The sequence below is a fragment of the Streptomyces sp. NPDC002790 genome, assembly GCF_040295505.1.
Taxonomy (GTDB): domain Bacteria; phylum Actinomycetota; class Actinomycetes; order Streptomycetales; family Streptomycetaceae; genus Streptomyces.
This window is the reverse complement of sequence record NZ_JBEOVM010000051.1, coordinates 1-43,925: the sequence shown is the minus strand read 5'-3', so window position 1 is coordinate 43,925 and position 43,925 is coordinate 1. Positions and strand designations below refer to the sequence as shown.

Annotated in this window: 31 protein-coding genes and 1 pseudogene; 16 read left to right on the top strand and 16 right to left on the bottom strand. The window is 71.3% G+C overall.

Translation table 11 applies throughout. From position 1 onward, the window contains the following. Positions 1 to 135: 135 nt before the first annotated feature. The 4 genes from ABT004_RS22135 to yczE all read right to left on the bottom strand — a co-directional run bounded on the left by ABT004_RS22135 (position 136) and on the right by yczE (position 3,655). On the bottom strand, positions 136 to 516 hold the full coding sequence (locus ABT004_RS22135) for an RNA polymerase-binding protein RbpA (RefSeq protein ID WP_266721963.1): 381 nt from the start codon (positions 514 to 516) through the stop codon (positions 136 to 138). Between the two features lie 256 nt (positions 517 to 772). After that, complete coding sequence (locus ABT004_RS22130) at positions 773 to 2,128, bottom strand: MFS transporter (RefSeq protein ID WP_351339512.1); 1,356 nt, start codon at positions 2,126 to 2,128, stop codon at positions 773 to 775. 52 nt (positions 2,129 to 2,180) lie between these two features. Beyond that, the gene (locus ABT004_RS22125; RefSeq protein WP_351339509.1) at positions 2,181 to 2,948 is read right to left on the bottom strand and encodes a glycerophosphodiester phosphodiesterase family protein; all 768 of its coding nucleotides are present in this window, start codon (positions 2,946 to 2,948) and stop codon (positions 2,181 to 2,183) included. Further along, positions 2,945 to 3,655, bottom strand: coding sequence for a membrane protein YczE (yczE, locus tag ABT004_RS22120; protein WP_351339507.1), 711 nt, complete (start codon positions 3,653 to 3,655; stop codon positions 2,945 to 2,947). The genes ABT004_RS22125 and yczE overlap by 4 nt, the downstream gene beginning before the upstream one ends. A 64-nt stretch (positions 3,656 to 3,719) precedes the next feature. On the opposite strand from yczE, the gene ABT004_RS22115 reads away from it, so the two are divergent. Further along, entirely contained in the window at positions 3,720 to 5,228 is a 1,509-nt protein-coding gene (locus tag ABT004_RS22115; protein ID WP_351339505.1) for an SCO1417 family PLP biosynthesis transcription factor, read from the top strand. A gap of 53 nt (positions 5,229 to 5,281) precedes the next feature. Here the strand turns inward: ABT004_RS22115 and ABT004_RS22110 are convergent, their stop codons facing one another. Next, the gene (locus ABT004_RS22110; protein ID WP_351339502.1) at positions 5,282 to 6,862 is read right to left on the bottom strand and encodes a hypothetical protein; all 1,581 of its coding nucleotides are present in this window, start codon (positions 6,860 to 6,862) and stop codon (positions 5,282 to 5,284) included. A 37-nt stretch (positions 6,863 to 6,899) separates the two neighbouring features. Then, positions 6,900 to 7,094, bottom strand: a complete 195-nt coding sequence (locus ABT004_RS22105; RefSeq protein WP_266598445.1) for a hypothetical protein — start codon at positions 7,092 to 7,094, stop codon at positions 6,900 to 6,902. A 281-nt stretch (positions 7,095 to 7,375) separates the two neighbouring features. On the opposite strand from ABT004_RS22105, the gene ABT004_RS22100 reads away from it, so the two are divergent. The 7 genes from ABT004_RS22100 (at position 7,376) to ABT004_RS22070 (ending at position 18,897) form a co-directional block, all read left to right on the top strand. Then, positions 7,376 to 7,768 carry an ankyrin repeat domain-containing protein gene (locus ABT004_RS22100; RefSeq protein WP_351339499.1) on the top strand — a complete coding sequence of 131 codons (393 nt, stop codon included), beginning with the start codon at positions 7,376 to 7,378 and terminating at the stop codon, positions 7,766 to 7,768. 279 nt (positions 7,769 to 8,047) lie between these two features. Continuing rightward, positions 8,048 to 9,460, top strand: coding sequence for a HEAT repeat domain-containing protein (locus ABT004_RS22095; protein ID WP_351339496.1), 1,413 nt, complete (start codon positions 8,048 to 8,050; stop codon positions 9,458 to 9,460). Between the two features lie 224 nt (positions 9,461 to 9,684). After that, a complete protein-coding gene (locus tag ABT004_RS22090; RefSeq protein ID WP_351339493.1) occupies positions 9,685 to 10,887 on the top strand; it encodes a cysteine desulfurase-like protein in 1,203 nt (400 codons plus the stop codon). A 105-nt stretch (positions 10,888 to 10,992) separates the two neighbouring features. Continuing rightward, positions 10,993 to 11,685, top strand: a complete 693-nt coding sequence (locus ABT004_RS22085) for a GntR family transcriptional regulator (RefSeq protein WP_351339521.1) — start codon at positions 10,993 to 10,995, stop codon at positions 11,683 to 11,685. Positions 11,686 to 11,777: 92 nt separating this feature from the next. Next, positions 11,778 to 13,304, top strand: coding sequence for a hypothetical protein (locus ABT004_RS22080; protein ID WP_351339491.1), 1,527 nt, complete (start codon positions 11,778 to 11,780; stop codon positions 13,302 to 13,304). Positions 13,305 to 13,356: 52 nt separating this feature from the next. Continuing rightward, complete coding sequence (locus ABT004_RS22075) at positions 13,357 to 14,253, top strand: hypothetical protein (protein ID WP_351339490.1); 897 nt, start codon at positions 13,357 to 13,359, stop codon at positions 14,251 to 14,253. A 36-nt stretch (positions 14,254 to 14,289) separates the two neighbouring features. Next, positions 14,290 to 18,897, top strand: a complete 4,608-nt coding sequence (locus ABT004_RS22070; RefSeq protein ID WP_351339487.1) for a coiled-coil domain-containing protein — start codon at positions 14,290 to 14,292, stop codon at positions 18,895 to 18,897. Between the two features lie 52 nt (positions 18,898 to 18,949). Here the strand turns inward: ABT004_RS22070 and ABT004_RS22065 are convergent, their stop codons facing one another. After that, entirely contained in the window at positions 18,950 to 19,366 is a 417-nt protein-coding gene (locus tag ABT004_RS22065; protein ID WP_351339485.1) for a hypothetical protein, read from the bottom strand. 427 nt (positions 19,367 to 19,793) lie between these two features. On the opposite strand from ABT004_RS22065, the gene ABT004_RS22060 reads away from it, so the two are divergent. From ABT004_RS22060 to ABT004_RS22040, 5 genes and pseudogenes are all read left to right on the top strand, one after another. After that, the gene (locus ABT004_RS22060; RefSeq protein ID WP_351339482.1) at positions 19,794 to 22,610 is read left to right on the top strand and encodes a sensor histidine kinase; all 2,817 of its coding nucleotides are present in this window, start codon (positions 19,794 to 19,796) and stop codon (positions 22,608 to 22,610) included. After that, positions 22,607 to 23,044, top strand: a complete 438-nt coding sequence (locus tag ABT004_RS22055) for a roadblock/LC7 domain-containing protein (protein WP_351339480.1) — start codon at positions 22,607 to 22,609, stop codon at positions 23,042 to 23,044. The genes ABT004_RS22060 and ABT004_RS22055 overlap by 4 nt, the downstream gene beginning before the upstream one ends. Before the next feature lie 9 nt (positions 23,045 to 23,053). Beyond that, positions 23,054 to 23,449: a DUF742 domain-containing protein gene (locus tag ABT004_RS22050; protein ID WP_351339478.1), complete on the top strand. Its 396-nt coding sequence runs from the start codon at positions 23,054 to 23,056 to the stop codon at positions 23,447 to 23,449. 54 nt (positions 23,450 to 23,503) lie between these two features. Next, positions 23,504 to 27,200, top strand: a pseudogene (locus ABT004_RS22045) (hydantoinase B/oxoprolinase family protein). Then, positions 27,181 to 27,783 (top strand): GTP-binding protein, encoded by a 603-nt coding sequence (locus ABT004_RS22040; RefSeq protein WP_351339472.1) that lies wholly within the window; start codon positions 27,181 to 27,183, stop codon positions 27,781 to 27,783. Before ABT004_RS22045 ends, ABT004_RS22040 begins: the two are co-directional and overlap by 20 nt. A 112-nt stretch (positions 27,784 to 27,895) precedes the next feature. Here ABT004_RS22040 and glpK read toward each other — a convergent pair whose 3' ends face one another. From glpK to ABT004_RS22010, 6 genes are all read right to left on the bottom strand, one after another. Continuing rightward, entirely contained in the window at positions 27,896 to 29,407 is a 1,512-nt protein-coding gene (gene glpK, locus ABT004_RS22035; protein ID WP_351339469.1) for a glycerol kinase GlpK, read from the bottom strand. Positions 29,408 to 29,468: 61 nt separating this feature from the next. After that, on the bottom strand, positions 29,469 to 30,212 hold the full coding sequence (locus ABT004_RS22030; protein WP_351339467.1) for an MIP/aquaporin family protein: 744 nt from the start codon (positions 30,210 to 30,212) through the stop codon (positions 29,469 to 29,471). Positions 30,213 to 30,526: 314 nt separating this feature from the next. Further along, positions 30,527 to 32,176 carry an EAL domain-containing protein gene (locus tag ABT004_RS22025; protein WP_351339465.1) on the bottom strand — a complete coding sequence of 550 codons (1,650 nt, stop codon included), beginning with the start codon at positions 32,174 to 32,176 and terminating at the stop codon, positions 30,527 to 30,529. A gap of 96 nt (positions 32,177 to 32,272) precedes the next feature. Continuing rightward, a complete protein-coding gene (locus tag ABT004_RS22020) occupies positions 32,273 to 33,463 on the bottom strand; it encodes a lipid-transfer protein (protein WP_351339518.1) in 1,191 nt (396 codons plus the stop codon). Beyond that, positions 33,460 to 33,918, bottom strand: coding sequence for a Zn-ribbon domain-containing OB-fold protein (locus ABT004_RS22015; protein WP_351339463.1), 459 nt, complete (start codon positions 33,916 to 33,918; stop codon positions 33,460 to 33,462). Before ABT004_RS22015 ends, ABT004_RS22020 begins: the two co-directional genes overlap by 4 nt. Positions 33,919 to 34,078: 160 nt before the next feature. After that, positions 34,079 to 34,888 carry a M15 family metallopeptidase gene (locus ABT004_RS22010; RefSeq protein WP_351339460.1) on the bottom strand — a complete coding sequence of 270 codons (810 nt, stop codon included), beginning with the start codon at positions 34,886 to 34,888 and terminating at the stop codon, positions 34,079 to 34,081. 92 nt (positions 34,889 to 34,980) lie between these two features. Here ABT004_RS22010 and ABT004_RS22005 point away from each other — a divergent pair, with 92 nt between their 5' ends. After that, positions 34,981 to 35,496 carry an NUDIX domain-containing protein gene (locus tag ABT004_RS22005; protein WP_351339515.1) on the top strand — a complete coding sequence of 172 codons (516 nt, stop codon included), beginning with the start codon at positions 34,981 to 34,983 and terminating at the stop codon, positions 35,494 to 35,496. Between the two features lie 48 nt (positions 35,497 to 35,544). On the opposite strand, the gene ABT004_RS22000 is transcribed toward ABT004_RS22005, so the two are convergent. Then, positions 35,545 to 37,902 (bottom strand): glycoside hydrolase family 31 protein, encoded by a 2,358-nt coding sequence (locus tag ABT004_RS22000; protein WP_351339457.1) that lies wholly within the window; start codon positions 37,900 to 37,902, stop codon positions 35,545 to 35,547. A gap of 215 nt (positions 37,903 to 38,117) precedes the next feature. Between ABT004_RS22000 and ABT004_RS21995 the strand changes: the two genes are divergently transcribed. Continuing rightward, positions 38,118 to 40,091, top strand: a complete 1,974-nt coding sequence (locus ABT004_RS21995) for an acetoacetate--CoA ligase (RefSeq protein WP_351339455.1) — start codon at positions 38,118 to 38,120, stop codon at positions 40,089 to 40,091. Between the two features lie 102 nt (positions 40,092 to 40,193). Then, positions 40,194 to 41,096, top strand: coding sequence for a DUF8829 domain-containing protein (locus ABT004_RS21990; RefSeq protein WP_351339452.1), 903 nt, complete (start codon positions 40,194 to 40,196; stop codon positions 41,094 to 41,096). Between the two features lie 73 nt (positions 41,097 to 41,169). On the opposite strand, the gene ptsP is transcribed toward ABT004_RS21990, so the two are convergent. Further along, the gene (ptsP, locus tag ABT004_RS21985; RefSeq protein ID WP_351339450.1) at positions 41,170 to 42,840 is read right to left on the bottom strand and encodes a phosphoenolpyruvate--protein phosphotransferase; all 1,671 of its coding nucleotides are present in this window, start codon (positions 42,838 to 42,840) and stop codon (positions 41,170 to 41,172) included. A gap of 74 nt (positions 42,841 to 42,914) precedes the next feature. Next, positions 42,915 to 43,364 carry a PTS sugar transporter subunit IIA gene (locus tag ABT004_RS21980; RefSeq protein WP_351339448.1) on the bottom strand — a complete coding sequence of 150 codons (450 nt, stop codon included), beginning with the start codon at positions 43,362 to 43,364 and terminating at the stop codon, positions 42,915 to 42,917. Positions 43,365 to 43,925: the final 561 nt, after the last annotated feature.

Sequence of the window (43,925 nt, the reverse complement as noted above, 5' to 3'; positions counted from 1 at the left end):
ACTTCTCCCACATTCCAGGCAACCCGATAGGCTTGTTCGTTCTTGCCCTCCGCTGTCTCCTCTCGGCGTGGCGCGGGCCCGCCCCACCCCGGCCCGCCCCCCCCCCCCGGCCGTTGTGCGGTGTGCTTCTGGGAGTCAGGCGGACTTGCGGCCGCTGTTGTCCCGCGGGTGCACCGCGATGTTCATCGCGCCCGAACGCAGAACTGCCAGACGCTCCTCGAGGACCTCTTCGAGCTCCTCACGGGTGCGCCGCTCCATCAGCATGTCCCAGTGCGTACGAGCCGGCTTCCCCTTCTTCTCCTCAGGGCCGTCACCGTCAACGAGAAGTGCCTGGGCCCCGCAGACCTTGCACTCCCACTCCGGCGGAATCTCGGCCTCCACCGAGAAGGGCATCTCAAAACGATGTCCCTTCTCGCATGCGTACTCCACGGCCTGGCGCGGAGCCAGGTCGATGCCGCGGTCCGTCTCGTAGCTGGTCACTACGAGGCGTGTGCCGCGAAGAGCTCGCTCACTCATGAATCGTGCCTCCCGGGCTTGTCGCCCACAGGACAGGTGTCGCTGTCGTCGTCATCCGGTCAACGTCCGGTCGGCGGTAAAGATTCCCGGTTCCCGGGTCATGCGTCGCCGTCGTAGCCGCCCCTTGTTGTACCCACCCGTGACCGGTTTGTCACATCTGACGCAGGATGTCACCCAGCGTTTTGCGATCTAGACGTGCAGTAACGGTACGCCTGGCAGGCCAACCGCGTACACTACCGGGATTTGCCTTCAGGTGCTAAATCCGGGCCGGTATGGAATTGCCGGCATCGCGTACCGCCCGGTGGACCGGAACCCTCGCGAGCAGGACAAAACCGATCACGAAGAAGGCGACAAGGGAAACGATCGCGTCGCGATAGCTCCCGGTCAGCTGGTAGGCGAGCCCGAACACCAGGGGCCCCAGCCAGCTCATGCCGCGGTCGCTCATCTCGTACGCGGAGAAGTACTCGGCCTCCTTGCCGACCGGTACGAGGTGCGAGAACAGTGAGCGGGACAGTGCTTGGGTGCCGCCCAGGACGAGCCCGATACCGGCGGCGAGGACGAAGAACCACGTGGGCGCCCCGGCCGGCAGGAAGTAGCCGGCCCCGATCGTCACCGTCCACGCCACGAGAGAACCGAGGATCGTGCGCTTGGCGCCGTACGTACGGGCGAGGCGGCCCATCGCGAGCGCCCCGGCCACCGCCAGGAGCTGCACGAGGAGTACCGCCACGATGAGCGTCGACTGGTCGAGTCCGAGCTCCTCGGAGCCGTAGATGGAGGCCTGCGAGATCACCGTCTGCACGCCGTCGTTGTAGACCAGGTAGGCGAGGAGGAAGGAGAGCGTCAGCGGGTGGCGGCGCATGTCCTTCACCGTGGCCAGCAGTTGCCGAGGGCCGGAGGTCTTGCCTCCCGGCGTGGGCTCTGTGCGCCGGTCGCGCAGGCGGCGCAGCGGCACCACGGTGAACGCGCCCCACCAGACACCCGCCGACGCCAGGCAGATGCGTACCGCTGTCGACTCGGAGACACCGAAGGTGTCGTGTGCCGTGTACAGCACCAGGTTCGCCAGAAGGACGAGGGCGCCCGAGGCGTAACCGAAGGCCCAGCCGCGCGAGGAGACCGCGTCGCGCTCCTCCGGGGGCGCGATCTGCGGCAGGTACGAGTTGTAGAGCACCATCGAGACGGCGAGCGAGGAATTCGCGACCACGAGCAGCAGGCCGCCCATTAGGTAGCGGTCACCGTCCAGGAAGAACATCCCGGCCGTCGCCGCCGCGCCTATGTAGGCGCACAGTGCGAGCAGCGGCTTCTTGCGGCCCGTGCGGTCCGCTGCCGCACCAGCGAGGGGCATCACGAAGATCGAAAGGATCACCGACAGGGAGACCGAGTACGCGAAGAACGAGCCCGCGCGGACCGGGATGCCCAAGGGGTGCACAAAGCCGTCCGCGTCCGCCGCGGCCTTCGCGACCGAGGTCAGATACGGCCCCAGGAACACCGTCAGGACGCTGGTCGAATAGACCGAGCACGCCCAGTCGTAGAAGTACCAGCCGCGCTGCTCGCGCTTGCGCTCCGCGAGCGCGGACGCCCCCTGCGCCGTCTCCCGCGCGATCTCGGTGCCCACCCGTGTCCCCGTCCCCTCGCCGTCCCCGGCGTCCGGCGCCGCGGGGTGGCGGTCAGACCCACGCCCCCCGGTCCTTGAGGACGTCCCGCAGCGTCTCGATGTGATCGGAAACTATGCCATCGACCCCGAGGTCGAGAAGTCGCCGCATCTCCTTCTCGTCGTTCACCGTCCACACGTGGACCTGCAGGCCGCGCGCGTGGGCGGCCCGCACGAAGCGGTGGTCGACCACCCGGACCCGCCCGTGTGTCACCGGTACCTGGGCGCAGACGGCGGAGCGGCGCAGCGTCGCCGGAATCCCGTACGAGCGAAGGCGCAGGCCCAGCACTCCACCGGTGCCGTACGAGGTGGCGAGGCGGGGACCCGCGAGCGCCTGCGCGCGGGCGACACGTGTCTCGGAGAAGGAGCCGACGCAGACGCGGTCCCACGCGCGCGTGCGGCGCAGCAGATCGAGGAGGGGGACGAGGGCGGGTTCCGCCTTGACGTCCACGTTCCAGCGCACATCCGGGAACGACTCCAGCAACTCCTCGAAGAGTGGCACCGGTTCGGTGCCCGCCACGCGTGCGTGGCGGACCGTGGGCCACGGGAGGTCGGCGATCCGGCCGCCGTCGTCCGTGACCCGGTCCAGCGTGCTGTCGTGGAAGGCGACCAGGCGCCCGTCGGAGGTCGCGTGCACATCGGTCTCGATATAGCGGTAGCCGAGGTCCACGGCGCGGCGGAACGCGGCGACGGTGTTCTCCAGGCCGTCCGCCGCCCCGCCCCGGTGGGCGAGCGCGAGCGGACCCGGGTGGTCGAGGTAGGGGTGGCGTACGCGCGAGGTCACCGTCGCAGTATGGCCCGTCGAGGTGTGCCGCCGGCGATCGCGGTGGAGCCGGCGGGCGACGCGGGGACGGCGAAGACGCGCAGGAAGAACTGCGCCAGCGGGCCGATCGCCAGGGCGTACAGGACCGTGCCGACGCCGATCGTGCCGCCGAGCAGGAAGCCGCTCGCCACGACGACGATCTCGATGACCGTGCGCATCAGGCGGATCGAGCGGCCGGTGCGCTGGTGGAGCCCGGTCATCAGGCCGTCGCGCGGGCCGGGGCCGAACTTCGCCGCAATGTAGAGGCCGGTCGCGGCCCCGTTGAGCACGATGCCCGCCAGCATCAACGGGATGCGCACTCCGTAGGAGTGCGGGTCCGGCACGACCGCGAGCGTGCCGTCGATCGCGAGGCCCACCACGAAGACGTTCGAGACGGTGCCGAGGCCGGGCCGCTGCCGCAGCGGGATCCACAGGAGCAGCACGATCGCGCCCGCGATGATCGACACGACACCGATGGAGATGCCCGTCAGCTCGGCGAGCCCTTGATGCAGCACGCCCCAGGGCTCCAGGCCGAGCCCCGCCTCCACGAGGAGCGCCGAACTGGCGCCGTACAACGCGAGACCTACGTAGAGCTGCACGAGGCGGCGGACGAGCGGGCCGCCGGGCGACGGAACGGACGGTGACGCGGACAAGGTGAGCCCCTCTGTGGTGGTAGTGGCCTGGCACATGACACTCTGTGGCGTGGAATCGGATGCCAACCATGGCCAATTCGAGGAAGGTGGACTGGCTCGCATGGCCCAGTGGACTTCGGCGATCGGCTCGACCCAGCTCGCCCGGCTGCTCACCTCGCAGCAGCCGCGCCCCGCGGGCCCCGGCACCCGCCGCCCGCCCGCCTACCGCGCCCTCGCCGACGGCATCCGCCTCCTCGTCCTGGAGGGCCGCGTCCCGGTGGCCACGCGGCTTCCTGCCGAGCGCGAACTCGCCCAGGCATTCTCCGTGAGTCGCACCACGGTCGCGGCCGCCTACGAGGCGCTGCGCGGCGAAGGGTTCCTGGAGTCCCGCAGGGGAGCGGGCAGTTGGACCGCCGTGCCCGCCGGGAATCCGCTCCCCGCGCGCGGCCTTGAGCCGCTGCCGCCCGAGGCCCTCGGCTCCATGATCGACCTCGGCACGGCGGCGCTGCCCGCCCCCGAACCGTGGCTGACCCGCGCCGTGCAGGGCGCCCTGGAAGAGCTGCCGCCGTACGCCCACACCCACGGCGACTACCCGGCGGGGCTGCCCGCGCTGCGCACCATGATCGCCGAGCGGTACACCACGCACGGCATCCCGACCATGCCCGAACAGATCATGGTCACGACCGGCGCGATGGGCGCCATCGACGCGATCTGCCACCTCTTCGCGGGCCGCGGCGAGCGTGTGGCCGTGGAGTCGCCCTCGTACGCGAACATTCTTCAGCTGATGCGCGAGGCGGGCCTCAGGCTCGTGCCCGTCGCCATGGCCGACGGGCTCCGGGGGTGGGATCTCGACCGTTGGCGCCAGGTCCTGCGCGAGGCGGCGCCCCGACTCGCCTACGTAGTCGCCGATTTCCACAATCCGACGGGCGCGCTCGCCGACGAGGAGCAGCGCCGCTCGCTGGTCGACTCCGCGCGCGCGGCGGGCACCGTGCTGGTGGTCGACGAGACCATGACCGAGCTGTACTTCGACGAGGACGGCGGAGCCGCGGCGATGCCGCGCCGGGTCTGCGCGTTCGACCCCGCGGGCTCCACGGTGATCACGGTCGGCTCGGCCAGCAAGGCGTTCTGGGCGGGCATGCGCATCGGCTGGGTGCGGGCCGCACCCGACGTCATCCGCAGCCTGGTGGCCGCGCGCGCGTACGCGGACCTCGGCACCCCGGTCGTGGAGCAGCTGGCGGTGAACTGGCTGCTGAACACCGGCGGTTGGGAAGAGGCCGTCGCGCTGCGGCGCGGACAGGCGCGCGGGAACCGTGACGCGCTGGTGGCCGCCGTGCGGCGGGAGCTGCCCGACTGGGAGTTCGACGTGCCGAACGGGGGCCTCACCCTGTGGGTCAAGGCCGGCGGCCTGTCGGGCTCGCGCCTCGCCGAGCTCGGCGAGCGGGTCGGGGTACGTGTCCCCTCGGGGCCCCGCTTCGGCGTCGACGGGGCCTTCGAGGGGTACGTACGGCTGCCGTTCACCGTGGGCGGTGCCGTGGCCGACGAGGCGGCGGCGCGGCTCGCGGCGGCGGCGCAGCTGGTCCGGGACGGTCAGGGCGCGGGCGGGGACGTGCCGCGCACCCTGATCGCGTAACCGGCTCGCGTCCTTGTGAAGAGAGCCGCTGCTTACGGGCCGATCCCTGTTCCTCAGCGCTCGGCCAGCGCCTCGGCCTCGTCGGGCACCGCCTCGACCGGGGTCTCGATGGTCGCGTCGCCCGGCGTGCTGCGCTCCGGGAGGAGGGCCGTGACCGCCTGCCGGTGGGTCTCGCTCGTCGCGTCGTCGTACGGGTCCGGGGTCGCCGGGACCTGAAGGCGGTGGACAGGGCCCGTGCCCAGGCGGGCGTAGCCGCGGCCCGCCGGGATGTCGGCGGTGGGTGTCGTCTGCGGCAGGACGCCGAGCACGTCCCGCAGCTCCTCCGGAGCGGCCGGGCCGAGCACCACGCGCGCGCGGGTGTGCTGCCGGACCGGGTCGATCAGGGCGTCGAGGCTGTCGAACTGCTCGGCCACGACGACCGTCACGCCGGCCGCGCGGCCGTGCCTGAGAGGCACCTGGAGCAGCGTCTGCGGGTCCTTGCGGCCGTCCGCGGCCGCGAGGTGGCCCAGGGCGCCTGGGCGGTCCAGCAGGATCCACAGCGGGCGCTTGATGTCGTCCGGGGTGGGGTGCCCGGCCTGTCGCGCCCGGTTCGCGGCGATCAGCCGCCGCTCCGTCTCGTGTGCGGCCCATTCGAGGCTGGTCAGCGCGCCGGCAAGACCGCACTCCACGGCGAGCACCCCGGGGCGGCCGACCAGGGACGCGTAGTCGCCCGTCCCGCTGCCCTCGACGATCAGTACGTCACCGTGGCGCAGCGCCTGCAGTGCCACGGAACGCAGCAGGGACGTCGTGCCGCTGCCCGGCTGCCCCGCGATCAGCAGGTGCGGCTCGGTGGAGCGGACGCCGGTGCGCCACACGACGGGCGGTTCGTCCCGCTCCTCCTCGCCCGCCAGCACCGGCAGGGTGCGCTGGACGCCGGTCCCGTCGGTGAAGCCGAGCACGGTCTCGCCGGGCGAGGTCACGAAGTGCTGGGCGGCGATGTCCGTGGGCAGTGGGTCGAGCACGTTCACCGTCAGGTGGTTGCCCTCCTCGTCCCACGCGAAGTGGTACTCGCGGCCCCGGCCGAGCTTGGCGTGCAGCAGTTGCTCGATCCGGGCCCGCGACGCCGCTTCCCCGTCCGTGAAGTAGGCGGGGTAGCGGATGTCGATCCGGTCGACACGGCCGTCGCCGTCGAAGTCGAACGTCTCGAAGGCCTGCTCCCAGTCGCCCCCGTGGGCGTACAGCGGGCTCGGGTCGTCGGCTACGGAGAAGTACGGTACGAGCGCCTCGTAGAGCGACGAGAGGCGCTGTACCTGCGAATCGTCGGGGCCGGTCTGCTCCGGCGGCTTCGGATCGCGCCCCTTCCATCCGGCCGCCGCCATCAGGGTGATGAGCGCCAGCAGCGGACCGTACGGAATGAACACCACGACCAGGACGACGGCGGCCACCAGGAAGAGCAGCGGTCCGCGCCGCTCCTTGGGGGTGTTCGCCCACTTCTGCCGCCCGGCACCGGCCAGGCGACGCAGTCCACGGCTGACCGTGATGAGGGGGTGGAGTACGTCGGTGGCACCGTCGGCGGCCGTCCGAGCCATGTCCCGGCTCCGGGCGATCGTGGCGCTGCCGTTGCTCAGAATGCGGGGGAGTGGGCGCCTGGCCACGTCGTTCTCCTGGTGGTGTGTGCGGGTGAGTGGTCCGTCAGAACTTGATCCCGCCGAGCAGGCTGGCGAGGCTCTGGCCGCCCGCCTTGATGCTCGGGGCGATGGCCGTGCCCGCCAAGTAGAAGCCGAAGAGGGCGCAGACCAGCGCGTGCGAGGCCTTCAGGCCGTCCTTGCGGAAGAACAGGAAGACGATGATGCCGAGCAGCACGACACCCGAGATGGACAGGATCATGAGGGTTCTCCTGGTTGATGGGGACAGTCACCATGAGTTCTTCCAGGCTCACAGCATGTATCTATACGACAAAAGGTGCAAATGGGTGGAAAAGCCAGGCTTTCACCCAATTGACCGGCTGCTGCTGAGCTGCTCGAGCGTGCTGCCGGACACTCGTCCGCACCGTTCGTGATCTTTGCCTCGGCGGGATCGGGTCATGTGCCGGACCGGGCAGTACCCTGTCGATTCACTCGTACGGCTGCACGGCCGTACCTGCACGTAGGAGAAAGGCGGTCCGCCCGATGAGCGAAGCCCCCGACCCGGAGGTCGTGGAGCTGGCCACCAAGATCTTCGACCTCGCGCGAAGCGGCGAGACGGAGGCTCTCATGGGCTACGTGGACGCCGGGGTGCCGGCGAACCTCACGAACGACCGGGGCGACACGCTCGTCATGCTCGCCGCCTATCACGGGCACGCGGAGGCGGTGCGCGCCCTCCTGGAGCGCGGCGCCGACGCGAACCGCGCCAACGACAAGGGCCAGACCCCGCTCGCGGGCGCCGTCTTCAAGGGCGCCGACGACGTGATCGGCGCGCTGCTCGACGGGGGCGCCGATCCGGCCGCGGGGACCCCTTCGGCGGTCGACACGGCCCGGATGTTCGGCAAGACGGAGCTCGTCGACCTCTTCGGCACCTCCTGACACACCGACTCTGACCAGGCAAAACGGGGGTGCGAGAAATGTGGTCGCGGTGGGTTGAACCGCTGGGTCATGATGACGGCGTGATTTACGGACGCGAGGCCGGGGCAGGTGGTGCCCACGCGCAGAGCGGGCCGTGAACGGCCCGGTTCCGGGCCTTGGACGAGAGGCAGAGAAATGGGTAGCAGCAAGCAAGAGACGGCGGGCGCTCCGACGTGTTGTCACGTGGCCAGGTAGGTGATCGTCCCGGTTGCGTCGACGCTTGATGTGAGGCTGTTTCCCATGTTCGAACCGGTCATAGGACCCAGCGGTACGCTGCTCGGCCTGCTGCAGAGGGGCCGCGGCGACGGCACGCTGCACGCGCTGACGGCGCCGCGTGCCGAGGCCCTCGCGGCTCTCAATCACTGTGTGCTGAGCGACCCCCGCCACGACTGGCAGGTGGAGAACCGCTCGCTGTACTACGCCCGCCTCTACGTCGATCTCCATGGCGAGCTCGACGAGATCGAGCGGCACCTCTTCGACCCCGAGGACCTCCTCGACACCGAGGAGTCGCGTACGGGCCTGGCGCTCGCGGTCCTCGGCCACCTCGCCTCCTACGGCAGGCAGGACGCCCTCGAGCTGCTGCGCAGGTACGCCGCCTTGGGCGGCAACTGGGCCTGGGCGCTCGACGAGCTGGCCCTGCGCGACGACGACGCGGGACTGCGCGCGCTCGCCGAGCCCGTCCTCGCCCGCTTCCCGGCTGACGCCGAGGCCGAACTCGCCGTCGTCGTGCGCGACGCCTTCGAACCGCGACCCTGGCGCCTGTGGGCCGAGGACCCGCGCCCGCATGTGGGGGCACGCGTGCGTGCCGCGCAGGAAACCGGCTCCTTCGACCGCTGGCAGCGGCAGATGCGGCCGGCGGGACCGCGCCCCGAGTGGAGCGTGCAGGCCGTCTTCGACTGGGCGCAGGAGGGCTTCGAGCGGGGCGCCGTCCTGTACGTGCCCGCCGCCCGCTGCCTGACCGCCGTGGCGGGTCCGCAGGACCACGCCGAGATCCTGCGCGCCGCGCAGGACGGGACCGACGGGGCGCGCTGCACCGCGCTGCGCTACCTCGCCGACATGCATGATCCGGCCGTACTCGAACTCATCGAGGCCGCGGTGGAGGCGCCGTCCCGCGCGGTCGTGGACGCCGCGCTGGACGCCTTCGAGCGGATGCGCAGCGTCGCCGTCGTACAGCGGGCCCGGCAGTGGGCGCCCCGGCCGGACGCGCTCGGCGCCGCCGCGGGCCGCATGCTCGCCTGTAGGGGCGGCGCACGGGACGGCGAACTCGTCCTCACCTCCCTACGGGAGGCAGTACGCGGTGACGGTCCCGACGCCCCCACCCTCTGGCCGCTCGTCGACGGGGCCGGACGGCTCGGCATCGTCAGTGCCGCTCCCGTGCTGCGGCACATCTACCGGGAGACGGCGTCCTCACATCTGCGCGGGCGCGCCGCCTGCGCGCTCGCCGCCACCGATCCCTCCTTCGCCGCCGGGTTCGCCGTCGAGTGCCTGTGGGACTGCGAGGAGAGCACCCGGGAGGTCGCCGCGCGGCACGCCGAGACGGGCGACGCCCGCGTCGTCGATCAACTGCGCCGCCTCGCCGCCGATCCGGCCGAGGAGGACGAGGTGCAGACCGCGGTCCGCAGCAGGATCGGGCCCGACGCCCCCGCGTTGTGACGCGCTGATTTCCGGGAGGTGGTCCTTCGGCGAGGGGCCACCTTCTCGTGATTCACCTGCGGACTTCGGGCGCCCGCCCGGCCCCGGGGCTGGGGGTGCCGTTCCGGGCTTGCGATCATGTGGCGGGGGTCGCGGGAGCGGCTCCCGGTACGAGCCAGCCGTGCGAGGTCTGCCCCTGACCAGGAGAAGGCCCCGCATCGCCTACGCACCATAGGAGTTGAGCCATGGCCCTCGACATCGCCGCCATCCGGGCACAGATACCCGCCCTGAAGTCCGGCACGGCCCGCTTCGACGCGCCCGGCGGCACCCAGACCCCCGCGCGGGTGATCGACGCCGTCGCCGCCGCACTGGCCGGGCCGCTGGCGAACCGGGGGCAGACGACGGAGGGCGAACGCCGTGCCGACGGGATCGTCGTCGAGGCCCGTGCGGCGCTGGCCGATCTGCTCGGCACCACGCCGGGGACCGTCGCGTTCGGGCGCAGTGCCACGCAGCTCGTCTACGACCTCTCCCGGACGCTCGCCAAGACCTGGCGGCCGGGCGACGAGGTGGTCGTCACCCGGCTCGACCACGATTCCAACATCCGTCCGTGGGTGCAGGCGGCCGAAGCGGCGGGCGCCACCGTACGGTGGGTCGACTTCGACCCGGAGACGGGCGAGCTGCGGCCCGAGCACCTTGAAGCGGTGCTCTCGGAACGTACCCGCCTGGTGGCCATCACCGCCGCGTCCAACCTGATAGGCACGCGTCCCGACCTGCCGGCCCTGGCCGCCCTCACTCACGAAGTGGGCGCTCTCTTCCACGTGGACGCGGTGCACTACGCCTCGCATGCCGCGGTCGACCTGGCGGCACTCGGCGCGGACACGCTGGTCTGCTCGCCCTACAAGTTCCTCGGCCCGCACCTGGGCGTGCTCACCGGCCGCGCCGAGGTGCTCGAGTCGCTGCGCCCCGACAAGCTGCAGCCGTCCAGCGACGCCGTACCGGAGCGCTTCGAACTCGGCACCCTGCCCTATGAGTTGCTGGCCGGGGCGAGCGCCGCCGTGGACTTTCTCGCGGGCCTGAGCGTGGGCGCCCCCGGCAGCCGCAGGGAGCGCCTCGTCGCCTCCTTCGCGGCCCTGGAGGAGCACGAGGACGCGCTGCGACAGCGCATGGAGGCAGGCCTAGCGGACCTCGGCGACATCACGCGGTACTCGCGCGCGGAACTGCGCACCCCGACCCTCCTGTTCACGGTCGAGGGCCGGAGTCCGGCAGAGATCTCCCGGCACCTGGCCGCCCACGGCATCGACGCCCCCGCCGGGTCCTTCTACGCCGTGGAGGCCTCGCGGCGGCTCGGCCTCGGGGACGCCGGCGGCGTCCGGGTGGGCCTCGCCCCCTACAGCAGCGCGGAGGACGTGGAGCGGCTGCTCGAGGCGCTGGAGGCGGTCGTGTCCTGAGACGCGTGAGGCGTCGTTTCCTGAGGAGTTCGCGGCGTCGTTGAACGATCCGTCGATACCAACGTTGTCCCGTTCCCGGAACTGCGCTTGAATTCGGCCGTGGCCATGGACGAACTCAACGACCTCGCGGACGACCGCGCGCTGCTGGGGCGCACCAGCACCGCGGAGCGCGTCGCGGACATCCTGCGCAGCCGGATCGCGGAAGGCTACTTCCCGCCCGGCACACGCCTGTCGGAGGACAGCATCGGAGGCGCCCTCGGAGTGTCGCGCAACACGCTCCGTGAGTCGTTCCGGCTGCTCACGCACGAGCGGCTGCTCGAACACCGGCTGAACCGCGGGGTCTTCGTGCGCGTCCTGAGCGTCGACGACGTCGAGGACATCTACCGGACCCGGCGCATGGTCGAGTGCGCCGTCGTACGGTCCCTGGGCGACCCCCCGTACGCGCTCGACGGGGTCGCCGCAGCCGTCGCCGACGGTCACCGCGGGGCCGAGCGGCGCGAGTGGAAGAGCGTCTCGACCGCCAACATCCACTTCCACCGCGAACTCGTCGCCCTGGCACGCAGCGAGCGCACCGACGAACTGATGCGCAGCGTCCTGGCCGAGCTACGGCTCGCGTTCCACGTCGTCGATGATCCGCAGCGCCTCCACGAGCCGTACCTGGCACGCAATCTGGAACTCGTGGAGATGCTGCGCGAGGGACGCAGGGACACGGCTGAGACCCTGCTCGGGGAGTACCTCGACGACTCCCGCGACGGGCTCGTCGAGGCGTATCGGCAGCGGATGCCGAAGGACGGGTAGCGGCCTTTCGCGGCTCGTCACGGGCGGGCCCGAAAGCCGTCGCATCTGCGCCGTTTCGACCGTTGTCAGACCCAGCGCATACCCTGTGCTCCGTGACTTCGCCTGCCAGCACGGAATCCGTTCCGCCCCAGCTCAGCGCGGGGCCGCGCCCCGCACCGGGCCCGGCCGCCGACGAGGGGCTGGCGCGCCGCCTTCGCGCGCTCGCGTGCACCGCGCCGCTGCACGATCTGGACGTGCGCAAGGCCAATCTCGCGGGCGAGTACTCGACGTACGGGATGGCGGAGGTGGCGCTGTCCGCCATCGACCTCGTCACGCTGAACATGGACTTCGACACGGGCGCCGACCACGAGCAGATAGTGGCCAGGCTCGTGCCCCGCATCGCGGCACAGACCCCGCAGCGGCCCGCCGCCGAGCACGAGCGGGTGGCCCGCTGGGTCCTGGAGAACCTGATCAACGTCGGCAGCGTGGACCGCGGTTTCCGCGCCGTGTACGGCACGTTCGCGCCGGACGGCTCCTACGTACGGCGTGATTACGACTTCAAGCTGATCGAGGAAGTCCCCGGCTACGGGGGCAGCGTCTACCTCCGCACGACGGACGAGGCGGTGAACGTACTGGTCGGCGCCCTCGACACGGACGTCACCAGCGCGCAGATCGCCGCCGAGGTCAAGCTCGAGGTGCTGATCAGCCGCGGCCGGCTCGCCGACGCGCAGCTCGCCGCCGAGCAGGCCAGATACCGGACCGTGCAGTACTCGGAGACGCTCCGCAAGGCGCTGGACGCGACGCGGCGCAATGTGCGCGCCGTCGACTGGCTGCAGGCCGTGCCCGACATGATCGCCGAGGCGCTCGACCACGTCGCGGACCGCTACCGGCACGAGAACGCGATCCTGACGAACATCCGCAAGGCCCGCGACGAGGCGGAGGACCAGGAGCACAAGCGCCGCGCCGCCGAGCTCGTCGACATCGTCAAGGACTGCATCCGCCGCCACACGCAGCTGCAGTCGCGCCTCCTGGAGGCAGGGCCACTGTTCCGCGCCGAGCAGGACCGGCAGGCCTTCACGGCGCCCTCCGCGCGCGCGGGCCTCGACCTGTACGGGCAGCTCCTCGCGCCGCTGCTGCCGCTCCCGGTGGAGAGCGCGGCCAAGGCGACCGACGCGTTCTTCGCGCACGGCACAGGGCTCCGTACGCCCGTGTCCGTCCGCGTGGGCGACCTGGTCGACATACTGCTCACGCCCCCCATGGAGCGCGAGCACCTCGGTGCGGAGATGCCCGAGCCGGACCTCATCGCGACGCCGAACGACAGCCGGTTCAGCGAGGAGCAGCTCGCGGGCGCCATGGAGCTGCTCGACCTGCCGTCGGACGCGCCGCGCCGGCTGTCAGGACTGCTCGCCGACGCCCGCAAGCGCGATACCGAACTGCCTTACTTGGTGGCCCTGTTGGCGGTCCACGCCGCGAGCCCGCCGGTCGGCACCGCCTACCGCCAGGGCGAGGAGAAGCTGCTGTTCGCCGTGGATGACGGCACCGAGCTCGACGACCCGGAGTTCGGCGGCGCCGACCTCATCGTGGGCACGGCCCTGCTCGACGCGGTCGGGATGGCCGCGGACCGGACGGAGGCCGCGTGATGCCGACCCACGTCCCCGTAGGACATGCAACACCCATGAAGGAGCACCACCCGTGACCGAGTACGCCGAAGAGCACGCCGAATGGGGCGAGCCCGAAGCTCCGGGCTCGGTCAGGGCCGCCCAGGCGCCCGTCACCCCGGCCGATGCCGCCGACGCGGCACGGCTCGTCTCCTTCGGTCTCCAGCCGAAGCTGCAGCCCTCCCGTGACCAGGAGTACGGCGAGCTGCTGCGCCGCTACCGCGAGGACCCGCCCTTCGCCCGGCTCGCCGACGCCGTGGCCACCGGGCTCGGCCTCGTCGTCCTGGAGGTGTCCCCGCGCGCGGGGATGGCCGTGACCGCCGCGGAGGACTCCGTGTTCGCGGTGCGCATGGGCGACTACGCGCGCAAGGCGACCGCCGACTCCACCGACCGTTTCCTGCACGGCCTCGCCCATCTCGCGGTCGCCGCGCTCGCCTTCCCGCGCCCGGAGGACCTCGCCGACGACGGCTACATCGGCCGCGTGAGTGTCAACGGGGTGGACGCTTTCGTCCGGCAGGCCTGCCGCAAGCTGGAGGAGCGGGCCGAGGAGACGGGCGAGAACACCGACCCGGCCACCGAGGCTCCCGGCCTCGAAGCCGCCTGGCGGATCTGGGCGCGGCGCAGCTCCACGGGAGCCACCAAGGACACGCGCCGCCTCGCCAGTTCGACGACCGGCATCGTCGGCAAGGCCGCCGCGTTCCTCACCGACTCCGGCTTCCTGCAGAGAACCGGCGACGACTCGGGCGGCACGTACCGCACCACCGCCCGCTACCAGCTCCAGGTCCGCGACATGGCCGGCACGGCCGCCATGGCCGAGCTTCTCGACCTCGGGGTCGTCCCCGTGACCGACGGGTCCGCGAGTCTGGTGCCGCCGATGGACGAGGACGCGGCCGAGCTCGCCGCCGACGCGGGCCTGCCGTTCCACTCCTGACCTTCTGAACTTCCGTACCTACCACGAGAGTCCGCCATGTACGAGCTGTCCCGGGTTCGCCTCTACTCCATTGGGCCCGCCGGTGCGCGCTACGCCGACACCGTGCTCGACCTGCGGGGCGTCGGCGAGCCCGTGCCCGACCCCGCACCCGCCCAGGCGGAGTTCTTCGAGGACGAGCCCGTCGGCCCGCCGCGCCGCCCCGCGCCGGCCGGCGTGCTCTTCCTGGAGAACGGCGGCGGCAAGTCGGTCCTGCTCAAGCTCATCTTCTCGGTCATGCTGCCCGGTCACCGGAACACCCTGGGCGGCGCCAGCTCCGGCGTGCTGCGCAAGTTCCTCCTCGCCGACGACTGCGGACATGTCGCCCTGGAGTGGCAGCACACGCTCACCGGCGAGTGCGTCGTCGTCGGCAAGGTGAGCGAGTGGCGCGGGCGGCAGGTCTCCAACGACCCGCGGAAGTTCGCCGAGGCCTGGTACTCGTTCAGGCCGGGCCCCGGACTGAGCCTCGACTCGCTGCCGGTCGCCGAGTCCAGCGCCGTACGCGCCGCCGAGGGCGCCTCGGGCGCGCAGGGGCGGCGCCGCACCATGAAGGGCTTCCGTGACGCGCTCACGGAGGCGGGCAAGGCGTACCCGCACCTGGAGGTGCACTGGGAAGACATCCACGACCGGTGGAACGAACACCTCGGTGACCTCGGCCTCGACCCCGAACTCTTCCGCTACCAGCGGGAGATGAACGCGGACGAGGGCGAGGCCGCGGGCCTCTTCGCCGTCAAGAAGGACTCCGACTTCACCGATCTGCTGCTGCGCGCCGTGACCGACACCCGGGACACGGACGGCCTCGCCGACCTGGTGAGCGGGTTCGGGAACAAGCTGGGACGGCGCGCCGAGCTGATCGCCGAGCGCGACTTCACGGCGGGCTCCGTCGACCTGCTCACCCGCATCGTGGAGGCCGCCGACACGCGGGGACGCGCGCGTGACGTGCACGCTGCCGCCGAGCGCCGCACGCGCACGCTGGCGCGCCGGCTGTCCGCCCGCGCCGCCGTCGAGCGCGGCCGTACCGGGGAGCTGGCCCAGCAGGTCACCGCCGCCGCGCACACCGTCACCGAAGCGGACTCGGCGCGCGAGCGCAGCTCCCTGATCGCCGCCGAACTCGCCTACCGTCACGCCTCCCTGGCGCTCGCCGGAGCCGAGAAGGCCGCCGCCGCGCAGAAGCGCGAGCTGGCCGACGCGCGGGGCCTCCACTCCGCGTGGCAGGCCGCCGAGGCCGTCCTGCGCCACCGCGCCGCCGCCGACCGCTCCGCGCGCGTGGCCGTCGCCATCCGCGAGGCCGAGCGCGACGCCGCCCCCGCGCTCGCGGCCCGCGCCAAGGCCGCGTCCGAACTCGTCCGGTCGCTGCACGGCGCCGCCGAGCAGGCCGAAACGCACGCGAACGAGGAGGAGGAGCGCTCCGCCGTCCTCCAGGACGCGGGCGAGACCGCGCACCGCGATGCCACGGCCGCGGCCACCGAGGCCCAGCGTGCCCGCAGTGAACTCGGGCACCTGCGCCAGCGGCTGACCGAGGTCGAGCAGGAAACCACCGAGGCCGTGCGCGCCGGGTGGATCGACGACAGCGTGCCCGACGCCGACCCGGCCCGCGCCGCGCTTGCCGCGGCCGACGCGGAGAAGACGACCGTCGCCGCGTGGGACACCGCACGCGAAGCCGCTCGCCGGGCCTCCGAGCACGCGCGCGAGGCCGCGGCCGTCGATGCCCGCGCCGAGCTGACGGCGGCCCGTGCCGCCGATGCCGCGAGCGCCGCGGAGCAGGCCCACCAGGCGGAGGAGCAGGCGGCGGCCTCCCTCGCGGGGGAGGAGCGACTGGCCGAACTCCTCGGTGTGGGCGGGCCGTTCGCAGCCTCCGGGGCCGCGGAATCCGACGCGGATGCGCAGGACGCCTCCGAGGGCACCCTCACCGCCGAAGACCTGGACCGCTCCGCCGACGACCTGAAGGCGCTCCTCGACGACACCGTGACCGCTGCCGAGCGGCAGCTGTTCGAGCTCCGTACGGCCGCCGCCGACGACTCCCGGATCCTGGGCGCCCTGGGCGACGGCGGCCTGCTCCCGCCGGGCCCCGACGTGCTGGCCACCGTCGAGTTCCTCGGTGAGCACGGCATCCCGGCCCTGCCGGGCTGGCGCTACCTCGCCCAGTCCGTCGATCCGGCCGACCACGCGCGCGTACTCGCCGCCCGGCCCGAGCTGGTCGACGGCGTCGTGATCACCGACCCGGCGGCCCATGGGCGGGCCCGGGAGGCGCTCGCCGGTGCGGCCCTGCTGCCCCGCTCCGCTGTCGCCGTCGGCACCGCCGCCGCGCTGCTCGCCCCGACCCCGGCCGAGAACGCGTCGGACGCGAACGTCTTCCTCGTACCGCCGAACCCGGCCATGCACGACGAGCACGCCGCCGACGAGGAGCGGCAGGCGCTCCGCGAGCGCGCGGCTCGGCGTGACGAGGAAATCCGCACACTTGCCGGGCGCCTCGCCAAGGACCGCGAACTGGCGGCACGCCTCACCTCCTGGCGTTCCGGCTGCCCCACGGGCCGCCTCGCCGAACTCGCCGCCGCGGCCGGTGCGGCCCGTACGTTCGCCGAGGAGTCCGAGGCCGAGCTCGCCGAGGCCCGCACGCTGCGCGCCGAGGCCGACGAGTCCGCCGCCGAGGCGACCCGCGTGCGCGACGAGCGGCAGGAGGCGGCGCAGAAGGCCCGCCGCGCCGCCGACGCGCTCGCCGGGCTCGCGTTCCGCCTGCGCGAGCGCGCCCGCTGGCAGGCGAAGGTCCGCGAACTCGCCGACGAGGCCGTCGAGTCGGAGGCCCGGGCCCATTTCTGCCTGGAGCACGCGCGTTCGGCCGACGAGGACCGCCGGGCCGCCCAGCGCTCCGCCGACGACGCCCGCCGCACCGCCCGCGCCCTGCGCGCCGAGCGCGCCGAGATCGCCGGCGCCCCCGACGACGTACCGGAGGGAGCGGCGCCCCAGGCGTCACTGCCCGCGTTGCGCGAGGCGTACCGGGCCGCGTCCCAGGTCTACGAAAAGGTGGGCGTCGGCGCCGACCTGCGAGCCGAGCAGGCCCGCGCCGAGTCCGACGAGTCCGCGGCGCTCGCCGACCTGGACCGGCTCACCAACAAGGTGCGCACCCGCGCCGCCACCCTGCTGGAAACCTCCGAGGGCGCCGACGGCCCCTCGCGGCAGGCCGCCGCCGCCCGCGCCGAGGAACTCGTCCAGCTCCTGGAGACCCGCGGCTCCACGGCGAGCGAGCAGCTCGGCCGGCTGCGCGGCGAGGCCGAACGGCACGCGCCCGAGGACGGCGACGCGCACACGGAGCTGCCCGAGGACCTCGTCCCGTCCGGCACCGAGCACGCGCAGACCCTGCTGCGCACGGCCACCACCGAACTCGCCGTCCGCACCGACGCGTTGAGCAGCGCCCGCGCCGCCCACGCCGAACTCCTCGACGCACACCGTGCCGCCGAGGACGGGGCCGGGGGCTTCGACGAGACCGCGGCGCTCCTGCGCGATCTGTTGCGCGACCACGCGGACCCGTCGGAGGAGCAGGACGAGCCGGAGCCCTATCCCGGCGCCCTGGAGGAGGCCCGCCAGACGGCGGCCGAGGCCCGGCGCTCGCTGCGCGGCTGCGCCGCCGACCTGTCCACGGCCGAGGCGGCGGTCCGCGAGGCGAGCGACATCCTCGTGCGGCACGCGAACTCCACGCGGTACGAGCAGGTGCGCACGCCCGCCCGTCAGCAGATCCGCGAACTGCCAGCGTCCGCCCTCCCCGAGCACGCGCAGAAGTGGGCCGACGCGTTCGCACCCCGACTGCGCGTCCTCACCGACGAGCTGGCCCAGTTGGAGCGCAACCGCGACTCGATCGTGGACCGGCTGCGCGGCCTCGTGGAGTCCTCGCTCGCCACCCTCCGCTCCGCCCAGCGCCTGTCCCGGCTGCCCGAGGGGCTCGGCGAGTGGTCCGGACAGGAGTTCCTGCGGATCCGCTTCGAGGAGCCCGACCAGGCCACGCTGATCGAGCGGCTCGGCGAGGTGATCGACGAGGCGACCAGTGCGGCCGTGAAGAAGAACTCCGACCTGCGCCGCGACGGCATGTCGCTGCTGCTGCGCGGTGTCGGTGCGGCACTCCAGCCCAAGGGCATCGCCGTCGAGATCCTCAAGCCGGACGCGGTGCTGCGTGCCGAGCGCGTCCCCGTCGGACAGATGGGCGACGTCTTCTCCGGCGGTCAGCTGCTCACCGCGGCCATCGCCCTGTACTGCACGATGGCCGCGCTGCGCTCCAACGACCGGGGCCGCGACAAGCACCGCCACGCGGGCACGCTGTTCCTCGACAACCCGATCGGCCGTGCCAACGCCACGTACCTGCTCGAACTGCAGCGTGCGGTCTCCGACGCGCTCGGCGTGCAACTCCTCTACACCACCGGCCTGTTCGACACGACGGCGCTCGCCGAGTTCCCGCTCGTGATCCGGATGCGCAATGACGCGGATCTCCGGGCCGGCCTGAAGTACATCAGCGTGGAGGAGCACCTGCGTCCGGGGCTGCCGCAGCAGGACCCCGAGGGCGAGACGGTGCACGGCGAGATCACGGCCACGAGGATGTACAAGCGACCTGCTGACGCCTGATGCCTGATGCCTGATGTCTGCTGCCGCTTTCTGGGCGCGCGGCGGGGGCGGGTCAGGAGTGGGTCAGCTGCCCGGCCCTGCCGCGCCTGCGTATGTTGACCGAGTCGGGCCGCGGGACGCCGCGTCGCGACCTCGCGGCACGGCGGGCCTGGCGGCGCTCCTTGCGCAACTGCCGGGCCGTGCTGGCCGGGACCGAGACGACGCCGTGCCGCTGGTTCCACACCTGACGCGTCACCCAGACGTCGAGGACACCCCACGTGGCCGCGACCGTGCTGGCCACGCTGCTGAGCACCATGGGGAAGGCCAGCCAGGAGTCGGTCAGCGTGCACAACACTGCGATCATGGCCTGGATCAGGGTGAGCGCGACTATGAGGACGGCCCGTACCGCTGACGTCCGTACGGGATCGGGCATCCGGCGTCGACGCGCCGGCTCCTCGATCCACAGCCCGCTCCGCTCTGCCGTGCCCATCGCCACGTCACTCCCCACCGCTCGTGGGCCCTCAACGGCCCTCAAGCCGATGCCCCCGCATCGGCACTGCACAGTGACTGCCCGAATTGCCGTGCTTTACGCCGTCGAGGCGCCCCCTCCCTTCTTGAGGACGAACGGCGCGCCGGGAAGATTCCCGTTTTGGCGAACTCGCCTGTTCCGGGCGGGCGGTGCGGAGGATTCCGGCCAACTCTTCGACAGGCAGGGCCGGTTGTGACCACTGTCGAAGAGGGTCTCGAGCGGAGGGAATCTCCCGCAATGCCGGACAACTCGTGATGTCAGCACCACGGTTCACTCGGACATCATCCGGACAGGTCTTCGAGTTGCTCCTGTCTCAGTAGTAGGCTCGCGCCGTTTGTTGACGCACATGTGTGCCCCTGAAGGCAGAGGGGTCGATCTGGGGGAGGCCGTGCGCTTTCGCGGGAAGTCCATCCGCAGGAAGATCGTGGCGCTGTTGCTGGTGCCGTTGCTGTCCCTGACGGCCATCTGGGCCTTCGCCACGGTGATCACGGGACGCGCCGCCGTCCAGCTGATCTCCGCGGGCCAGGCGGTCGACTCGGTCGCCTACCCGTTGATCGCCACGAGCCGTTCCCTGCAGGCGGAGCGCCGCCAGACACTCGTCTATCTCGCCGACCCCCGCGCCTCCGACGCCCAGTCGGCGCTGCGGGCCGAGCGGACCACGGCCGACGAGTCGATCACGCGGATCAAGGAGAAGGTGCGGGACGGCGACATCCGCGACGACCTGGACGGCGACGCCCGGGTCTCCCTCGATACCGCCGTCGAGGGCCTGGAAGGCATCGAGTCGCTCCGTCGGAACGTCGACGAAGGCACCGTGACCCGCGCCCAGGCCCTCGAGTTCTACAACCGCCTCATCGCGCCGACATACGACTTCCTGCTCGACCTCACGGCCCTCGACGACGCGAAGGTGGAACGCCAGGCGCGTGCCCTCGTCGGCGTACTCAAGGCACGCGAACTCCTGTCCCAGGAGGACGCCCTGGTCGGCTCGGGTCTCGTCGCACGCCGGTTCAACCAGCAGGAGCTGCGGCAGGTCTCCGACCTCGTCGCCCAGCGTTCCCTCCTCTACGAGAGCAATCTCGCGCTCCTGCCCGACTCCGAGCGCTCCCGCTACCAGCGGTACTGGAAGAGCCCGGAAACCAACCCGCTGCGCGCCGCCGAGGAAGCGGTCGTGAACGGCTCTCCCGGGACTCCCCGGGGCGTCACCGCGCGGAGTTGGGACAAGGCCTCGCAGTCGGTGCTCGACGAACTCGTCGACCGGGACACCGCCGCGACCGAGCGCTACCAGGACCGCGCCCGCCCGGAGGCCATCGACGTCCTGGTGCGGGCCGGGGTCGCCGGAGTGCTCGGTCTGCTCGCCCTGCTCGTCTCCCTGTACCTCTCCGTACGCATCGGCCGCGGGCTCATCCGCGATCTGCGCCGGCTCCGTCTCGAAGCGCACGAGGCCTCCGGTGTGCGGCTCCCCGGTGTGATGCGCCGGCTGGCCGCCGGGGACGAGGTCGATGTGGAGACCGAGGCGCCGCGTCTCGAATACGACAGGGACGAGATCGGACAGGTCGGCCAGGCGCTCAACACCCTGCAGCGATCCGCGGTCGAAGCCGCCGTCAAGCAGTCCGAGCTGCGCCGAGGCGTCTCCGAGGTGTTCGTCAACCTCGCCCGGCGCAGCCAGGTCCTGCTGCACAAGCAGCTGACCTTGCTCGACACGATGGAGCGCAGGACCGAGGACACCGACGAACTCGCCGACCTGTTCCGCCTCGACCACCTCACCACCCGGATGCGCCGCCACGCGGAGGGCCTGGTGATCCTTTCCGGCGCCGCCCCGTCCCGGCAGTGGCGCAGACCCGTCCAGCTCATGGACATCGTGCGCGCCGCCGTCGCCGAGGTGGAGGACTACGAACGCGTCGAGGTACGGCGGCTGCCGCGGATCGCCGTGACGGGGCCGGCCGTCGCCGACCTCACCCACCTCGTGGCCGAACTCCTGGAGAACGCCACGGTGTTCTCGCCGCCGCACACCGCCGTGCAGGTGGTCGGTGAGCGCGTCGCGAACGGCTTCACCCTGGAGATCCACGACCGCGGCCTCGGAATGGCCCCCGACGCGCTGCTCGACGCCAACCTGCGCCTCGCCGAGACACCGGAGTTCGAACTCTCCGACACCGACCGGCTCGGCCTGTTCGTGGTCAGCCGCCTCGCCCAGCGGCAGAACATCCGCGTCTCCCTCCAGCCGTCGCCCTACGGCGGCACCACCGCGGTGGTCTTCATTCCGGACTCCCTGCTCACGGACGCCCCCGACACCGAGGGCGCCGGCTTCCGTCTCGACCGGCCCAACGCGCTGCGCCGCACGGCCCCGTCGGCGACCCGATCGAAGCCGGGCTCCGTGGCCGGGCTGCCCGGTCTGCCGGCCTCCGTGCTCAACGGGCCGGTCGAGCTGGAGGCCCCGCTGACGACCTCCGACATGACCCGGTTCCCCGGAGCCCTGGGCGACGAGGACAGCGAGCGCGGCGGCCTGTTCCGCCCTCGCCGTGCCGTGTCCGGGCCTCCCGGTGAACAGCACCAGCAGGCCGAGGACGACCGCGCCGGGAGCGACGGCACGAACACCTCCCGCCACACGGACACCTCCCGCCACACGGGCGGCCCGCGTCGTTCCGGGGACCGTGACGCGCAGGATCCGGCGGCCGGCCCTGAGGGGCCACTGCCGCTCCCGCGACGGCGCGTGCCCAAGCTCGTCAGCTCGCACGGCAGGCCCGTGACCCACAGCCGGCCCGGCGCGGACGACCGCGCCGGGCCCGAACCGGGCGAGCGGCACGACCGGGGCAACGGCGACGGGCAGGGTCACACCCCGGACGGCTTCCCGAGACGTCGCACCCGTGCGGTGGAGGAGGCCGCGGCCCCGCGCGAGGCCCCCGAGCCCGCGGCGGACGCCCAGCGGCCCGGCACGTCCGGCACCACTACTGGCGGCCTGCCCCGCCGCGTGCGACAAGCCAACCTGGCCCCGCAGTTGAAGGACGGCCCGGACCTGCGCGGCGACAGCGCGGCACTGGCCGAAGACAGGACTCCCTCCGAACTGCCCGCCGACCGGGACGCCGACGAGGTGCGCAGCCGTATGGCCTCGCTCCAGCGCGGCTGGCGGCGTGGACGCGCGGAGAACACCGCGGGCGATGAGCGCACCGACGGGACAGCACGAGGAACGAACTCTGAGGGGGACGGTCGATGACCGCGCCGAAGGCCAATGCGCAGACCACCAATGGGGTTGTCGGCGAGCTGAACTGGCTCCTGGACGACCTGGTCGAGCGCGTCGCCGGCATCCGGAAGGCGATGGTGCTCTCCGGCGACGGGCTGCCCACGGGCGTCTCCGAGGGGCTCAGTCGCGAGGACAGCGAACACCTCGCCGCCGTTGCTTCCGGATTCCACAGCCTCGCCAAGGGGGTGGGTCGGCACTTCGACGCGGGCGGGGTGCGGCAGACGGTCGTCGAGCTCGACGAGGCCTTCCTGTTCGTCACCGCGGCGGGGGACGGCAGCTGCCTCGCGGTGCTGTCCGACGCGGACTCCGACGTCGGCCTCGTCGCCTACGAGATGACCCTGCTGGTCAAGCGCGTCGGGGTGCACCTGGGGACGGCCCGGCGCACGGACCTGCCCGCCGGAGGGTAGTGGGTCGGTATGAGACCAGACGGTCAGGAGACGCATCACTGGTTCGACGACGACGCGGGCCCCGTCGTGCGCCCGTACGCCATGACGCGCGGCCGCACCACCAGCGCGGGCCGCCACCGGCTCGACCTGATCGCGGTCGTCGTCGCCGAACAGCATGAAGGCGGCGCGGCGACGGACCAGACGATGTCGCCGGAACACGTCGACATCGTCGAGCTCTGCCAGGACGCCCCGCAGTCCGTGGCCGAACTGGCCGCCGAGCTCGATCTCCCGATAGGGGTGGTGCGCGTCCTCATAGGGGATCTCGTCGACGACGAACTGGTCCACGTGACACGGCCGGTGCCACCGGCGGAGCTGCCCGACGCGAGTATTCTCCGCGACGTGATCGACGGCCTCAGAGCGCTCTGATCCGACAGCGGAGCCTGCGGGGCACAGGAACGGGGCGGACGGCGGGAGACACACGTGGCAGGCTGGCAGTTCTGGATCGACCGAGGCGGCACCTTCACGGATGTCGTGGCCCGGCGGCCCGACGGCCGCCTGCTCACGCACAAGCTGCTGTCCGACCATCCGTCGCGCTACGCCGACCCGGCCGTCTTCGCGATCCGCGAACTCCTCGGCGAGGACGAGGGCGAGAACGCGGGCGCTGAGGCGGCGCCCGAGGACAGGCCCGGCGACCGCGTCGACTCCGTCCGCATGGGCACCACCGTCGCCACCAACGCCCTCCTGGAACGCCGCGGTGAGCCGACCGCCCTCGTCATCACGCGCGGGTTCCGCGATGCCCTGCGGATCGCCTACCAGAACCGGCCCCGCATCTTCGCCCGCCGCATCGAGCTGCCCGAACTGCTCCACGAGCGCGTCATCGAGGTGGACGAACGGGTGGACGCCCAGGGCGAGGTGATCACCCCGCTCGACCTCGGCGCCCTCGAAGGCTCGCTGCGCCGGGCCTACGAAGAAGGCATTCGAGCGGTGGCCGTCGTCTGCCTGCACAGTCACCTCCACCCGGATCACGAGCGAGAGATCGGCGCCCTCGCCGAGCGCATCGGCTTCCCGCAGATCTCGCTGTCCAGCGAGGTCAGTCCGCTCATGAAGGTGGTGCCACGGGGCGACACCGCCGTCGTCGACGCCTACCTGTCGCCCGTCCTGCGCCGCTACGTGCGCCAGGTCGCCGAGCAACTCCCCGACGTACCGCTGATGTTCATGCAGTCCAACGGAGGGCTTGCCGAGGCCGGGCAGTTCCGTGGCAAGGACGCCATCCTGTCCGGGCCCGCGGGCGGCATCGTGGGCATGGCCCGGATGTCCGGGCGCGCGGGCTTCGACCGCGTCATCGGCTTTGACATGGGCGGCACCTCCACGGACGTCTCGCACTTCGCCGGCGAATACGAGCGGGTGCTCACCACGCAGATCGCCGGAGTGCGGCTGCGCGCGCCCATGCTCGACATCCACACCGTCGCGGCGGGCGGCGGCTCCGTGCTGCACTTCGACGGCAGCCGCTACCGGGTCGGACCCGACTCGGCCGGCGCGGTGCCGGGACCGGCCTGCTACCGGGGCGGCGGCCCGCTCACCGTCACCGATGCCAACGTCGCCCTCGGCCGCGTCCAACCCGCCTACTTCCCCCACGTGTTCGGCCCCGAAGGTGACCAGCCGCTCGACGACGGCCTCGTACGCGAGCGCTTCGCGGCCCTCGCCGCCGAGATCCGCGCAACGACCGGGGACGCGCGCACCCCGGAGCAGGTGGCCGAGGGCTACCTCCAGGTCGCCGTGGCGAACATCGCCAACGCCGTGAAGCGCATCTCGGTGCAGAAGGGCCACGACGTCACCCGCTACGCCCTCACCACCTTCGGTGGCGCCGGTGGCCAGCACGCGTGCAAGGTCGCCGACGAACTCGGCATCCGGACGGTCCTCGTGCCGCCCATGGCCGGCGTCCTCTCCGCGCTCGGTATCGGCCTGGCGGACACCACGGCGATGCGGGAACAGTCCGTCGAGGCCACCGTCGACGCCTGCTCGATGCCGCACATCCTCAAGACGGCGGACGATCTGGAGAGTGCCGCACGCGACGAGCTGCGCGCCGAGGACGTCCCGGAGGAGCGCATGCGGGTCGTGCGCAGGGCCCAGCTCCGCTATGACGGCACGGACACCGCGCTCACCGTGGAACTCGCCGAACCCGACGCCATGACCCGCGTCTTCGAAGAACGTCATCGCGCTCACTACTCCTTCACCCTGGACCGACCGCTCGTCGTCGAATCACTCTCCGTAGAAGCCACTGGCCTGACCGATCCCCCCGATCTTTCGCATCTCGCTCTCCACGCCACCGCCCCCGCAGCCTCCTTCACCGTCCGCCTGCACACCGGGGGGACCTGGCGGGACGTACCCCTCCATCACCGGGCTGAACTTCCGCCCGGCGACCCCGTCGAGGGGCCGGCGATCATCGCCGAGGACGGATCGACGACCGTCGTCGACGACGGATGGCAGGCGGCCCTCGCGGACGACGGTCACCTGATCATGGAACGGTCGGCGATTACAGAGAGTTCCGATCCGGGCACAGAATTCGCGGAAGAACCCGATCCGGTCATGCTCGAGGTCTTCAACAACCTCTTCATGTCGATCGCCGAACAGATGGGCGCCCGCCTCGAGTCGACCTCGCAGTCCGTCAACATCAAGGAACGTCTGGACTTCTCCTGCGCGCTCTTCGACCCCGACGGCAGCCTGGTCGCCAACGCCCCGCACATTCCCGTGCACTTGGGCTCGATGGGCACCAGCGTCAAAGAGGTCATTCACCGCCGCGGCTCGACGATGCGGCCCGGCGACACCTACGCCGTCAATGACCCGTACCACGGCGGCACGCACCTGCCCGATGTCACCGTGATCACTCCGGTCTTCGACACGGACGGTGACCGGATCCTGTTCTACGTCGCCTCGCGCGGCCACCATGCGGAGATCGGCGGCATCGCCCCCGGCTCCATGCCCGCGAACAGCCGCAGCATCGACGAAGAAGGCGTGCTCTTCGACAACTGGCTGCTCGTGGAGGCCGGCCGGTTCCGTGAGGAGGAGACGCTGCGCCTGTTGACCGAGGCACCCCATCCCTCCCGCAACCCGCGGACGAACCTCGCCGATCTGCGCGCCCAGATCGCGGCCAACCAGAAGGGCGTCGACGAAGTCGCCCGCATGATCGAGAACTTCGGCCTTGACGTCGTGCTCGCCTACATGAAGCACGTACAGGACAACGCCGAGGACTCCGTACGACGCGTCATCGACGCCCTGGAAGGCGGCGAGTTCAGCTACGAGACCGACTCGGGCGCGGTCATCCGTGTGCGCGTGAGCGTGGACCGCGCACAGCGTTGCGCCACCGTCGACTTCACCGGCACCTCCGACCAGCTCACCACGAACTTCAACGCCCCGTTCGCGGTCGTCAACGCCGCCGTCCTGTACGTCTTCCGGACGCTCGTGGACGACGACATCCCGCTCAACGACGGCTGCCTGCGCCCCCTGAACATCGTCGTGCCGCCCGGCTCCTTCCTCTCGCCCCAGCCGCCCGCCGCGGTCGTCGCGGGCAACGTGGAGACGTCACAAGCCATCACCGGAGCCCTCTACGGCGCCCTTGGCGTGCAGGCCGAGGGCTCCGGCACGATGAACAACATCACCTTCGGGAACGCGCGCCACCAGTACTACGAGACGGTGGCCTCCGGCTCCGGCGCCGGGGACGGCTTCCCCGGGGCGCCCGTCGTACAGACCCACATGACCAACTCGCGGCTCACCGACCCCGAGGTCCTCGAGTGGCGGCTGCCCGTCCTCCTGGAGGAGTTCGCGGTCCGGCGAGGCAGCGGGGGAGCGGGCCGCTGGCCGGGCGGTGACGGCGCCGTGCGGCGCATCCGCTTCCGCGAGCCGATGACCGTCTCCACGCTGACCCAGCACCGCAGGGTGCCGCCCTACGGGATGGCGGGTGGCGTCCCCGGAGCGCTCGGCGCCAACTCCGTGGAGCGCGTGGACGGCACCGTCACCCGCCTCGACGGCAGCGATACGGCCGACGTGGCCCCCGGCGACGTACTGGTCGTCGAAACGCCCGGAGGTGGCGGCTACGGGCCGCCCGGGGCGAGCAGCAGTACCCGAGACAACGACACCAGCGAGGCAGGAGAGACACAGCCATGATCTTCGGGCGTTCTGAGCACCGAAAGGCCCCCGTCGAGCCCGTGACGCTCAAGATCCTGGTGGCCGGCGGCTTCGGCGTGGGCAAGACGACGCTGGTCGGCGCGGTCAGCGAGATCCGGCCGCTGCGCACGGAGGAATTCCTCACGGAGGCGGGCCGCCCCGTGGACGACACCGCGGGCGTGGAGCGCAAGGACACCACTACGGTGGCGATGGACTTCGGCCGGATCACGCTCCGCGACGACCTCGTGCTCTACCTCTTCGGCACACCGGGACAGAACCGCTTCTGGTTCCTGTGGGACGAGTTGGCGACCGGCGCCCTGGGAGCAGTCGTCCTCGCGGACACCCGCCGTCTGGAGGACTGCTTCGCCGCGGTCGACTACTTCGAGCGGCGTTCCATACCGTTCATCGTCGGCGTCAACTGCTTCGACGGCGCCTCCCACCACCCGGCCGACGCGGTCCGACAGGCGCTCGACCTCGACCCGGACGTCCCTGTGGTCCTGTGCGACGCGCGCGACAAGGAGTCGGTGAAGGACGTGCTGATCGCCGTCGTCGGCCACGCCGCGGAAGCCGCCGAGCGCAGGCAGCCCGCGGCGACCTGAGTACGCACGGCGGCGGCCCGCACCCCCGCCGACCGGGGTCCGAACCGCCGCGTACGCGCGCGTGGATGGCTGTACGTCACCACGCGCGCGGGGACATGGCCTGCGAGCCGTCTCAGTCCTCGTGCCAGCCGAAGCTCTTCTCCACGGCCTTGCGCCAGTTGTGGTACTCGCGGTCACGGACTCCCGCGTCCATCGCGGGAGTCCACTCCGCGTCGCGCTGCCAGTGCGCCTTGAGCTCGTCCAGGTCGTTCCACACGCCCGTCGCGAGCCCCGCGGCGTACGCGGCGCCCAGGCACGTCGTCTCGGACACCCTGGGCCGGATCACCGGAACGCCCAGGACGTCGGCCTGATGCTGCATCAGCAGGTCGTTCTTGGTCATGCCGCCGTCGACCTTCAGGGTCGTGATCTGCACCCCGGAGTCCTGGTACATCGCGTCGACGACCTCACGGGTCTGCCAGCTCGTCGCCTCCAGGACGGCACGCGCCAGGTGGCCCTTGGTGACGTACCTGGTGAGGCCGGTGACGACGCCGCGCGCGTCGGAGCGCCAGTAGGGCGCGAACAGACCGGAGAAGGCGGGCACGATGTAGGCGCCGCCATTGTCGTCCACGCTTGCCGCGAGCGTCTCGATTTCGTCGGCGGTCTTGATGATGCCGAGCTGGTCGCGGAACCACTGCACCAGGGCACCCGTGATCGCGATCGACCCTTCGAGGCAGTACACGGGCGCCTCGGAGCCGATCTTGTACCCCATGGTGGTGAGCAGGCCGTTCTTCGAAGCGACCGGCCGGTTACCGGTGTTGAGCAGCAGGAAGCTGCCGGTCCCGTAGGTGTTCTTGGCGGTACCGGTGTCGTAGCAGGCCTGCCCGAACACGGCCGCCTGCTGGTCGCCGAGCGCCGAGGCCACCGGCACGCCGGCCAGCTGTCCGACGGCAGTGCCGTACACCTCGGCGGACGAACGGATCTCCGGAAGCAGCGACTCCGGAACGTTCATCGCCGACAGGATCGACTGGTCCCACTGGAGGGTCTCCAGGCTCATCAGCATGGTGCGCCCGGCGTTGGTGACATCGGTGACGTGCACGCCGCCGTCGGTGCCCCCGGTGAGGTTCCAGATCAGCCACGAGTCGATCGTGCCGAAGGCGAGGTCCCCGCGCTCGGCCCTGGCCCGCAGGCCCGGCACGTTGTCGAGCAGCCAGGCCGCCTTGGGCCCGGAGAAGTAGCTCGCCAGGGGCAGGCCGGTCGTCTCGCGGAATCGGTCCTGTCCGTCGGCGCCGCCCAACTCGTTGCAGAGCGCCGAGGTTCGCGTGTCCTGCCACACGATCGCGTTGTGCACGGGCTTGCCGGTGGCCCGGTCCCAAAGGACCGTCGTCTCGCGCTGGTTGGTGATGCCGAGGGCGCTGAGCTGGTCCGCGCGCAGTCCCGCCTTGGCGATCGCCCCGGCGACCACGGCCTGGACCTTGGACCAGATCTCGGTGGCGTCGTGCTCCACCCAGCCTGGCTTCGGGAAGATCTGGCGATGTTCGCGCTGGTCGACGGCGACGATCTCGCCGTCCTGATTGAAGATGATGCAGCGGCTCGAGGTGGTGCCCTGGTCGATGGCGGCGACGTACTTCACGGAAGTGTCGGGCATGGCTACCCCTTCGTAAGAAGACGTTCGAGAGTGTTTCTGCGCTTCAGAACGCTGCGTTGCTTCAGAACGCTGCGTTGTAGATGACCCCCGCCAGCGCGCCGCCGATGAGCGGCCCGACGACCGGGACGAGAGCGTAACCCCAGTCGGATGTCCCCTTGTTGGGGATCGGCAGGAACTGGTGCACGATGCGCGGGCCCAGGTCACGGGCGGGGTTGATCGCGTAACCCGTCGGCCCGCCGAGCGACAGACCGATGCCGACGACCAGGAGCGCGACGATCAGTACCTGCGTGCCGGACTCGCCGAGTCCCTTGGTGAGCCCGAACGCGAGGATGGGCAGAACCAGGCTGATCGTCGCGATGACCTCGGTGAGCAGGTTCGCGACCACGTTCCGGATCTCGGGGATCGTCGAGAAGATGCCGAGCGTCGGCGTCGGACCGTCCTCCGCGGCCTCCTCGCCCGAATCGACGTTGGCGTTGAACTGCGCGAGATACACCAGGTAGGCGAGGACGGCGCCCAGCATCGCGCCGACCATCTGGCCGAGCAGATAGACCCAGACCTTGTCCCACTTGCCGGTGTCGACCGCGATGCCGATGGTGACCGCGGGGTTGAGATGGCCGCCCGACAGCGGGGCGGCCGTATAGGCGCCGGCCAGCACGCCGAAGCCCCAGCCGAACGCGATGACGACCCACCCGGAGGCCTTCGCCTTGGAGTGTTTCAGAGTGACGGCGGCGCAGACGCCCGCGCCGAAAAGGATCAGAATACCGGTGCCGATGACCTCACCGATGAAGATGTCTCCGTTGCTCATGGCGGCTCCTAGGCCCTCGCCCGGGGGCAGTGCTCCCCGGTCCTCCGTGCAGGGTGCGTTTCCATGGCTGGTTCTGAACCACGGCTGCCGTAAGCAGGGAAGTCCCGCGCCCCGCCCGGCGTCCGTGACGAGCGTGCCTGCACAGTCGGAACCACACGTGGGGGAGCGGCTCTGACCTGCCGCAACCCGGCAGGAATGCGCACCTGGGGCAGCCAGGACCCCGAGCAGCGGTGGGCCGATTTGCGGCGATGCCGACTGACATCCGGAAGTGTTCACCGGCCGTAGTGGAGCGTCAAGGTCGTGGACGGCAACGGTTAACCGGCGGCCGGCGCTCCCTTCAGGTCGCGCGCGGCGGTCGTGGCTCGTGCGCCGCGGCGCACGTCGATACCTTCGCGCCCCGCCTGGCCGCAGACCCAACTCGCCCCGGAGAGCGCCTTCGCGGCCTTCTTGAGCGGGGCGAGCAGCGCCGCGGCCCGCCGGTGGTCGGGCACGCTGCCGGGCGGGCACACGACCGTGGCCAGCGACAGCGTCACCGCCCTGCCGCCCGCCGACCAGGGAGCGTCGAGCACGGCGGCCGCGAGCGGGCCGAGCCGCTCGGGATCGGCCAGGACCAGGAAGTCGTCACCCCCGATGTGCCCCACCCGCACGGAATCCGACGCCGTGCGCGCGAGGGCCCGTCCCACCGAACGGATCAGCTCGTCGCCCGCCGCGAACCCCGCACCGTCGTTGACCTGCTTGAACCCGTCGATGTCCAGCCAACTCAGGGCGAAGCCGCGGCCCTGCGCCACCCAGCGGTCCAACTCGCCCGTCACGGTGTCCGAACCCGGCAACCGCGTCAGCGGGTTGAGCCCGGCGGCCTCCTCGACGCGGCTCTCGGCAAGCGCCCGTACGAGGTCGGTGAGGCGTACGACGCCGACGCAGCGCCCGTCGTCGTCCACCACGGCGACGTCGTCGGCGGTGCGGGCGTGCTCGCCGTCCGCGACCACGTCGAGCACCTCCCAGGCGGTCGCGGTGACGCCCACCGTGCGCGGTCGGTCGCCGAGCCGCGCGGCGGGCCGGTCGGCGTACAGCGCGTGCCCGTAGCGCGTGGACAGCGACAGCAGGAAACGGTCCCGCTGCACCGACCGCACCGGTGCCCCGGCGGCGTCGACGAGCAGCACCCCGGTCACCTCGGCCGCTCCGGTGAGCCGGCGCCGCACCTGCTCCGCGGACACCGAATCGGGCAGCAGCGCCGCGGGCCGCACGAAGTCCCGCACCAGCGGCCCGGCCGGCCGCGACGAGCCGACGGTCGGGGGCAGTTCGGGCACGTACACGTCGGAGATCGGCAGCCGGGCCGCCGGGGCGAACAGATTGCCCTGCGCGAGCTGCGCCCCGGCGTCCCGGGCCGCCAGGCACTGGGTCTCGGTCTCCACGCCCTCGACCGCGAGCAGCGCGCGGATCTCCTCGCACAGCGTCCGCATGGCCCGCACCGTCGCACCGCGCGACAGCAGTGAGGCGTCGAGCTTGATCAGGTCGGGAGCGAGATCGTCGAGCAGCCGCAGCGGTACGTCGCCGTCACCCACGCCGTCGGCACAGATCCGGAAGCCCTCCTTACGCAGGACCGCGACACCCTCCAGGAGGGCGCGGTGCGGCACGTGCGTGAACGGCGGCCCCACATCGACGGTCACCTCCCACGGCAGGCGGCCCGCGTCCTGCACCGCGCGCCGCAGCGCGTCAAGACCGCCGAGGTCGGCGAGCGTGCCCGCGAACACGTTCACGTGCAGCGGCAGCAGCGTCTCCCGGCGTGCGGCATCACGGATCGCCAACGCGGCCAGGTCGCCGTCGAGTTCGGGCTCGCGATGCGCTCGTGAGAGCACATCACCCGACTCGGGGCGGGCGAGTATCTCCAGAGCCGCGGCCGACCCCGTGGCCAGATTGACCACGGGCTGGAAGGCGAAGCGGAGGCTGTCCGGCCAGGTGTGCACGCCAGCATGATGGCGTCGCACGGACGCCCCCAGGGCCGGTTCACACGCTGTTCACGCAGCATTCCCGCACGGCCACGCAGGGTACGCACGCGGCGGTCAGCGCACCGCCACGACCGACGAACCGTGGCCGAACAGGCCCTGGTTGGCGGTGATCCCGGCCCTGGCCCCGGCCACCTGACGGTCGCCTGCCGCACCCCGCAACTGCCACGTCAACTCGCAGACCTGGGCGATCGCCTGCGCCGGAACCGCCTCTCCGAAGGAGGCGAGTCCACCGCTGCTGTTCACGGGTATTCGGCCTCCGGGAGCGGTCGCGCCGTCCCTCAGAAGCTTGGCACCCTCACCCTCGCCGCACAGCCCGAGGTCCTCGTACCACTGCAACTCCAAGGCCGTGGACAGGTCGTAGACCTCCGCCAGGGACAGGTCCTCGGGACCGATCCCCGCCTCTTCGTAGGCGGCGCGGGCGATCGAGGCGCGGAACGCGGGACCTTCGGGGGCGACCCCTGCGGCCGAGTCCGTGGCGATGTCCGGGAGGTCGAGCACGGTGTTCGGGTACGTCGGCGTCACCGTCGACACGGCCCGTATGCGGACTGGATCCGCCGCTCCGTGCCGGCGCGCGAACTCCATGCTGGACAGCAGCAGCGCCGCACCGCCGTCCGACGTGGCGCAGATGTCGAGCAGCCGCAGCGGATCGGCGACCACGGCGGAGGCGGCGACCTCCTCGGCCGTCACCGTCTTGCGGTAGCGCGCGTTCGGGTTCAGCGCACCGGAGGCGGCGTTCTTCACCTTGACCTGGGCGAAGTCCTCGAGCGTGTCCCCGTGCACGGCCATGCGCCGGCGCGCGTACAGGCCGAAGTACGTCGGGTTGGTCGCCCCGAGCGCACGGAAGCGCAACCAGTCGGGATCGTCGGGCCGGTCGCCGCCTGCGGGCTTGAAGAACCCCTTGGGCGCGGCGTCGGCGCCCACCACGAGCACGACGTCCGCCATTCCCGAAAGGATCTGTGCCCGCGCCGTGTTGACCGCCTGGGCCCCCGAAGCGCAGGCCGCGTAGACGCTGGCCACGCGCGCGCCCTGCCACCCGAGGGCCTTCGCGAACGTCGCACCCGCCACGTAGCCGGGGTAACCGCCGCGCACCGTGTCCGCGCCGACGATCGATCCCACGTCACGCCAGTCGACCCCGGCGTCGGCGAGCGCGACCCGCGCCGCCGCCACCCCGTACTCGACGAAGCTGCGCCCCCACTTCCCCCAGGGGTGCATGCCCGCGCCGAGAACCGCCACGTCCCCCGTCATGCCGTCACCCCCGTCGGCCGCCAGTGCCACGTCGTCCATGTCGTCCCGGTCGCGTCGTCCCCCTCCTCGTTGAGCACGCCCGGCACGACCTCCACCTCCAGGCCGACCGCGAGATCGGCCACGGAGACGCCAGGAGCCCCCTGGCCGAGCACGACCAATCGCTCCGTCTCCAGCTCCACAGCGATCAACGCGTAGGGCTCCCAGGGAAGTTCCCGGTCCGACACATACGGTTCCGGTGGTCGGTACCTGGCGTCCGTGTACGACCAGACGCGCCCGCGCCGCGACAGGGGCAGTTCCACCAGCTCGCCGCCGGCGCAGGTGGGATTGCGGCACGCCCCGTCCTCGCGCGGAAAGAACACCGACGCACACGCCGAACAGCGCGTGCCCAACAGGCGGAAGTCGTCCCCCTCTCCGCTGAACCAGTCGGCCACGACAGGTGTACGCGTACGCGCCACAGTTCCTCCCCGGCAATGAATCTGACGGAACGTCAGAAGTGTGCCATGGGGAACCGAATGACGTCAGGGGTCCCGCAGAACCGTCCGCGCCCGACCGGCGTCCGTGATTGGTGAGGGCGCGACCGGGATCGACGGGGGTGCTTCCGGTCGCGCCCCCACATCACCGCCCCGTCAGAGAACGCCTGGAGACCGGGAAGTCGAAGTACGTGTCCGGGTAGAGCTCGGGGTCGTAGGTGTAGTGCCACCACTCCTCGGGAAGATTGACGAACCCTTGCGCGCCGAGCGCGTTCCGCAGCAGGTCCCGATTGGCCCGCTGCACCCCTTGGACGCGCGGATCGTCCGTGTGCGCGAGCGTGTCGAAGCAGTCGAACCCGGTCCCCATGTCCAGCGAGTTGTCGGGGAAGCGCTCCGCCTTCGGCCCGTAGCAGGGCGTGAGCTGCTCCCCGGGCACATAGGGGCGCGTGGGTCGGGCGGGCAACTTCACGACCGTCAGGTCCAGGGTGGAGCCACGACTGTGGCCCGACTTCTCCGCGATGTAGCCGTCCGCGAACAGGCGCGTCTTGTCGACGCGCGGATAGAACTCCGCCTTCATCTTCTGGTCGTCGAGATCCTTCGCCCAGCGGACGAAGTGGTCGACCGCACGCTGCGGGCGGTAACAGTCGTACACCTTCAGGGAGTAGCCCTTCTTCAGGAGGCCGATCTGCGCCTTGTGGAGCGCCTGCGCGGCAGGTCTCGTGAGGAGGCACATCGGCTTCTTGTAGCCGTCGACCGGCTCACCCATGAAGTCGTGCTCCGTGTAGTAGCGCATTTCCTGGATGATCGTGGAATCCACGTCATGGAGTGCCACGAAATCCTTGGGCGCCTTGGGGTCGGGCGTCGCCTGGGCAGCCGACGGTGCCGCGGCCACACCGAGCAGCGCGGCGGCGGTCAGGGCGGCGAGTTTCCGCAGAGCGGTGGAGGCTCGAGTCATGGATCAGCGTCTATCAGGAGCCGGGCCCACCGGGGAAGACCGCGGTCGAGTGATCGGATACAGTCCGCGCCGTGCCCGAATCAACCCACGCCATGGTCAACCCCGTTCCGGATTCCCACTGTTCGAGCTGCGGAGCCGCCTACGGGACCGAGGTGCACGGCTGGCCCCGCACCTGCCGGGCCTGTGACTCCGTCGCCTATCGCAACCCACTCCCTGTCGCCATCGCCCTGCAACCGGTGTACGACACGGTGGGCACCGCCCTCGTCACGATCACACGCACCATCGCCCCCGCGCGCGGGGAACCCGCCCTGCCCGGCGGGTTCATCGACGACCGGGAGGACTGGCGGCGAGCCGTCGTCCGTGAACTCCAGGAGGAGACGGGCATCGTCGCTGCGGCACGCGAGGTACGGCTCGTGGACGCCATGAGCGCCCCGGACGGCCACCTCCTGCTCTTCGGCCTCCTGCCCGAACGCCCAGCGGGATCCCTGCCCACCAGCGTCGCCACGGACGAGACGGACGGCTGGCACCTGCTGCGCCGCCCGACCGAACTGGCGTTTCCCCTCCATACGTTGGCAGTGAAGGCCTGGTTCGAGGGCCGCTACCTGTAGGAGCCAGGTCCCGGCGGGCGTCCAGCGGCGCCCTGCGCCGAAAGGCGCTCACAAGCCGCGCACACGTACCGGGTAGGGCGACTCGACCTCGCCGTCCTCCCTGTCCGCTTCGACGACCACGCGCCCCTTGCCCCAGCGCACCCGGAACCGCTCGATCTCCGGCTCCTCCCAGCCGTCCCCGACGTCCCGCGCCACGTAGCCATGGCCCGTACGTCCCGGTGCAGGCGCCCACGCCTCCAGGGCGACGCCCCCGCCCGGACCGCGCACAGGAAGCACCGACCCGCCACGCGCGAGCACCGGAATACGCGACAGGGGAGCATCCACCGTGATCCGACCGGGCCCTTCGAAGCCTTCGCCGGTCACCGTGTCGTACCAACGCCCAGGCGGCAGATGAACGGTGCGCCGGTCGGCTCCGGGCTCAAGGACGGGGGCCACCAACAGGCAGTCGCCCAACAAGAAGGCGTCCTCGCAGTCACGCAAGGCCCGGTCCTCCGGAGCACCCCACCACAATGGCCGCACAAGCGGGGCACCGGTACGCCGGGCGAGATGCGCGAGGGTCATGAAGTACGGAAAGAGGCGACGCCGCTCCTTCAGTGCCACGCGCGCGTGCGCGAGCACCTCCTCGCCGAACCCCCACGGCTCGCGCCGCCCCGCCCCCAGCGCCGAATGCGTGCGAAACAGCGGCATGTAGGCGCCCAACTGGCACCAGCGCAAGAACAGTTCCGGTGACTGCTTCCCGTTGAACCCACCCACATCAGGGCCGGAATAGGGCACCCCGCACAACCCGAGCCCCATCACCAACGAGAGCGAGGAACGAAGGCCGGCCCACCCGGTGGCGATGCCACCGGACCACGTCCCTCCGTAGCGCTGCAAACCCACCCACCCGGACCGGGAGAGCAAGAAGGGCCGTTCCTGCGGCTGCAGTTCGCGCAGACCCTCGTAGCCGGCCCGTGCCATGCACAGCGCGTACACGTTGTGCGCCTCCCGATGGTCACCGCCCCGCCCCTCGACCATGTGACGGGACGAACGGGGGAGCGTGGGCTCACCGAAGGCGGAGAAGGACCCCGGCTCGTTCCTGTCGTGCCAGAAACCCGAGAAGCCCTGCGCGAGCCGCTCCTCGTACAGTCCGCCCCACCACTTGCGCACCCGCTCAGCCGTGAAGTCCGGATACATCGACTCACCAGACCACACGACCCCGCGCACGGGCCTTCCCGCCGAGTCCCGCACGAAAGCGTCGATCGCCTGCCCGCCGTCGTACAAGGCGTTGCCGCGGCGTGCCTTGACCGCCGGGTCGACGATCGACACCAGCCGGACACCCTCACCGCGCAGATGCTCGGCCAGTCGGGGCAGGGAGGGGAACCGCTCACGATCGACGGTGACGGCCTCTCCCGCCGTGAGGTGATCGATGTCCAGATGGACCGCCTCCAGGGGCAGATCGCGCTCCCTGTAGTCCGAGACGACGCGACGCACCTCCTCCTCGCCCCCGAACCTCCGAAGCGCGTGCTGGTGGCCCAGCGCCCAACCCGGCGGTACGGCCGGAGCGCCGGTCAGCTGGGACCAGACGTGGAGTACGCGCGCGGGTGTGCCCACCACCACCCAACAGCGCAACGGGCCACCCTCCATGCGCAATTCGGAGGTCCCGGCGCAGTCGTGCCCGGAGCCGGCCCCCTCACTGCCCTCACGGAGGCGCACGGTGCCGTCCCACGTGTTGTCGTGGAACACCAGATACGTCCCCGCATCCGCGACCACCATCTGCACCGGCATCGTGAGCGACAACGGACCGTCCTGCCGGCCGAAGGAACCGCCGGGATCCGTGTTCCACAACCGGTACGTCGCGTCGCGCAGTCGCGGGCCCGACGCCCGGCCTCCCAGGCCGAAGAAACGCGCGTCGGCGGAGACCTCGCTCCGCTGCGCCCAGCGTGCCTCACCGCCGCCCTCGGGCTCCCACCACCGGGGCGGCAGATCGCGGCGCAGCAACACCCCGCCCGGCGTACGCACCTCCAAGGCGCCGTGTCGCGAGACCACGACGGTCACCCGCTCGGACACCAACCGCCAGCCGCCGTCCTTGTCCGGCTCGAGCACCGCCCGCGGATCCGCCTCCGGACAGAGCCCGGCCAGGGCGTACGACGGCTCGGGCTCGGCTCCGTCCCAGCTCCAGAAGAGCGCACCGCTCACGGTGACGGTGATGCGCAACCGGGACCGCGTGAACCGCACCAGGCCGCCGCCCGGTTCGGGCGTCACACCGACCACGGAGCCCGGCACCCGGGCCCGCTCGACGCCCCGGCGGGGAAGGCCCACGGAGTCCGCGCGGTGGCGCCGCCAGGACGCCCGAACGGAGCGCAGCCCGTGGGCCCACCCCACGGACGAAACCGCCTTCGCCAAGCGCACCAGGTCACGACCATCCATGCTGCTCACCCTGCCACCGAGGCGCACGCGCGCGTGCCGCGTTCAACTGCCGTTCATCCGTGGTGCCGGCACATCTTCGCGAGGCCGACTATGTGGGGTACGCCCTGGTGCCGAAGTCGATCACATGGCATCGTCCAGTGAGCCGCGTCAGGCGCACACTCTGCGGTGTGCGCCGAGGACGCACACGCCGCGCACGTACTTTCTGGAGCCGCATCATGTCCACCGTGAACCCGTCACCGCTCTGGCAGCCCGATCGCCAGCAGATCGCCGACGCGCAGATCACACGGTTCCAGGCCTGGGCGGCCGAGCAGCACGGCGCGCCCGCCGACGGCGGCTACGAGGCGCTGCACCGCTGGTCGGTCACCGAACTCGAAACTTTCTGGAAGGCCGTCACCGAGTGGTTCGACGTGCGCTTCACGCACCCGTACGCGCGTGTGCTCGGGAACCGTGACATGCCCGGCGCCGAGTGGTTCCCCGGCGCCACGCTCAACTACGCCGCGCACGCCCTGCGCACCGCGGACGACCCCGCGCGCGCGGACACGCCCGCGATCCTCCACGTCGACGAGACACCCGAACCCCGTACCGTCACCTGGGCCGAGCTCCGCGGCCAGGTCGGCTCCCTGGCCGCCGAACTGCGCGCCCTCGGAGTACGCCCCGGCGACCGCGTCAGCGGCTACCTGCCGAACATCCCCGAGGCCGTCGCCGCCCTCCTCGCCACGGCGGCCGTCGGAGCCGTGTGGACGTCCTGCGCCCCCGACTTCGGCGCACGCAGCGTCCTGGACCGCTTCCAGCAGGTCGAGCCCGTGGTCCTGTTCACGGTCGACGGCTACCGCTACGGCGGCAAGGAGCACGACCGCCGCGACACCGTGCGGGAACTCCGCGACGAACTGCCCTCCCTGCGCGCGGTGGTGCACATCCCGCTCCTCGGGACCGAGGCACCCGAAGGCGCCCTGGAATGGTCTGCCCTCACCTCCGCGGACGTCACACCCGTCTACGAAGAAGTGCCCTTTGACCACCCGTTGTGGGTGCTCTACTCCTCCGGCACCACAGGCCTGCCCAAGGCCATCGTGCAGTCGCAGGGCGGCATCCTCGTCGAGCACCTCAAGCAGATCGGCCTGCACTGCGACCTCGGCCCCGACGACCGCTTCTTCTGGTACACGTCCACGGGCTGGATGATGTGGAACTTCCTCGTCGGCGGCCTGCTCACCGGCACCACGATCGTCACCTACGACGGCAGCCCCGGATACCCCGAGACCGGCGCCCAGTGGGCGATCGCCGAACGCACCGGCGCGACCCTCTTCGGCACCTCCGCCGCATACGTCATGGCCTGCCGCAAGGCCGACGTGCACCCCGCGCGGGACCACGACCTCTCCCGTGTCAAGTGCGTCGCCACCACGGGATCGCCGCTCCCGCCGGACGGCTTCCGCTGGCTCCACGACGAGGTGCGGGACGACCTGTGGATCGCCTCCGTCAGCGGCGGCACCGACGTCTGCTCCTGTTTCGCCGGAGCCGTGCCGACACTCCCCGTCCACATCGGCGAACTCCAGGCACCCGGCCTCGGCACGGACCTGCAGGCATGGGACCCCGCCGGTGCCCCGCTGACCGACGAGGTCGGCGAACTCGTCGTCACCAACCCGATGCCGTCCATGCCGATCCGCTTCTGGAACGACCCCGACGGCACCAGGTACCACGACAGCTACTTCGACACCTACCCCGGCGTCTGGCGCCACGGCGACTGGATCACGCTGACCTCGCACGGCTCCGTCGTCATCCACGGCCGCTCCGACTCCACCCTCAACCGTCAGGGAGTCCGGATGGGCTCCGCCGACATCTACGAGGCCGTGGAGCGGCTCCCCGAGATCCGCGAATCACTCGTCATCGGCCTGGAACAGCCCGACGGCGGCTACTGGATGCCCCTTTTCGTCCACCTCGCGCCGGGCGCCGTCCTCGACGACGCGCTCCGCTCCCGCATCAAGCAGATCATCCGCGAACAGCTCTCGCCGCGCCACGTGCCCGACGAGGTCATCGAAGCCCCCGGCGTCCCGCACACCCTCACCGGCAAGCGCATCGAGGTGCCCGTCAAGCGCCTGCTCTCGGGCACACCACTGGAAAAAGCCGTCAACCCCGGCTCCATCGACAACCTCGAACTCCTCAAGTTCTACGAGGAGATCGCGCGCAAGCGAGCCTGACCGACCGCCTGAAACCGATGGTGCGGAAGTCACCGAACGTGGCGTTGTCAGTGCCCCTGATTACTCTGAGTGAGCATCGTTCAAGCGCACTCAGGGGGAATCATGGGGCACACTCAACACAACCGGGCGACCAGCGTGCGGCGCGGCCTGCGCCGTGAAGTGGCGGGAACCATCGGCCTGTTGGCCGACGAGCAGGACTTCGACGCGATGCGGCTCTACCGCAGCTTCACCTTCGAAGACCACACGACGTACCTGCGCCAAGTGGAAGGACTACTCAAATCCCAGGCCGCGGCCGGCGGATACACCACGGTCACGCTCTTCGACCCGGCCGAGTTCACGGAATTCTGCAGGGCGGAGGACCTGGACCCGGACAGCGCCGTCAGCCGTACTCGATTCACCGCGGAACTCGCCGCGTCAGGGCCGTTGGTCGCCTACCAGGGACAACCGATGGCCGACCTCGTCCCCGAACTCGTGAAAGAGGCCGTCCGCCAAGCGACCTGGGAGTTCGCGACGTCCATCCTCTCCCGGACAGGCGCGTGTGCCGTATGCGGGCAGGACGTAGGACGTATGGCCTTCGCCAGGGCTTCCCACCTGGTCTCCCGAATGATCGACGCGCTCGGCGAGGGAGCCCACCACTGGGTGTGCAGCGTGCTCACCGACAAGGAGTCCCTGCACGCCGTCCTGCACGTGGACGCGACGGAACCCGACACGGTCAAAATCGACGAGTCCGCGGCCATGGAGGTCACGGCCGTACTGGCGCTGGCAATCGTCAGCCGGCGCGCCAGTGCCGTCATCGTGCGCAGCTCGGTCACCGGCACGGAAGACCGTGTCCACGGCTGGCACCTGAAGGACCAGGGACTCCAACCGATCCCTGGGGGACGGGTCTTCGACGCCTATTGCACCGACGCGGACTCCGGCGACCTGTCCGCGCCGGAACCCGGCGTGAACTACTGCACCGCACCAGAAGTGGACGACACGAAACCGGAAGGGAGGCATCGGCACTGAACACCTCGGACAAGCGCGAAGGGCGCCCCGCCCAAAGGCGGAGCGCCCTCCGAAAGGCACCAGTCCGGCTCCGCTACTCGCCGGACAGCACGGCCTGAGCGGCGCTGCGCGCCTCCTCCGCCGACTCCGCGGCACGCGCGGCAGCGGCTGCCCGCTCGCACTGGGCCAGCGTGCACTTGCCGAGCGTCGACCGTACGTACGGAATCGAAGCGGCACCCATGGAAAGGGAGGTGACACCCAGACCCGTCAGCACGCACGCGAGCAGCGGGTCGGACGCGGCCTCGCCGCAGACGCCGCAACTCTTGCCCTCGGCCCTCGCCGCCTCGGCGGACAGCGAGACCAGGTCGAGCAGTGCGGGCTGCCACGGGTCCTGCAGACGCGACACGGCTCCGACCTGACGGTCAGCGGCGAACGTGTACTGGGCCAGGTCGTTGGTGCCGAGCGACAGGAACTCGACCTCCTGCAACACCGACCGGGCACGCAGCGCGGCAGACGGAATCTCCACCATCGCGCCGAACTTCGCCTGCAGACCGGCCGCACGGCAGGCATCGGCGAAGGCCTTGGCGTCGGCGCGGTCGGCCACCATCGGCGCCATGACCTCGAGGTAGACCGGGAGCCCTTCGGACGCCTTCGCCAGCGCGGTCAGCTGCGTACGCAGCACCTCCGGGTGGTCGAGCAGCGTCCGCAGACCGCGCACGCCCAGAGCCGGGTTGGGCTCGTCGCCGGGCGACAGGAAGTCCAGGGGCTTGTCGGCGCCGGCATCGAGCACCCGCACCACGACACGGCCCTCGGGGAACGCCTCGAGCACCTGCCGGTACGCCTCGACCTGCTTCTCTTCGGACGGAGCGTTCTTGCTGTCGTCGAGGAAGAGGAACTCGGTGCGGAAGAGACCGACACCCTCGGCCCCCGCCTCAACCGCCGCGGGCACGTCCGCCGGTCCGCCGACATTGGCGAGGAGCGGCACCTTGTGCCCATCAGAGGTGGCACCGGGGCCGGTCGAAGCGGCCAGCGCCGCCTTGCGCTCGGCAGCGGCGGCCTCCAACGAGGCCCGCTTCTCCGAACTGGGGTCAACGAAGATCTCACCGGTGCTGCCGTCCACGGCGACCACGGTGCCTTCGGCGAGCTCACCCGCGCCGGGAAGCGCCACCACGGCCGGCACGCCGAGGGCGCGGGCCAGGATCGCGCTGTGGCTGGTCGGCCCGCCCTCTTCGGTGACGAAACCGAGCACCAGCGCGGGATCCAGAAGCGCGGTGTCCGCGGGCGCAAGGTCCCGGGCGATCAGCACGTAGGGCTTGTCGCTGTCCGGGACGCCGGGCATGGGCACCCCGAGAAGGCGCGCCACGATGCGGTTGCGCACGTCGTCGAGGTCCGCGACGCGGCCCGCCATGTACTCACCGGCGCCCGCGAGGAGCTCGCGGTAGTGCGAGAATGCGTCGTAGATGCCGCGCTCGGCCGTGCTCCCGACGGCGACACGACGGTCGACGTCGGCCATCAGCTCGGGGTCCTGGGCGATCATGGCCTGAGCCTCGAGCACCGCCTGGGCCTCGCCACCGGCCAGGTTGCCGCGCGCCATCAGGTCGGCCGCGACAGCTTCGACGGCCTGGCGGGCGCGCCCCTGTTCGCGCTCGGCATCCTCAGCCGGAATCTGCTTGGCCGGCGGTTCCAGCACCGCCGTGCCCATGTGCCGAACCTCGCCGATCGCCACACCGTGGCTCACGCCGACGCCTCGCAGCGTTGTCTCCATCTCACCCGTCTCCGATAGTGCGGCGAGCGCTGCCGCCGCGTTGAATTCCTGCCGGCCTTCAGTGACGGAGTGCGTCACTTCCAGCCGAAGAGCGCGTCGCCGGCCTTGATGTCGCCGTCCTCGACGACACCGGACAGAGACTCCGCCGTGGCCTCGAGTGCGACGACCGGGCAGATCGGCGACTTGCCGGCGGCCTCGACGGCTGCCGGGTCCCAGCGGACCACGGACTGCCCGCGCTGCACGGTGTCGCCCTTGTTGACGAGCAGCTCGAAGCCCTCGCCGTTGAGTTGGACGGTGTCGATGCCCAGGTGCGTCAGCACACCGTGGCCTTCCTCATCCACGACGACGAAGGCGTGCGGGTGAAGGGACACCACGATGCCGTCCACCGGGGCCACAGCGTCCGACGCCTCACGCGCGGGGTCAATGGCGGAGCCGGGGCCGACCATCGCACCGGAGAACACCGGGTCAGGAACAGCGGAGAGCCCGATGGCGCGTCCGGTGAGCGGGGACGTCACACTGGTCATGGCAAGCCTCCCAGAGGGGCGGAGATTCAGGGTCGCCGTCACTGCCTGTCCTGGACGGCGTACTGTTCAGAAGCGTAAGTCATAAAAAGTCCCGGTTCCCTATGAGAGGCACCGGTTGGCGGCCGTAGGGGCCGCGGGCAAACGATTTGCGCCGAAGCTCGGGCCCGATGTACTGTCGTACCTCTGCCAGGGAGGCAGGCGACGCCCTCGAGCGTCCAACACCTCGGCAGCATCTATCAAGTCCTAAGTTGCATTGTGAACCGTATTTCTGCACGTCTGCAGAGGTGTGGCAAGCGGGCCGGAAAAGACTGATAGTGTTTGAACTCGCCGAAAGGGCCGCGAAAGCGGAAGTCCTCATTAGGTGGCGTCAATCCGAGGAAATCGGCCGGTGAAACGGTCTGATAGAGTCGGAAACGCAACAACAGCAAGACCGAAGGGAAGCGCCCGGAGGAAAGCCCGCGAGGGTGAGTACAAAGGAAGCGTCCGTTCCTTGAGAACTCAACAGCGTGCCAAAAATCAACGCCAAAATTTGTTGATACCCCGTCTCCAGCTATTTGCTGG

Excerpts from the sequence above, each read along its gene's own strand:
- ABT004_RS22095 (WP_351339496.1), top strand. The coding sequence starts at position 8,048 with ATGTTCGAACCGGTCATAGGACCCAGCGGTACGCTGCTCGGCCTGCTG.
- ABT004_RS22115 (WP_351339505.1), top strand. The coding sequence starts at position 3,720 with ATGGCCCAGTGGACTTCGGCGATCGGCTCGACCCAGCTCGCCCGGCTG.
- glpK (WP_351339469.1), bottom strand. The coding sequence starts at position 29,407 with ATGCCCGACACTTCCGTGAAGTACGTCGCCGCCATCGACCAGGGCACC.
- ABT004_RS22090 (WP_351339493.1), top strand. The coding sequence starts at position 9,685 with ATGGCCCTCGACATCGCCGCCATCCGGGCACAGATACCCGCCCTGAAG.
- ABT004_RS22135 (WP_266721963.1), bottom strand. The coding sequence starts at position 516 with ATGAGTGAGCGAGCTCTTCGCGGCACACGCCTCGTAGTGACCAGCTAC.
- ABT004_RS22040 (WP_351339472.1), top strand. The coding sequence starts at position 27,181 with ATGATCTTCGGGCGTTCTGAGCACCGAAAGGCCCCCGTCGAGCCCGTG.
- ABT004_RS21990 (WP_351339452.1), top strand. The coding sequence starts at position 40,194 with ATGGGGCACACTCAACACAACCGGGCGACCAGCGTGCGGCGCGGCCTG.
- ABT004_RS22100 (WP_351339499.1), top strand. The coding sequence starts at position 7,376 with ATGAGCGAAGCCCCCGACCCGGAGGTCGTGGAGCTGGCCACCAAGATC.
- ptsP (WP_351339450.1), bottom strand. The coding sequence starts at position 42,840 with ATGGAGACAACGCTGCGAGGCGTCGGCGTGAGCCACGGTGTGGCGATC.
- ABT004_RS21980 (WP_351339448.1), bottom strand. The coding sequence starts at position 43,364 with ATGACCAGTGTGACGTCCCCGCTCACCGGACGCGCCATCGGGCTCTCC.
- ABT004_RS21995 (WP_351339455.1), top strand. The coding sequence starts at position 38,118 with ATGTCCACCGTGAACCCGTCACCGCTCTGGCAGCCCGATCGCCAGCAG.
- ABT004_RS22050 (WP_351339478.1), top strand. The coding sequence starts at position 23,054 with ATGAGACCAGACGGTCAGGAGACGCATCACTGGTTCGACGACGACGCG.
- ABT004_RS22020 (WP_351339518.1), bottom strand. The coding sequence starts at position 33,463 with ATGACGGGGGACGTGGCGGTTCTCGGCGCGGGCATGCACCCCTGGGGG.
- yczE (WP_351339507.1), bottom strand. The coding sequence starts at position 3,655 with ATGTGCCAGGCCACTACCACCACAGAGGGGCTCACCTTGTCCGCGTCA.
- ABT004_RS22085 (WP_351339521.1), top strand. The coding sequence starts at position 10,993 with ATGGACGAACTCAACGACCTCGCGGACGACCGCGCGCTGCTGGGGCGC.
- ABT004_RS22005 (WP_351339515.1), top strand. The coding sequence starts at position 34,981 with ATGGTCAACCCCGTTCCGGATTCCCACTGTTCGAGCTGCGGAGCCGCC.
- ABT004_RS22070 (WP_351339487.1), top strand. The coding sequence starts at position 14,290 with ATGTACGAGCTGTCCCGGGTTCGCCTCTACTCCATTGGGCCCGCCGGT.
- ABT004_RS22055 (WP_351339480.1), top strand. The coding sequence starts at position 22,607 with ATGACCGCGCCGAAGGCCAATGCGCAGACCACCAATGGGGTTGTCGGC.
- ABT004_RS22030 (WP_351339467.1), bottom strand. The coding sequence starts at position 30,212 with ATGAGCAACGGAGACATCTTCATCGGTGAGGTCATCGGCACCGGTATT.
- ABT004_RS22000 (WP_351339457.1), bottom strand. The coding sequence starts at position 37,902 with ATGGATGGTCGTGACCTGGTGCGCTTGGCGAAGGCGGTTTCGTCCGTG.
- ABT004_RS22065 (WP_351339485.1), bottom strand. The coding sequence starts at position 19,366 with ATGGGCACGGCAGAGCGGAGCGGGCTGTGGATCGAGGAGCCGGCGCGT.
- ABT004_RS22010 (WP_351339460.1), bottom strand. The coding sequence starts at position 34,888 with ATGACTCGAGCCTCCACCGCTCTGCGGAAACTCGCCGCCCTGACCGCC.
- ABT004_RS22105 (WP_266598445.1), bottom strand. The coding sequence starts at position 7,094 with ATGATCCTGTCCATCTCGGGTGTCGTGCTGCTCGGCATCATCGTCTTC.